Genomic DNA, 56,891 nt, shown 5'->3' on the forward strand with positions numbered 1-56,891 from the left:
GAGTTCCCGAACGACCGCAACCGAAAAGTTGCAAAAAAATGACTGACTGCTGCATTCCCCAGCAAAACCCCGCCTTATACCCTTTTATGCACAAAGTTATCCACAATCATGCACGGTTCCCGACGCGATCCCACGAATTGAGCGAGAAGATCAACTATACTAGCGGCAAATATTCTCCTCTGTTCAGGCCCACCCTCATGACCACACAACGCCTCACCCGCGACTGGCGTCTCCCTACAGCAGGGGTGATGCTGCTGGCACTTCTCTTTGCGGGTTTTACCCTGCATGCGCACTGGAACGCCTTTATCCAGTGGTGTCTCGCCACGCAAATTACGCTGCACCGCTATCTGGTGATGTATCTGCTGCAGCTTAATAACCACCAGTACAGCGGCGGATTATGGCTGTTAACGGGGGCTTTACTTTATGGTGTCCTTCACGCCATCGGACCCGGGCACGGAAAGTTCATCGTGACGACCTATCTGACCACCAATAAGGAAAGCGAGCTGGCCGCCCGGGTCGTCCCCTTCTTGGGTAGCCTGATGCAGGGCGTCAGCGCCATTCTGTTTGTCTTTATTCTGGCGGTAGGATTTAACCTCGCCTCAGGGGATATTAGTACCAGCCGCTGGTATGTGGAGAAGATCAGCGCAGTGCTTATTGGCGCATTCGGCGCATTTGTCATTTACCAGGCGCTGAAAAGTCTGCGTCCGCGCAGAATGTCTGTCTCTGCCATTAAGCCACTTCATCAGCACGACGAACACTGTGGCTGCGGCCATCACGGCGTAGGTACAGACCTGACGCAGGGCGACTGGAAAACCCGTCTGGGTGTGATTCTGGCGATTGGCGCACGCCCGTGCAGCGGGGCGATCATGATTCTGATGTTTTCGAACGCGCTGGGCATTGTCACCTGGGGGGTGGCCGCAGTCATGACCATGTCTCTGGGAACCGCCCTCTCTATTGTGGGGCTGTCCCTTGCTGTAAGGTACGCCCGCGAACGCACGGTGACCTGGTTCGGAGAAAGCGCCTCATTAAGATGGCTGGTACCGGCAGTCAAAATAGCCGGAGGGATAGTCCTGATCCTATTCGCGACAGTGCTGTTCCTGACGGTGATCCCCATCAGTGCCAATGGCGACTACATCGCTGCCGGATGCTAATAAAAGAAAACCCGCCGTTGGCGGGTTTATTTATTACTCGTTGATGCGTGGATGCTGATCCACCAGTCGGGAGCGTTTTTTCTGCAGCTCTTCAATCTCGGCGTCAATATCCTCAATCTTCTGCTCTACATTATCGTAGTGCTCACGCAGGATCTCTTTCGCTTCCTGGATATCCGATGCCGCAGGCGTTGCGCCTTTCAGAGGACGATTTGCCGTCTCCTTCATGGTAATACCGGTAATCAAACCAATCACCGCGATCACCATCAGGTAATAAGCAGGCATCATCAGGTTCTGTGTGCTCTCCACCAGCGAGGCGGCAAGCGTTGGGGTCAGACCGGCAATCAGCACCGAGATGTTAAAGGCTGCGGCCAGCGCGCTGTAGCGAATGTGGGTCGGGAACATTGCGGGCAGCGTTGAGGCCATCACCCCGATAAAGCAGTTAAGGATCACCGCCAGCATCAGCAGACCGGCAAAAATCAGCCCCAGCACATCACTGTTAATAAGAATAAATGCCGGGATTGCCAGAGCAAACAGCGCAACGCTTCCCAGAATAATGAACGGTCGACGACCAAAACGGTCACTCAACAGACCCATAATCGGCTGCACAAACAGCATACCCACCATGATGGCGATAATAATCAGCACACCGTGATCTTCCGAATAGTGCAGGTTATGCGACAGATAGCTCGGCATGTAGGTCAACAGCATGTAGTAGGTCACGTTGGTCGAAATCACCAGACCAATACAGGTCAGCAGGCTGCGCCAGTGCTTAGTGGCAATCTCTTTGAACGATACCTTAGGACCATCCTGCAGCCCTTCGCGGTCACCCTGCTCCAGTTTATCGACGTGCTGCTGGAAGGCAGGCGTCTCTTCCAGCGCATGACGCAGGTAGAGGCCAATAATCCCCAGCGGCAATGCCAGGAAGAACGGAATACGCCAGCCCCAGTCGAGGAAGTTATCTTCACCCACCACGGTTGAAATCAGCACCACGACGCCCGCCCCCAGGACAAACCCGGCAATCGAGCCGAAGTCCAGCCAGCTTCCCATAAAACCGCGCTTACGGTCCGGGGAATACTCGGCAACGAAGATCGAGGCACCGGTATATTCACCGCCTACGGAGAAGCCCTGGGCCATCTTACAAATCAGCAGGAGAATGGGTGCCCAAATGCCGATGGTGGCGTAAGAGGGTATAAGGCCGATACAGAATGTACTGATCGACATAATAACGATGGTGATAGCAAGGATCTTCTGGCGACCATATTTATCGCCGAGCATACCGAAGAACAGACCACCCAGCGGGCGAATCAGGAAGGGAACGGAGAACGTACCCAGTGCGGCAATCATCTGCAGGCTGGGATCGGCCCCGGGGAAAAACACTTTACCTAACGCATAGGCCACAAAACCGTAGACACCAAAATCGAACCATTCCATCGCATTACCGAGCGAGGCTGCGGTAATCGCTTTACGCAGCTTTGCGTCATCAATAATGGTGACGTCGCGAAGCGTGATGGGTTTAATCTTTTTCCTTCTCAGCATAGCTATCCTCGTTGACTCGGCCCTGTCTGTTTCACAGTCCAGTATGCGTTCTGTGAACCATGGGATCCGCTCCATGCGAATCGCCTTATTCAAGCGTAGCAGGTTTACTTACATTGACGTTTTACATCGATACAACCGAACCTGTTGACGCCTGCCTGGGCAGTTAATGACCTTTTTACCCTACCAGCGTTTATATTTGCGATCAACTTCACATATATTTTGCGTCTGGTCAACTCAGTCCAATTTTTGTCAAGGAGTGCCAATAAGCAATTCCTTACCTTCCCTAAAGAACATCCTCACGCGCGTTTTTATTTCTTTCGTAACAGAAAAACAAACCACGTTAATTCACATCAACTTTACATAAATTTTCATCAACAGGATCCGGCTTAAAGATTTACATTAAATATGTGACAAAGATAACTAAAACGATGTTTTATTTTCATTGAATCAATATTCCAATGATCGCATGATAAATCCGAATACAACGTTTTATGTGTTTTCAAAAGAGGCTAATCGCGAGCACACATTTAATTATGTTGCAGGGCCATCGAAAAAAGACCGCAAGCAACAATAGCAATCAATTGAATTTATTGACTAATTTTTAACACCTATCCCCCGTACTGCGGGATCCGATGTGAGGTTTGTCTATGAAGATTAAAGCCACGATAGAACGCATTCCTGGCGGTATGATGCTGGTTCCGCTGGTGCTGGGCGCGATCCTGAATACCCTTGCTCCCAATACCGGAGCTTATTTTGGCGGTTTCACTAAAGGCATGATAACGGGCACGGTTCCGATTCTTGCCGTCTGGTTTTTTTGTATCGGCGCGTCCATTAATTTGCGGGCAACGGGTACCGTATTACGGAAATCCGGAACGCTGGTGATAACCAAAATAGCGGTAGCCTGGGCGGCGGCAATGATATGCGCAATGTTCATTCCAGAGAATGGAATTCAGACCGGGTTCTTCGCGGGATTATCGGTCCTGGCAATTGTCTCGGCGATGGACATGACCAACGGCGGATTATACGCCAGCCTGATGAACCAGTACGGAACGAAAGAAGAGTCCGGCGCATTTGTGTTGATGTCTCTGGAATCTGGCCCGCTGATGACGATGCTGATCCTGGGGTCTGCTGGCCTAGCCTCGTTTGAACCCCACCACTTTGTCGGCGCGATCCTGCCCTTCCTGGTCGGTTTCGCCCTTGGCAATCTCGATCGCGATCTGCGTGATTTCTTCAGCAAAGCCACGCCGGTGCTGATCCCTTTCTTCGGTTTCGCACTGGGGAACACCATCAACCTGAAGGTCATTCTCGATACCGGCCTGCTGGGCATTGTGCTGGGTGTCGCCGTGATCGTCATCACCGGCATTCCGCTGATTATTGCTGACCGCGTAATCGGAGGAGGAAACGGCACGGCGGGCGTCGCCGCCTCTTCAGCCGCAGGTGCTGCTGTCGCAAACCCGGTGATTATTGCTCAGATTAACCCGGCCTTCGAACCGGTCGCTGCTTCAGCGACTGCACTGGTTGCCGCGAGCGTGATTGTCACCGCGATTCTGGTGCCCATCATCACGGCGCTATATGCGAAGCGCTACGGGAATATGCATGAGACCCAGCCTGAACCGAAACCAATAGAAGCGAATCATTAACACACCGCATCAGAACATCCCCTCTCCCCTCGGGGAGAGGATCGGGGTGATAAGGGATTCATCCAAAAATTTCTTCCACCATCCCGTCCACCAGCCGTTTTGCCGAACAGAGCCGCGGCATGCCCAGCGCGACGGTCTGCCAGTTTTGCGTCACTGACCAGCTCACCGGATGTTGATCCGCCTGACACCAGTCCCCCAGCCAGCCCAGCATATCTTTATGATCGATTAAGCCCGGAGAGGCCGGCGTTGTAAGCCACTGGTGATAGAAATGGCGGGTCGTGGGTGACGCATTGATACCCTGCGCCAGATAGTTAGCCGCCATGCTGCGCAGGTTATCCTTAAGCATTGCCGCCACATCTTCATTCGCGAGGCGGCATGCGTCACCAAATGCCCCCCAGCGCAGCTCTTCCAGGACGATAAAACAGCGCCCGGCCAGCGACCAGCCATCATAATGTCCGGCCCGCCAGCGGGTAAAAATCTGCTCGCTGTGCTCGCCCGCCTGCACCGTCAGCCCGCGCTGGGTTAGCGCCTTCTCTTTCCAGGCGGCGCGTTGGGTAAAATGAGAAGAGAGTTCAGCGTACTGCTGCATCAATCCGGGGGACTGCTGGGCGCGCGGGTGCGTCTGCTGGCGCAAAGCAATCAGTTTCTCTGCCATTAGCGTCAGCGCGAGATGACCCGGGTCAAGCATGCCGGCCAGTTTTTCCGCCAGCCCCAGGCGCAGCGCCGCATTTTCATTGAGCATACCCGCCATCGCCCAGGGGCGTAGCCGGGTATGCGTCATGATTTCCTGAGTCAAACGCTCACGAAACTGAAGCTGTTGAGGTCCCAGGTGAGGATGACGCGCCGCGTCCACTCCCTGAACCAGATCGACCATAAATTTTGGATTAATACACTCCAGCGTTCGCCCGGGGCCATCCAGTAGTGGTGTTGTCATGGTTGCTCTGCCGCGAATAGAGTTTGAATATCATCGCGTAACAGTCGGGTATCTTCCTGTATCCACGTCGCAGTAGTAATACTTTGCTTCAACAACTGGCAGAGCGCTCGGGTTGAATGCTCATTCTGTTGACGCACTGCGAGGCTATCACGCAAGCTTTCCTGTAACCCGGTCAGGCACAACGAAAATTCTGCAAAGAACGTTGCCATTCCTGCCGTAACAGAGACATCGACCTGCGCGGACAAAGCTTTACGTATTTGTTCACAAAACTGATCAATATGTTGCTTAAATTTGTCATGTAGCTGCGCAATGTCGATAACATAGCGCGTGCGCGTTTCCACATACTCATCCCAGCCCCAGCCCGGATTATTGAGCCAACGAGAGACCGTTTCACGCATGCTGCTCCCGCCGGAGGGAGGGGCGGCCTGGCTGTCGTCCTGTGCAATCGCATCGTTGAACAGCGCTCGCGTATTGAAGTTAAGCTGGCTTGCCTGAAACGCGGGGAAACTGATCCGCGCCCGAAACCCCGCATGGCTCAGATGCTCTTTAATACGCGTTTCGATGGGGCGCATGGCTTCGTTCAGGGAACGCGCCAGCGTAGATTCAAGCTGGTCGAAGCGTAACGCCAGCTCCCGGCAAATCTTCGTCTGTGCATCGAGCATCACCAGCTCGCAGGAGGAGCGGATTTTACTCAGCGCGATCTGCGCCTGCCCTTCATCTTCCAGAACCAGCTGTTTCAGCTCGTGCGCCTCGTCACCGCGAAGGTTCTGCCGATCGATACCTGCCAAATCAAGAATATGCTGAGCGCTGAACACCTCACCAATCGCCTGGTGAAGCGCAGTTTTTTGGGCTCCCATAAAGTCCGTAGTGGCGTTCAGAGCCTCTTCAACCTCATGTTTCACCTCATCGCTCACCACGCTCTGACGCGTCTGCAGAAGCGCCATGTCCTCTTCCAGACGTGCGATGTTCAGTTCCAGCGCCTCAAAGGCAACCGTCAGCCCCTGATAGCGGAAGTCGAGGTACTCCCGGGCATTTTGTGCATAGTTGAGCAGTTTATGCGAAGCAGAACGCAGCGCGTAAAGTGAAGCATTGGCATAGGCGGCGTAAATCAGTTTGCGTATCGGTTGTTCGAATAGCGAATCTTCCCAGAGCAAATCGGCAGAATGACGAATATGGTCGATATCGTCCAGGTCCGCCGTACGCCAGCGACGTCCAAGCGCAGCTTCAGCAAAATCCTGCACCCAGGGTTGCTCCTGATGATCCGGCAGTTGTCCGTGGGTACTCATCTCGTAGCGAGCGCGGTTCGCCAGATAGGCCCACATGGACGAAACGGGGTAGATCTGGCCAGGCGAAATATTGCCTTTCATTAAGGTGCCGGAGATCATCGCCCGGATCTGCTCTTCATCGTCGCTATTGCGATCTTTCTGATCGAATTTATTGACCAGCGCATACAGCGGCACGGATTTTCCCGCTGCGGAAATGGCCTGGCGGACTTCTTCATCAGAAATGGATTTAAGCTGGGTATAATCCATCACGGCCAGCACCGCCGACGCGCGGGACAATTGCTCGCTGAGCATTTTTTGCAGGTGCGGCTGTCCGGCCTCATTCGGCCCGGGCGTATCGAGCAGCGTCAGCTGTCCGAGGTGAGCATCCAGACCCGCAAGATGCACGAACTCCACTTCAATTACCGGGATATGTTCGATAGCCGCATACTCAGAGAACGGAAACTCTACACCTAATGCCTGGGAAAGCCTCACCAGGTCGTTGAGACTTTTCAGACAGTGAAATATCGGCTGCGCGCCCAGGTGATGCTTCTCAAACGCTTCCCCTTTTTCAATGCGCTCCAGTAGCGTATTCATGTCTTTATCAATTTCCAGACGCTGAGCCAGCTTCCCGCGGTCGTAATCGCATAGCTTTTTCTGGAGCAGTTGGATCAATTCATCAATGGGCGAGGCATGCGAGAAATGCAGCACCGGCTCCTTCTGACCCGGCGTGTGGCGAATCAGGGTAGGAAGTGCCGTCATCGGACGATTGCGATTCGGCAACACTTCGGTCCCCACAATCGCATTAATGGTGGTTGATTTCCCCGCCTTCATGGTGCCCACAATAGCCAGGACCATTTCCAGCCGGGTTATTTTTCGTAATTCATTATTCAGCATCGCCTGCTGCGCTTCGACACCGCGCGCGCTAAAATGCAAAGGTAAAACGTTGTTCTTTTCACCCGTAATAGCAGCCGCAGTGCTCTCCAGCATCGCAGTCGGCATTGATTTCAACGTATCAAGGTTTTGCAGGGCGAGCTGTAGCAAACGCTCAGCTTCCTGGCTTAATTCAAAAATGGTCTGTGTGTGCATGATAAAAGCCTTTCCTTAACGCAAATTTATTACTTTTATTAAGCCACTGGTATTAATTATGTTGTTCAGGCTTATATGATTACGTGTGGAAAACATGTTCGCCGAAATATAACTGATTGATGATAATCAGAAATAATTCACTATCCTTGCATGGCGTGTATAGCTTCCCTCCTGGCCTGACAGCCAAAAGAAAAAAAGCGTAGCCCATTTTTAAGAAACTTCAGGATATATCATCATTATTTCCCCCCTAAAAAGAGAGGTAATACCCCACTGCCATAAGATATGTAGAGCAGCGAAGTCCAGAGATAAATAACAATGTGTCGCTTCACCTTATCCGAAATGAAGGAACGTAGCAATTTGCCGCAATAAAATATTCGATATATTTAGCGTCATTTCTTCCCACCGTGTTAATGAGGTAAGCATCGCTTAACTGACTGACAGGAAGTGTCACTCCCGATACGTTTTTTGCATTTTTTTAATTCACAATGTCACCGACAAACGTGTGGATTTGCGCTATACTTGCCGCCTTTTTCGGCACGCTGCCGTCATTTAGCTGGCACTTTCCAGCGCGTTTACACTTTTTGAGGATACCGATATGTCACTCCCGCACTGCCCAAAATGCAATTCTGAATACACCTATGAAGATAATGGCATGTTCATCTGCCCGGAATGCGCTCATGAATGGAATGATGCCGAACCATCAAACGATGCTGATGCACTTGTCGTCAAAGATGCGAACGGCAATCTGCTGGCGGACGGCGACAGCGTAACCGTGATTAAAGATCTGAAAGTGAAAGGCAGCTCTTCCATGCTGAAGATCGGCACCAAAGTGAAGAATATCCGTCTGGTTGAAGGCGATCATAATATCGACTGCAAAATTGACGGCTTCGGTCCGATGAAGCTGAAATCAGAGTTTGTGAAAAAGAACTGATTTACCCGCCCGGTGGCGCTTCGCTTACCGGGCTTTCGGGCACTACACTTAACGGGCTTATCTTACGTGAGGTAAAGATTATGCCGTTAAGTCCCTACATCTCTTTTGCCGGCAACTGCGCTGAGGCCACCGCCTTTTACCAGCAAGCCGTCGGCGCAGAACTTCTCTATAAAATCACCTTCGGTGAAATGCCAAAAAGCGATAACAGCGAAGAAGGCTGTCCGTCCGGTATGCAATTTCCGGATTCGGCTATCGCCCACTCCAACGTCCGCATTGCGGGCAGCGATATCATGATGAGCGACGGGATGCCGCCCGGCAGCAACGCGCAGTACGCGGGTTTTACGCTGGTGCTTGACACCCAGAACGTCCATGAAGGCAAACGCTGGTTCGACAACCTCGCCGCGGGCGGGAACATCGACATGGCCTGGCAGGAAACCTTCTGGGCTCACGGTTTTGGTAGAGTCACCGATAAGTACGGCGTGCCGTGGATGATTAACGTCGTTAAGCAACAAACGTCGTAGGCAGGACACGCGCAGCGCAGCCAGCAAAAGCGCCCGGTGGCGCTGCGCTTACCGGGCCTACAGTAACTGTCATCGCTTTCACTTCAACTCTTCAAACTCCCGCAACCTGCACTTAACCCAAATGTCACATTGATGCGCCAGCATGAGGCCACATTTATCGTGAGGCCCAGCACATGCAAACCGTCATCCGCGTCGAGAAACTGAGCAAGACCTTTAATCACAACAAGGCTCTGCATGCCGTTGATCTGACCGTCCGGCAGGGCAACATGGTGGCGCTTCTCGGGCCTTCTGGCTCGGGTAAATCTACCCTTCTGCGCCATTTGAGCGGGCTTATCACCGGCGATAAAACGCCGGAAAGCCACGTCGAGCTGCTGGGTAATACCGTCCAGCGCGCCGGGCGTCTGGCGAGCGATATCCGCAAGAGCCGCGCCCAGACGGGCTACATCTTCCAGCAGTTCAACCTGGTAAACCGCCTGACTGTACTGGAGAACGTGCTGATTGGCGCGCTCGGCAGCACCCCGTTCTGGCGCACCTGTCTGCGCTGGTTCTCCCCTTCCCAGAAGCAGGAAGCCTTGCAGGCGCTGACCCGAGTCGGCATGGCGCACTTCGCCCACCAGCGCGTCTCTACCCTGTCCGGCGGGCAACAGCAGCGCGTGGCGATTGCGCGCGCGCTGATGCAGAAAGCGCAAATCATTCTTGCTGACGAACCCATCGCCTCGCTGGACCCGGAGTCCGCCCGCATCGTGATGGAGACCCTGCGCGACATTAACCAGAACGACGGCATCACCGTAGTGGTCACGCTGCATCAGGTTGATTACGCCCTGCGCTACTGCGAGCGCATCGTCGCCCTGCGTCAGGGGCACGTGTTCTTTGATGGCGCGAGCCATCAGTTCGATAACGAACGTTTTGACCATCTCTACCGCAGCATTAACCGCGTCGAAGAGAACGCGCAGGCTGCTTAATTAAACCCGATCCGAGGAAAGTACATGAGCTACAAAGCCGTTGCCGCGCTGGCCTTTACCAGCATGTTCAGCATCAGCACCCTGTTAAGCCCAGCGTATGCGGAAGAGCAGGAAAAATCGCTGAACTTCGGCATTATTTCGACGGAATCACAGCAGAACCTGAAGCCTCAGTGGGAACCGTTCCTGAAAGATATGGAAACCAAGCTGGGGATCAAAGTGAACGCCTTCTTCGCCCCGGACTATGCGGGCATCATCCAGGGAATGCGCTTTAATAAAGTAGACATCGCCTGGTACGGCAACCTCTCCGCCATGGAAGCGGTGGACCGCGCGAACGGCCAGGTCTTTGCCCAGACCGTCGCGGCAGATGGCTCCCCTGGCTACTGGAGCGTGCTGATCGTCAACAAAGACAGCCCGATCAACAACCTCAATGACATGCTCGCCAAACGCAAAGAGCTGACCTTCGGCAACGGCGATCCGAACTCTACCTCCGGCTACCTTGTCCCTGGCTACTACGTCTTCGCCAAAAACAACGCCTCCGCCAGCGACTTCAAGCGCACCGTAAACGCCAGCCACGAAACCAACGCGCTGGCCGTGGCCAACAAGCAGGTGGACGTTGCCACCAACAACACCGAGAACCTCGACAAGCTGAAAAGCTCAGCGCCGGACAAGCTTAAAGAGATCAAGGTTATCTGGAAATCGCCGCTGATCCCGGGCGACCCGATCGTGTGGCGTAAAAACCTGTCCGAAAGCACCAAGGACAAGGTGTACGACTTCTTTATGACCTATGGCAAAACGCCGGAAGAGAAAGCGGTTCTCAAACGTCTGGGCTGGGCACCGTTCCGCCCGTCAAGCGACCTGCAGCTGGTTCCGATTCGCCAGCTGGCGCTGTTTAAAGAGATGCAGGGCGTCAAGGACAACAAGGGACTGAAGGACGAGGAAAAGACCAGCAAAGTGGCCGCGATTCAGGCCCAGCTTGAAGACCTCGACCGCCTGACCGCCGCGCTCGGCGCGATGACCAGCGTGAATAAAGCGGTGCAGTAACTTTGTCCCCTCTCCCTTGAGGGAGAGGGAGAACAGTTTAAGGAGCCAACATGCAAACCATCACCCTCCCGCCGCCAAAGCGCAGCTGGTTCTCGCTCATAAGCTGGGCCATCCTGCTGGCGGTGCTGGTTATCTCCTGGAAGGGCGCGGAAATGGATCCGCTGCTGCTCTTCAAAGACGCGGGCAACATGGCGACCTTCGCCGCCGACTTCTTCCCGCCGGACTTCAGCCAGTGGCAGGACTACCTCAGCGAAATGGCGGTCACCCTGCAAATCGCCGTCTGGGGCACCGCGCTTGCCGTCATTCTCTCCGTTCCGTTTGGCCTGATGAGCGCCGAAAACATCGTGCCGTGGTGGGTATACCAGCCCATGCGCCGCCTGATGGACGCCTGTCGTGCGATCAACGAAATGGTCTTTGCGATGCTGTTCGTAGTCGCCGTCGGTCTGGGTCCGTTCGCAGGCGTTATGGCGCTTTTCATTCACACTACCGGCGTGCTCTCCAAGCTGCTCTCCGAGGCGGTCGAAGCCATTGAACCCGGTCCGGTGGAAGGCATCCGCGCCACGGGTGCCAATAAAATCGAAGAGATCCTCTACGGCGTTCTGCCTCAGGTGATGCCGCTGCTGATCTCCTACTCCCTGTACCGCTTTGAGTCCAACGTCCGCTCCGCCACCGTGGTCGGCATGGTGGGCGCAGGCGGGATTGGCGTCACCCTGTGGGAAGCGATTCGCGGTTTCCAGTTCCAGCAAACCTGCGCCCTGATGGTGCTCATCATCGTCACCGTCAGCCTGCTGGATTTCCTCTCTCAACGTTTGCGCAAGCACTTCATCTGAGAAGCGAGGCTTTGTTTTCTATGCACTTATCCAGACATCCGACCAGTTACCCCACCCGATGGCAAGAGATCGCGGCAAAGCTCGAAGTAGAGCTGCGCACGCACTACCGCTGCGGGGACTACCTCCCTGCCGAGCAGCAGCTTGCTGACCGCTATGAAGTGAACCGCCACACCCTGCGTCGCGCCATTGACCAGCTGGTCGAGCGCGGCTGGGTGCAGCGCCGTCAGGGCGTCGGCGTGCTGGTGCTGATGCGCCCGTTCGACTACCCGCTGAACGCCCAGGCGCGCTTTAGCCAGAACCTGCTGGATCAGGGCAGCCATCCGACCAGCGAAAAGCTGCTCTCGGTATTAAGACCGGCCTCCAGCCACGTGGCGGACGCGCTGGGCATTCAGGAGGGCGACAACGTCATCCACCTGCGCACGCTGCGCCGCGTCAACGGCGTGGCGGTGTGCCAGATCGATCACTACTTCGCGGACCTCGCCCTCTGGCCGGTGCTGCAGAATTTCTCCAGCGGATCGCTGCATGATTTTCTCCAGAATGCGACAGGCATTGCGCTGAAACGCACCCAGACGCGCATCAGCGCCCGCCGCGCGCAGGCGAAAGAGAGCAAAGTACTCGAAATCCCCAATATGGCCCCGCTGCTCTGCGTGCGCACCCTCAACCACCGTGACGGCGAGATCGACGCGACGGAATACTCCGTCAGCCTGACCCGCGCCGACATGATCGAATTCACCATGGAGCACTGAATGCACTTCGACACCGCCACCCGACAGCGCTGGATGCGCGTGCTGGCCCACAGCCAGCCTGCTGCGCTCTCTGCCCGCATGAACGCCCTTAGCTTGGCCCCCGGGTACGACATCCTCCGCGCGCCGGAGATCGGCCTTGTGCAGATCCAGGCGCGCATGGGCGGCACCGGCGAGCGCTTTTTCGCCGGGGATGCCACCCTCACCCGCGCAGCGATCCGCCTGCACAGCGGCACGCTGGGCTACGGCTACGTGCTGGGGCGTGATAAAGCGCACGCCGAGCGCTGCGCGGTCATCGACGCGCTTTTACAGGAACAACCGCATTTCCAGACGCTGATGGAAACCCTTATTTCCCCGCTGGAGGCCGACCGCGCCGCACGTATTGCCGCGCGTCAGGCCGAAGTGAATACCAGCCGGGTCGACTTCTTTACGCTCGTTCGCGGAGACAACGCATGACGCTTCAACCCGCTTTTACCCTGGCCGTCCAGGATGCCCAACACAGTTTTCGTCGCCTGCTGAAAGCCATGAGCGAGCCGGGCGTGATTGTCTCGCTGCACCAGCTCTCTCAGGGCTGGCTGCCGCTGAACCTGGCGACCACCAGCGTGCTGCTGACCCTGGCCGACAACGATACCCCGGTATGGCTTTCGGGCGCCCTGTCTAACGATATCGCCAGCCAGAACCTGCGTTTTCACACCGGCGCCCCGCTGGTTGAACAGCCGCAGCAGGCAATCTTTGCCGTGGCCGACGAACAAATCAGCCATGAACAGCTGAATGCCCTGAGCGAAGGCTCCGCCGTCGCCCCGGAAACCAGCGCCACGCTGATTTTGCAGGTCTCCAGCCTGAGCGGCGGCCGCATGCTGCGCCTGACCGGCGCAGGCATCGCCGATGAGCGCATGGTTGCGCCGCAGCTGCCGGAGTGCATCATTCACGAGCTGACCGAGCGCCCGCACCCGTTCCCGCTGGGCATTGACCTGATCCTGACCTGCGGCGAGCGCCTGCTGGCCATCCCGCGGACCACCCACGTGGAGGTGTGCTGATGTACGTTGCCGTCAAAGGGGGCGAGAAGGCTATCGCCGCCGCCCATGCGCTGCAGGCGCACAGACGACGGGGCGATGAACAGCTCCCTGAGCTGAGCGTGGCCCAAATCGAGCAGCAGCTAAACCTCGCCGTCGACCGGGTTATGACCGAAGGCGGCATCGCCGACCGCGAGCTGGCGGCGCTGGCCCTGAAGCAGGCCAGCGGCGATAACGTGGAAGCGATCTTCCTGCTGCGCGCTTACCGCACCACGCTTGCCAAACTGGCGGTGAGCGAGCCGGTCAATACCGCGGAGATGCGCCTGGAACGCCGCATTTCTGCCGTTTATAAAGACATCCCCGGCGGCCAGCTGCTTGGCCCCACGTACGACTACACCCACCGCCTGCTGGATTTTACCCTGCTGGCGAACGGCGAAGCGCCGACGCTCAGCACCTCCGATGCCGAACAGGAACCGTCTCCGCACGTCTTCAGCCTGCTGGCAAAACAGGGCCTGGCGAAGGCGGAAGAAGATTCTGTCGCGCAGCCGGATGACATTACCCGCACGCCGCCGGTTTACCCGTGCTCGCGCTCGTCTCGCCTGCAGCAGCTGATGCGCGGCGACGAGGGCTATCTGCTGGCGCTAGCCTACTCCACCCAGCGCGGCTACGGGCGCAACCACCCGTTTGCCGCCGAAATTCGCAGCGGCTACATCGACCTTGAAATCGTGCCGGAAGAGCTGGGTTTTGCGGTGAACGTCGGCGAACTGCTGATGACCGAATGCGAAATGGTCAACGGTTTTGTCGCGCCTGAAAATGAAGACCCGCACTTTACCCGCGGCTACGGGCTGGTGTTCGGCCTCGGCGAGCGCAAGGCCATGGCCATGGCACTGGTCGACCGCGCCCTGCAGGCACCCGACTACGGCGAGCACATTTCCGGCCCGGCGCAGGACGAAGAGTTTGTGCTGGCCCACGCGGATAACGTCGAAGCTGCGGGCTTCGTCTCGCACCTCAAGCTGCCGCACTACGTCGATTTCCAGGCCGAACTGGAACTGCTGAAACGCCTGCAACGGGAGCGCAAACATGGCTAACTTAAGCGGCTACAACTTTGCATATCTGGATGAGCAAACCAAACGCATGATCCGCCGAGCGATACTTAAAGCGGTGGCGATTCCGGGCTATCAGGTGCCCTTCGGCGGCCGCGAGATGCCGATGCCCTACGGCTGGGGCACGGGCGGTATTCAGATTACCGCCAGCGTGATCGGCGAGGCGGACGTGCTGAAGGTCATCGACCAGGGCGCCGACGACACCACCAACGCCGTGTCGATCCGCAGCTTCTTTCAGCGGGTAACGGGCGTCGCGACCACGGAAAAAACCGAAGACGCGACGCTGATCCAGACCCGCCACCGCATTCCCGAAACCCCGCTCGCTGAAGATCAGATTCTGATTTTCCAGGTGCCGATTCCGGAGCCGCTGCGCTTTATCGAGCCGCGCGAAACCGAAACCCGCACCATGCACGCCCTGGAAGAGTACGGCGTGATGCAGGTGAAGCTGTATGAGGATATCGCCCGCTTCGGCCATATCGCCACCACCTATGCGTACCCGGTGAAGGTCAACGGGCGCTACGTCATGGACCCGTCGCCGATCCCGAAGTTCGATAACCCGAAGATGGACATGATGCCCGCCCTGCAGCTGTTCGGCGCCGGGCGCGAAAAGCGCATCTACGCCGTCCCGCCGTACACGCGTGTCGAAAGCCTGGATTTCGACGATCACCCGTTTACGGTTCAGGAATGGGACGAGCCGTGCGCCATCTGCGGATCCAAACACAGCTATCTGGATGAAGTGGTGCTGGATGACACGGGCAAACGGATGTTTGTCTGCTCCGACACCGATTTTTGCCGCCAACAGAGCGAGGCGAACGGCCAATGAAACCGCTGCTTTCGGTTAATAACCTGACCCACCTGTATGCGCCGGGCAAAGGCTTTAGCGACGTGTCGTTCGAGCTGTGGCCGGGTGAGGTGCTGGGGATCGTCGGCGAGTCCGGCTCCGGCAAAACCACCCTGCTGAAGTCCATCTCCGCGCGCCTTACGCCGCAACACGGCGAGATACTCTATCAGGGACACTCCCTCTATGGCATGAGCGAGACCGAGCGCCGCCGCCTGCTGCGCACCGAGTGGGGCGTGGTGCATCAGCACCCGATGGACGGCCTGCGCCGTCAGGTCTCTGCGGGGGGCAATATTGGCGAACGCCTGATGGCCACCGGCGCGCGCCACTACGGCAATATCCGCGCCACCGCCCAGCACTGGCTTGAAGAGGTGGAAATCCCCGCCTCGCGCATCGACGACCTGCCGACGACCTTCTCCGGTGGGATGCAGCAGCGCCTGCAGATCGCCCGCAACCTGGTAACCCATCCGAAGCTGGTGTTTATGGATGAACCCACCGGCGGGCTGGACGTCTCGGTGCAGGCGCGCCTGCTCGACCTGCTGCGCGGCCTGGTGGTGGAACTGAACCTTGCGGTGGTGATTGTCACCCACGATTTAGGTGTTGCGCGCCTGCTGGCGGACCGTCTGCTGGTGATGAAGCAGGGTCAGGTGGTGGAAAGTGGGTTAACTGACCGCGTGCTCGACGATCCCCACCATCCCTATACCCAGCTGCTGGTGTCGTCCGTGTTGCAGAACTAAGAGGCCAACATGATCCACGTACAAAACGTAAGTAAGACCTTTGTGCTCCACCAGCAAAACGGCGTACGCCTGCCGGTGCTGCAAAATGCCTCACTGGAGGTGAATCGCGGCGAATGCGTGGTGCTGCACGGCCACTCCGGCAGTGGAAAATCCACCCTGCTGCGCTCCCTGTACGCCAACTATCTGCCCGACGAAGGCCATATTCATATTCGCCACGGCGATGAATGGGTCGACCTGGTACAGGCCCCCGCGCGTAAGGTGCTGGAGGTGCGCCGCTCAACGATCGGCTGGGTGAGCCAGTTTCTGCGGGTGATCCCGCGGATCTCCGCCCTGGACGTGGTCATGCAGCCGCTGCTGGATCTTGGCGTACCGCGTGAAACCTGTGCCGCCAAAGCCGCCAGCCTCCTGACGCGCCTCAACGTGCCCGAGCGCCTGTGGCACCTTGCCCCGTCGACCTTTTCCGGCGGCGAGCAGCAGCGCGTCAATATCGCCCGCGGCTTTATCGTCGACTACCCGATTTTACTTCTGGATGAACCCACCGCCTCGCTCGACGCTAAAAACAGCGCGGCCGTGGTGGCGCTGATCGAACAGGCCAAAGCGCGCGGGGCGGCGATCGTCGGGATCTTCCACGACGAGAGCGTTCGCACCCGCGTCGCGGACAGGCTGCACCCGATGGGGACAAACGCATGATTATCAATAACGTCAAGCTGGTGCTGGATAATGAGGTGGTTGACGGCTCGATTGAGATCCAGGACGGAACAATCCGCGCGTTTGCTGAAACCCAGAGCCGCTCGCCCGAGGCGATGGACGGTGAAGGCGGCTGGCTGCTGCCGGGGCTGATTGAACTGCATACCGATAATCTGGATAAATTCTTCACCCCGCGCCCGAAGGTCGACTGGCCCGCGCATTCTGCGATGAGCAGCCACGACGCGCTGATGGTCGCCAGCGGCATCACCACCGTACTGGACGCGGTGGCGATTGGCGACGTGCGCGACGGCGGGGACCGTCTGGAGAACCTGGAGAAGATGATCAACGCCGTGGAAGAGACGCAAAAGCGGGGCCTCAACCGCGCCGAGCACCGCCTGCACCTGCGCTGCGAGCTGCCGCACCACACCACCCTGCCGCTGTTTGAAAAGCTGGTCGGCCGCGAGCCGGTGTCGCTGGTCTCCCTGATGGACCACTCGCCGGGACAGCGCCAGTTCGCCAACATTGAAAAGTATCGCGAATACTATCAGGGCAAATATTCTCTCAGCGATGCGGAAATGGCGCGTTACGAAGAAGAGCAGCTGGCGCTTGCGGCACGGTGGTCGCAGCCTAACCGTCTCAGGATTGCGGCGATGTGCCGGGACCGTAATATCGCGCTGGCCAGCCATGACGATGCCACACACGATCATGTCCTTGAATCCCACCAGCTTGGCAGCGTGATCGCCGAATTTCCCACCACGTTCGAGGCGGCTGAAGCCTCCCGCAGGCACGGCATGAACGTCCTGATGGGCGCACCGAATATCGTGCGCGGCGGCTCGCACTCCGGCAACGTCGCGGCAAGCAGGCTCGCGTCCCTCGGCCTGCTGGATATCCTCTCGTCCGACTACTACCCCGCCAGCCTGCTCGACGCGGCGTTCCGGGTGGCCGACGACGAGGGCAACCGCTTTACGCTGCCGCAGGCGATTCGCCTGGTGACGAAAAACCCGGCCTCGGCGCTTAATCTGCAGGATCGCGGCGAGATAGCCGAAGGCAAGCGGGCGGATCTGGTCCTGGCCCACCGCAAGGGCGAACACATCCATATCGACCACGTCTGGCGTCAGGGAAAGAGGGTGTTCTGATGGGAAGACTTATCTGGCTAATGGGGCCGTCCGGCTCCGGTAAGGACAGCCTGCTGTCCGCCTTACGGCAGCAGGAGCATCCGCAGCTGCTGGTGGCGCACCGGTACATTACCCGCGCGGCCAATGCGGGGAGTGAAAACCATATCGCCCTGAGCGAGCAGGAGTTTTTCACCCGCGCCGGGCAAAATCTGCTGGCGCTGAGCTGGCACGCCAATGGCTATTACTACGGAATCGGCATCGAGACCGATCTGTGGCTGCATGCGGGGTTCGACGTGCTGGTCAACGGCTCGCGGGCGCATCTTTCGCAGGCGCGCGCCCGCTATGGGGCAGCCCTGCTGCCGGTCTGCCTGCAGGTTTCACCGGAGGTTCTGCGCAGCCGGTTGCAGAGACGGGGTCGTGAATCCGCCCGCGAGATCGACCAGCGGCTGGAACGTGCGGCGCGCTACACCCCGTCCGACTGCCATATCCTTAATAACGACGGAAGTTTGCTACAGTCAGTCGATACCTTTTTATCGCTTATCCGTCAGAAGGAGAAACAGCATGCCTGACTGCAGGCTTCGTCCCGCCACCGCCGACGATACGCAAATCGTCTATGCGTTAATCTGCGAATTGAAACAGGCGGAATTCGATCGCCAGGCGTTTCACGCGGGCTATCTTGCCAATCTGCAGGATCACAATATGCGCTACCAGCTTGCCGAGCTGGACGGGCAGGTCATCGGCATGATCGGCCTGCACCTGCAGTTTCACCTCCATCACGCGCGCTGGATCGGCGAGATCCAGGAGCTGGTGGTGATGCCGCAGGCGCGCGGGCTAAAAGTGGGCAGCCATCTGCTCGCCTGGGCAGAGGACGTCGCGAGACAGGCCGGCGCTGAGCTGACCGAGCTCTCCACCAGCGTGAAGCGCACCGATGCCCATCGTTTTTACGTCCGTGAAGGATATACGCAGAGCCATTTTCGATTCACTAAACCGCTGTAGAGGTGCGTTATGAGTCTGACGATCGCGTTAACAGGAACCGGAAGCGCCCAGCTCGTGCCGGTCTTTGGCTGCGACTGCGCGGCGTGTCGCCGGGCGCGTCTGCAGGAGACCTATCGCCGTCGCCCCTGTAGCGCGGTGGTCAAATTCAACGATGCGGTGACCCTGCTGGACGCGGGTATTCCGCACCTGATGGACGACTGGCCCGCAGGCAGCTTTCAGCAGTTTTTGCTGACCCATTATCATATGGATCACGTTCAGGGGCTGTTCCCCCTGCGCTGGGGCGTGGGCGCGACGATCCCCGTTTACGGTCCGCCGGATGAAGCGGGCTGTGACGACCTGTTTAAACATCCGGGGATTCTGGATTTCAGCCATACGGTCGAACCGTTTGTGATGTTTGAACTTCAGGGAATGCGGGTTACGCCGCTGCCGCTCAACCATTCGAAACTGACCTTCGGGTATTTGCTGGAGTCGGCCCACAGCCGCGTAGCCTGGCTTTCCGATACCGCCGGGCTGCCGGAAAAAACGGTGAAGTTCCTGCTCAACAATCAGCCGCAGGCGATGATTATCGACTGCAGCCATGCACCGCGCGACGAAACGCCGCGAAACCATTGCGATTTAAATACCGTGATGGCGCTAAACGAGGTGATTGGCTGTCCGCAGGTGATCCTGACCCACATCAGCCATCAGTTTGACGTGTGGATGATGGATAACCCGCTGCCCGACGGCATTGAAGCAGGGTATGACGGGATGGTGCTGGTCCTGGATTAGTTTTCTCCCTCTCCCGTGGGAGAGGGTTGGGGTGAGGGCAAGAGGCCGCACTTAGCCTCGATCGTAATCGTCTTCCAACCTGCGCTCGTCCTCTTCCAGACGACGTCTGTCGTCATCCAGCTGGCGCTGGCGCTCGTCTAAACGGCGGCGCCTGTCTTCGAGCTGCCGACGACGATCGTCGTACTGTCGACTGTCGATTTGACGGCTGCGGTCATAACGATCGTCGTCGTCATTGCTGCGGCTGCTGCTGGGGTTGTAGGCATCGTTGATCGCCTGCTGAATGTTGCCAATAGCATCATCAACAATGTCGGCATGAGCCAGTTGGCTGGTGAGAGACAGCAGACCAAATAACAGAGCAGTTGAGTAACGTTTCATAAGGCCAGACTCGCAGGTGAACTGGCTTTACGATAATCAACGGCAGGAAACGGGGGTAGCGGAGGAATCTCAAATTCAGTTGTGTCCTGGGACTTCCATCAGTTGATTCGCACGCTGTTTATTTTCTGCAACCAGGACGATGCCATAGCATTTTTGATCCGGCGAATGGCTCCAGATACGATCTTCGGGGATACACCCTCCGTCATAGATAACCTTGCTACCATCATACGGCCAAAATGCGCCCTGCTCGGTATCGAGAACAAATACAGCGATTTGGTCAGACTCGCGGGCAATTTTTTGCCAGAGCATCTTCCCACCCTCATATTGTTCAAAGTCGCTGACAAGCGTCACGCCACACTGTAATACCAGGGCTTCATACAGGCGAGTTGCCAGTCCCTTGTCACGCTCGGCGGGATCAACGCAGATACCTTCTACCTGAATAACACTGGCATCTTCCCAACAGCGCTCGACGGCAATAATATCTTCACCCAAATGCGTTTTACGTTGTAAATCCAGGGCAGCAACAACCCGATGCCGGGGCACTCCATCGAAGGTTTCGATATCCGCTTCAATAATCGCAGCTCTTGGCGTCTGGCTATCAAAAATAACATGTAGCACTCGCCCGGAAAGCTCAAACTCATCAACGAGTTTAAACGACCTGGCAATTGTGCTCGGGCTGTATGTTGTAGGCATCACGATCATTTGTGAGTCCCCCTTTGTGAGTACCGGCATAATTCCTTTTATATCCCAATCTGCTAAATTTTGCGCAGATTAACATCACCGGCGTTAACGATGCTCTTGATGAAATCCTAAACAGGGGCATTTAAAAACATATTTTCCGCAGAGCCTGCGCCAGCTGCGCCCGCGTAAACGGCTTACGCAGTAACGGAACGTCCGGCAGCTGAGGATTATGCGCGGGCCGTAAATCCTGGCCGCTGATCAGCAGCACCGGAAGCTGCGGATAATGATTACGCACATGGCTAATCACCTCGGCTCCGCTCAGGCTTCCCGGCAACATCAGGTCGCTGATAAACATGCCAATATCCGGCGACGCCGCCAGCATGTTCAGCGCCTGCTCGCCGTTTTCCGCTTCGAGCGTCAGATAGCCAAGCTGGTGCAGCTGCTCGCACAGGGTCTGACGGACATCCGCCTCATCTTCCAGCACCAGCACCAGCCGCTCGCTATCGACGGAGGCGGTGGCAGATAATGCTTCATCAACTGCAGCAGCGGGCAGCGTCGAGCGCGGGAGGTGTAGCCGGACGGTTGTCCCCTGCCCCGGCGCGCTCTCGATCTCCACACGACCGCCGGACTGGCGGACAAAGCCGTAGACCATCGACAGGCCTAACCCGCTCCCGCTCCCGGTCTGCTTGGTGGTGAAGAACGGTTCAAAGACCCGGGATTTCACCTCCTGCGACATGCCGCTGCCGCGGTCAATGACCTCCAGCGCCACCATATCCTGCCTGCGCCCGTCGCTGCGGGTGACGCGCTGATTCCAGGTGCGAATTTTAATCACCCCGCTTTGCCCTTCCATCGCATCGCGCGCGTTCATCACCAGGTTGATGATGGCATTTTCCAGCTGGCTGACGTCTATCCAGGCGGGCCATGCAGGGGATTGCGCTTCAATCTCCAGGGTCAGGGTAGCAGGCAGGGAGTGGCGCAGCAGTTCCCGGAGGTTCTCCAGCAGCGGCAGCATCTCTACAGCATGCGGGGTCAGGGATTGCTTGCGGGAAAACGCCAGCAGTCGCTGTGTCAGTAAGGCGCCACGCTCGGCCGCCTTTAGCGCCCGGGTAATGCGCGGCGCGTCTTTTGATTCAGGGTCGGTGAGCTCAAGACTGCCGATGATCACCGCCAGCAGGTTGTTAAAATCATGCGCCAGCCCGCCCGTCAGCTGTCCGACGGCCTTCATCTTCTGGCTGTGCAGGAGCGCCTCTTCCAGCCCCTGACGCTCAATGCGGTCGATCTCCATCTGCGTTGTTTTTTCTTTCAGCAGACGCGTGGTGTGTTCAAGCGAGGCGGTGTTGCGGGCAAAAACGTTGAACGCGCGCGCCAGCTCACCCAGCTCATCGCGCCGCTGCAGGGCGGGAACGGAGACATCCTGTTCGCCGTGAGCAAGACGCGACATCGCCCGGGAAATGGCCGTCAGGTTGGAGGCCAGATGGCGGTAGATATACCAGCAGGCACACCCGGTGATGATCAGCGCCAGCACGGCGAAGATGCTGATAAACACGCTGATGGATTGCAGTTCGTGATGGCTCTGGGCGGTGCGAAGCCGGGAGGCCTGCGCCACCTGCTCCACGTACTGATTGATGTCGCTGTTGAGGATCGCCACCAGCGCCTTGATGTGGAACATGTACCAGCTTATCGCCAGATCGCTCTCCTCCAGCTGCTTCGACAGCGGGGCGAGCTGACCTAGCTCGGCATTAAAATCAGGCAGAACTTCCTTCACAACCGGCTGTACGGCACTCCGGGGCAGCGTTGCGGCCACCGCGTCCAGCTGCTGAACGGTCGCGCGCGGCGAAGGGGTGTCAATGGCGGCGGCGATCAGCCGGTCCATCTCCATCAGCTGCTGCGCATTCGGTACGTTGCTGTCATAACGGCGGTTGATGTCCTGCAGATGGCGCAGGTAGCTCTGGCTTTGATACAGCGAGCTCAGCAGCGCGTTACGCTCCAGATGGCGTCGCTGTCCTCGCTCCAGCATCTCCGTCACGCTCTGCTGTAACTCATTGCTTCGTTGAATAATACGCGCCACCAGGGCCGGCTCCTGCTGCGCCAGCGGCGCCTCCGCAAGCTGCTCCAGCGAATGGCGCAGGGCCATTTGCGTCTGCTTCAGGCGCTCGGCTTCCCCTTTGTACTCGAGCGCCCCCACCACCTGCGAGAGCCGCACCGCCGCCGTCGCTACGTTGGCGGTATCGCGGGCCAGGTTCATGCTGCCGGTCATATCGTCCAGCGTTTGCTGCTGCACCTGCTCCTGGATTTGGCTGGCGTGGCGGAAGCCGAGCACCGCCACGCCGCTCACCATCAGCGTCACGGCGACCACCAGCAGATTGAAAATCAGCAGGCGGCCTCGGGCGCTGGCGAAGAACGGGGGGCGTGATGGCATGGGGTTGGGCTCCTTTGCGGTTTGCTGCCCTCACCCTGCCCCTCTCCCACAGGGAGAGTGAAAAGGAAAATGTGATGGCGATTAGCTATTCATAACTATGACAAATATGAACAGCTTCTGACATTTTGCATTTACGCACCTGTGATGAAGTGCAGAAATCGGCATTCACAGGAGATCCGCCATGAGCAGAACCCCGGTATTAGAGATGCGCAGCATTGCCAAAACGTTTGGCAGTTTCCACGCGCTCAAGGGTGTGGATTTGACGGTTTTTCCCGGTGAGATTCATGCGCTGATGGGCGAAAACGGCGCGGGAAAAAGCACGCTGATGAAAATCCTCGCAGGGGCCTATACCGCCACCAGCGGCGAGATCCTGATCGACGGCAAGCCGTTTCACATTAAAGGGCCGAAGGATGCGCTGGCCGCAGGCATCACGCTGATTTATCAGGAGATGCAGCTCGCGCCCAATCTCACCGTAGCCGAAAATATCTTCCTCGGCAGCGAACTGTCGCGCGGCGGGCTGGTCCAGCGCAAGGAGATGGCAGCCCAGGCGCAGGCGGTGATTGACCGCCTCGGCGCGCAGTTCAGCGCCACCGATCTGGTGATGAAGCTGACCATCGCCGAACAGCAGCAGGTGGAAATTGCCCGCGCGCTGCACCGCAACAGCCGTATTCTGGTGATGGATGAACCCACCGCCGCCCTCTCCTCACGGGAAACGCATCGCCTGTTTGAACTGATTTTGCGCCTGCGCGATGAAGGGATGGCGATCATCTATATCAGCCACCGCATGGCGGAGGTCTATGAACTCTCTGACCGCGTCAGCGTTCTGCGCGACGGGCAGTACGTCGGGAGCCTGACGCGCGACAAGCTGAACGCGTCGGAACTGGTGAAGATGATGGTGGGCCGCCCGCTAAGCGACCTGTTCAACAAGGAGCGTGATATTCCCCTCGGCAGCCCGCGTCTCAACGTCCACCACCTCACCGACGGTAAAAAAGTACAGCCGTGCAGCCTGCAGGTGCGTTCCGGCGAAATCGTCGGGCTGGCGGGACTGGTCGGGGCCGGACGTTCCGAGCTGGCGCAGCTTATCTTCGGCGTGCGTAAAGCCACGGGCGGCATGATTGAGGTCGACGGCGAGCCGGTGGTGATCCATTCGCCGCGCGCGGCCATCGAAAACGGCATCGGTTTTCTCACCGAAAACCGCAAGGAGCAGGGGCTGTTTCTGGAGCTGGCGGCGCAGGAGAACATCACCATGGCGACGCTGGAGCGCGACGCGACCTTCGGTATGTTAAACCGCAAAAAAGCCCAGTCGATTTCCGATGACGCCATCGCCCTGCTCAACATCCGCGTGCCCCATTCGCAGGTGCGCGCGGGCGGGCTGTCCGGCGGAAATCAGCAGAAGCTGCTCATCTCCCGCTGGGTCGCCATCGGCCCACGCATTCTGATTCTGGACGAACCCACGCGCGGCGTGGACGTCGGCGCGAAAAGCGAGATCTACCGCATCATGAACCAGATGGCCCGCAAAGGGGTGGCAATTTTAATGATCTCCAGCGAGCTGCCGGAAGTGGTGGGGATGAGCGACCGGGTGTACGTGATGAGGGAAGGCAGCATTGCGGGTGAACTTCACGGGCGCGACATCTCTCAGGAAAACATCATGACGCTGGCAACCGGCGTAAACGACACTCATCATCAGGCGGTGTAACCATGACACATTCAACCAGTCCGCAGCAGGTGGCGAAATCCGCCTCCGCAAAAAAAATGCTGATGAGCGATCTGATGCAAACGGTCGGTATCCTGCCGATTCTTATCCTGATTGTGGCGGTATTTGGCTTTATCGCCCCCAACTTCTTTACCGAGAGCAACCTGCTCAACATCACCCGTCAGGCGTCGATCAATATCGTGCTGGCGGCGGGAATGACCTTTATTATCCTGACCGGCGGGATTGACCTCTCCGTGGGTTCGATTCTCGGCACCACGGCGGTGGCGGCGATGGTGGTGTCGCTCATTCCCGAATTCGCCGGTCTGTCCATTCCGGCCGCGCTAATGCTCGGCATGGTGCTGGGCCTGTTCAACGGCGCGCTGGTGGCCTTTGCCGGGCTGCCGCCCTTTATCGTCACGCTCGGCACCTATACGGCGCTGCGCGGCGCGGCCTATCTGCTGGCCGACGGCACGACGGTCATTAACTCCAACATCAACTTCGAGTGGATCGGCAATAACTATCTCGGCCCGATCCCCTGGCTGGTTGTCATTGCCCTTGCGGTCATTGCGGTGTGCTGGTTCATCCTGCGCCGCACCACGCTCGGCGTTCACATCTACGCCGTGGGCGGCAACATGCAGGCGGCGCGCTTAACGGGCATCAAGGTCTGGCTGGTGCTGCTGTTTGTCTACGGCATGAGCGGCCTGCTCTCCGGCCTCGGCGGCGTCATGAGCGCCTCACGCCTGTACAGCGCTAACGGCAACCTCGGCACGGGTTACGAGCTGGATGCAATTGCGGCGGTGATCCTCGGCGGCACCAGCTTTGTCGGCGGGATCGGCACGATCACCGGCACGCTGGTCGGCGCATTGATCATCGCTACCCTCAACAACGGCATGACGCTGATGGGCGTCTCCTACTTCTGGCAGCTGGTGATCAAAGGGGCGGTGATCATCATTGCGGTGCTGATCGACAAATACCGTACCCGACACCATCAAAGTGCATAACAACAATACCCTACGAGTGAGGAAGACAAGATGCGTTTGAAACCCTTAGTAACCGCGCTCTGTGCTGGCGCGCTGCTTGCCGCAACGCCGTTTGCGCAGGCAAAAGATCTGAAGTCCATTGGCGTGACGGTGGGTGACCTGGCCAACCCGTTCTTCGTGCAGATCACCAAAGGTGCCGAGCTGGAAGCGCGCAAGCTGGCGGGGGATAACGTCAAGGTGACGCTGGTCTCCAGCGGTTACGATCTGGGCCAGCAGGTGGCGCAGATCGACAACTTCATCGCCGCGAAGGTGGACATGATCATCCTCAACGCCGCGGACTCCAAAGGGATCGGCCCGGCGGTGAAGCGCGCGAAGGACGCCGGGATCGTGGTCGTGGCGGTTGACGTAGCGGCTGAAGGGGCGGATGCCACCATCACCTCCGATAACACCCAGGCGGGTGAGATGGCCTGTAAGTACATTACCGACCGTCTGAAAGGGAAAGGCAACGTGGTGATCATCAACGGGCCGCCGGTCTCTGCGGTGCAAAACCGCGTGGAAGGGTGCCAGACGGAGTTCAAAAAACATCCGGATATCAAGGTGCTCTCGGATAACCAGAACGCCAAGGGCAGTCGTGAAGGCGGTCTGGAAGTCATGACCTCCCTGCTGGCGGCCAATCCGAAGATCGACGGCGTGTTTGCGATTAACGATCCGACCGCGATCGGCGCCGATCTGGCCGCGAAGCAGGCGCAGCGCAATGAGTTCTTTATTGTCGGCGTGGATGGCAGCCCGGACGGTGAGGAAGCGCTGAAGCGCGAAAACTCCCTGTTTGTCGCGACCCCGGCGCAAGATCCGCAGGTTATGGCGGCAAAAGCGGTGGAGATCGGCTATGACATTCTTCAGGGCAAACCTGCGCCGAAAGAGCCTGTGCTGATCCCGGTGACGATGATCGATAAAAAGAACGTCGGCACGTATAAGGGGTGGACGGTTAAATGATCCTTTTCCCTCTCCCGCAGGGAGAGGGAACTGTTTTCAAGGAGTCCCCATGAAACGCTCCGACATCAATGAAATTCTCGGCCACACGCGACAGTTCTTTTCCATGCACGACGTGCATCTCCCGCCTTTTGCCAGCTTTCCGCCAACAAAATGGCAGCAGCTTGACCAGGCCGCGTGGCAGGAAGTGTTCGATCTCAAGCTCGGCTGGGACGTGACGGCGTTCGGCGGCAACAGCTTTGCCGCAGAGGGCCTGACGCTGTTTACCCTGCGCAACGGCTCGCCCAACGGCGTACCTTATGAAAAATGCTATGCCGAAAAAATCATGCACGTTCGAGACGGCCAGGTCACGCCGATGCATTTTCACTGGCGCAAGCGCGAAGACATCATCAACCGGGGCGGCGGTAATCTGATTATTGAGTTATGGAATGCCGGGGCGCATGAAGAGACGGAAAACACCGACGTGACGGTCACCGTCGACGGCTGCCGTCAGACCCACGCTCCCGGCAGCCAGCTGCGCCTGCTGCCCGGGGAAAGCATCTGCCTGACGCCCGGTCTTTACCACAGTTTCTGGGGCGAACGCGGCTTCGGTGACGTGCTGGTCGGGGAAGTGTCCTCGGTCAATGACGATGAACACGACAACCACTTTTTGCAGCCCGTTGCCCGCTATAACAACATAGAAGAAGACGAACCGGCGCTGCTGGTGCTGTGCAACGAGTACAACCTGTTTCGGATATAAGGGGTAAATAATGCCATTAATTTCTCTTGCCGACGGTCTTGCGCACGCCAGACAGCACCGCTACGCGCTGGGCGCGTTTAACGTGCTCGACTCCCACTTCCTGCGCGCGCTGTTCGCCGCCGCAAAGCAGGAACGCTCGCCGTTTATCATCAACATCGCCGAAGTGCATTTTAAGTACGTGTCGCTGGATTCTCTTGTCGAAGCGGTTAAGTTCGAAGCCGCCCGTCACGATATTCCCGTGGTGCTCAACCTCGACCACGGCCTGCATTTTGACGCCGTCGTGCACGCCCTGCGCTTAGGGTTCAGCTCGGTGATGTTCGACGGCTCTACGCTGAGCTACGAGGAAAACATCCGCCAGACGCGGGAAGTGGTGAAAATGTGCCACGCGGTCGGCGTGTCGGTGGAGGCGGAGCTGGGCGCGGTCGGTGGCGATGAAGGCGGCGCGCTTTACGGACATGCGGATGAAGCCTTCTTCACCGATCCGCAACTGGCGCGCGAATTTGTTGATTCAACCGGCATCGACGCGCTGGCCGTCGCCATCGGCAACGCGCACGGCAAGTATAAAGGCGAGCCGAAGCTCGATTTCCCGCGCCTGGACGCCATTCGCCAGCAGACGGGGCTGCCGCTGGTTTTACACGGCGGCTCCGGGATTAGCGATGCTGACTTCCGCCGCGCCATTGAGCTGGGCATTCATAAAATCAATTTCTATACCGGGATGTCGCAGGCCGCGCTCGCCGCCGTGGAGCAGCGCATGGCTAACCGCCAGCCGCTGTACGACGAGTTTGCCGAGCTGCTGCTGGGGATAGAAGAGGCGATTACGGATACGGTCGCCGAACAGATGCGCATCTTCGGCAGCGCGGGGCAGGCATAATGGAACGTAAAGGCATCATCGCCGCAGGCAATATGCTGGTGGACCACGTCCACCAGATCGTGCAGTGGCCGGAGCGCGGCTGGCTGGCGGAAATCACCCACAGCGAACGCTCAACCGGCGGCGCGCCGCTCAACGTCCTGCTGACGCTGGCGAAAATGCACGTTGGCCTGCCGCTGCAGGCGGTGGGGCTGATTGGCGAAGATGGCGACGGGGACTACATTCTGGCAATGCTCGACCAGTACCACGTCAACCGCCAGCGCGTTCAGCGCACCACATTTGCGCCAACCTCCATGTCGCAGGTGATGACCGATCCCAGCGGACAGCGCACCTTTTTCCACTCGCCGGGGGCCAACCGCCTGCTGGATCTACCCGCCTTCGATCGCTTAGACGGATCGATGAAGATCTTCCATCTCGGCTATCTCCTGCTGCTCGACAGCCTGGATATGCCCGATGACGAATTTGGCACCCGCAGCGCGCGGCTGCTGGCGCAGATGCGTGACCAGGGGTATGAAACGTCGCTCGATCTGGTTTCCCGCAAGGGCGACCCGCGCTATCAGCCGCTGGTGCTCCCTGCCCTGCGACATCTCGACTATCTGGTAATTAACGAGCTGGAGGCCGGTGAGTTTAGCGGCCTGACAATGCGTGACGAAAACGACGCCCCGCACGTTGCCCATATCGCCGACGCCGCGGCGCAGCTGCTGGCGGCCGGGGTACGCCAGCGGGTGGTGATCCACTGTCCGGAAGGAGCATGGGGAGAAGCACATGGTGAAGAGGGTCGCTGGATCCCGTCATGGATGCTGGAGCAGGAAGAGATTATCGGCAGCGTCGGCGCGGGCGATGCCTTTTGCGCAGGCTTTTTATACGGCTGCCATGAATCGCTGCCGCTAACAGAGAGTATTTATCTGGCACACGCCTGCGCGCGAGCAAGCCTGCTGGCCGCCAATGCGATTGATGGCGCAAAAACGCTGGCCGAGCTGCAGGCGTTTATTCGCGAGAGTGTTTAATTTAACAATAATTGCGATTTTTCATTACAGATCTATGAATTTTACATCTCCGAACTACACTCTCTCCATCTGGCATATTCGGCGTGGGCAGCACTCTGTCCGCACGCTTTTCCGAAATGAGATAGAAAGAGGACAAGGGAAAAATGTTCGCAGCCATCATCATCGGTATTTTCATTATCAGCGTTATTTATGCGCATTCACGCGGCAAAGAAAAACAGACGCTTTCTCGTCAGCTCTTCGACCATTCGACGTTCATGGCGCCCATCAATATGTTTATGACGGCTTTTTCTTCCCTGCCCGCCAGGCAGCCTTTCTTTGAAACAGAACGTTTTCCTGAATTAAATAAGCTGACGGAAAACTGGCTGATTATTCGCGAAGAGGCGCTGCGTTTGCAGCACCATATTAAGGCGGCGGAAAATAATAACGACGCCGGCTTTAACACCTTTTTTAAACGCGGCTGGAAACGGTTTTACCTGAAATGGTATGCCGATGCCCATCCCTCCGCGCAGTCTTTATGCCCGGTGACGACCCGGCTGGTGAGTGAAATCCCCTCGGTGAAGGCGGCCATGTTTGCCGAGCTTCCGGCGGGTGCAAAGCTTGGCAAGCACCGGGACCCGTACGCGGGCTCGGTTCGTTACCATCTGGGCTTATTCACACCGAATGACGACCGCTGCTTTATTGAAGTCGACGGGCAGCGCCATAGCTGGCGGGATGGTGAAGCCGTTATTTTTGATGAGACCTACGTCCACTGGGCAGAGAATAAATCGGATCAAACGCGCATTATTCTCTTCTGCGATATTGAGCGTCCGATGAAATGGCGCTGGGCGCAGGCGGTTAACCATTGGGTGGGGACCACGCTGATGTCTGCAGCCAGCTCACCGAATGACGAGAATGACAGCACCGGCGGCATAAACCGCATTTTTAAATACGTTCATGCGGGCCGCGAGCGGGGGCAGCGTCTGAAAAAAAGAAACCGTAAGGCCTATTACGCCCTCAAGTATCTGTGCATCATCGCAATTTTTGCCGCCATCATTGTTCCGGCAATAACGTAAGCCTTATGCCGCCTGCTCGGGCCGGCTCACGTCGGTGGCAAACACGTAACCCAGCCCGCGAATGGTTTTGATGAGCGCGGGCTGATGCGGATTAGCCTCTATTTTCCGGCGCAGGCGCATGATCAGCACGTCAATCGTGCGGTCGAACACGTCGGCGCTTTCGCTGTGGGTCAGCTCGAGCAGCCTGTCACGGCTCAGCACACGACGGGCATTTTGCGTGAGCGCCAGCAGCAGGCCGTACTCGCCCTGGGTTAAGGGCACGGGATTACGCTGCGGATCGCTCAGCTCGCAGCGGGTGGTATCTAGCGTCCATCCGTTAAACGCAATGCCCGCGACGGGTGCTGCGGGAGCTTCCGCCGCCAGCACACCCGTACGGCGCAGCACCGCTTTCACGCGGGCAACCACCACGCGCGGGTTGAACGGTTTGGCAATATAATCGTCGGCCCCCATCTCCAGCCCCACCACCACGTCTGACTCACTCCCCAGCCCGGTTAGCATCACAACCGGTAGCGCCGGGCGCTGCTTTTGCAGCTGCAGCAGAACCTGCAGGCCGTTGATATCCGGCAGCATCATATCCAGCAGCACAAGCGCGATATTCGGCTCCTGCTGCACCTGGCGCAGCGCATCCTGGCCGTTATGGCAGACAAGCACGCTAAAGACGTGCTCGCTCAGCACGTCCTGAAGCAGTTCGCAGACTGCCGTATCGTCATCAACCACCAGAATCGCCGGTTTCATCGTATGCTTCCGTCAGGGGATTATGTTAAGTCTGAACTATTCTGCCGTCGGCTCCAGTCAAAAGGTTTTTTCAGTGACGGAAATTCAACCCATGTCACATCCGCCGCCCTGTCGACACGTCAATTTTGACGATTGGCTGCTTTTTGTCAGGGTTTTCACCCCGGATGGGCCGTAAAGTCAGGGGATACCCATACAAAAAACATGGCATAGAAGCTGCATAGTGGGTGCGAACGATTCGATTAACTGGAGCAGACTGATGAAAAAAGTCGTCACGGTTTGCCCTTATTGTGCCTCAGGTTGCAAGATCCACCTGGTGGTCGATAACGGCAAAATCGTCCGGGCGGAGGCCGCACAGGGGAAAACCAACCAGGGCACGCTGTGCCTGAAAGGTTACTACGGCTGGGATTTTATTAACGATACCCAAATCCTCACCCCGCGCCTGAAAACCCCTATGATCCGCCGCGAGCGCGGCGGCAAGCTGGAAGCCGTCTCCTGGAACGAGGCGCTGGATTACGTCGCCACGCGCCTGAGCGCCATCAAGGCCAAGTATGGCCCGGATGCCATCCAGACTACCGGCTCTTCCCGCGGGACGGGAAATGAAACCAACTATGTGATGCAAAAATTCGCGCGCGCCGTTATTGGTACCAATAACGTCGACTGCTGCGCTCGCGTCTGACACGGCCCATCGGTTGCAGGTCTGCACCAGTCGGTCGGTAACGGCGCAATGAGTAATGCCATCAACGAGATAGATAATACCGATCTCGTCTTCATCTTTGGTTATAACCCGGCGGATTCTCACCCTATCGTCGCGAACCACGTTATTCGCGCTAAACAGAATGGGGCGAAAATCATCGTCTGCGATCCGCGCAAAATTGAAACCGCGCGCATTGCGGATATGCACATTGCATTGAAAAACGGCTCGAACATCGCGCTGTTGAATGCAATGGGACACGTCATCATTGAGGAGAGCCTGTACGACCAGGCGTTTGTCGCGGCCCGTACAGAAGGCTTTGAAGAGTATAAGAAAATAGTCGAGGGCTATACGCCTGAATCCGTCGAAGCGATAACCGGCGTCAGCGCGCAGGAGATTCGTCAGGCGGCCAGAATGTATGCCGGGGCAAAAACCGCCGCCATTCTCTGGGGTATGGGCGTAACCCAGTTCTACCAGGGCGTGGAAACCGTGCGCTCGCTCACCAGCCTCGCGATGCTGACCGGTAATCTGGGTAAAGCCCACGTTGGCGTGAACCCGGTGCGTGGTCAGAATAACGTGCAGGGCGCCTGCGATATGGGCGCGCTGCCGGATACTTATCCGGGCTACCAGTACGTGAAGTTTCCGGAAAACCGCGCCAAATTCGCGAAGGCCTGGGGCGTGGAAAGCCTGCCGGAACACACCGGGTATCGCATCAGCGAGCTGCCGCACCGCGCGGCGCATGGCGAAGTGCGTGCGGCCTACATCATGGGTGAAGATCCGCTTCAGACCGACGCCGAGCTTTCTGCAGTGCGTAAAGGGTTTGAGGATCTGGAGCTGGTGATTGTCCAGGATATCTTCATGACCAAAACTGCGGCGGCGGCGGATGTGATTTTACCGTCGACCTCCTGGGGCGAGCATGAAGGCGTCTATACGGCGGCGGACCGCGGCTTCCAGCGCTTCTTTAAGGCGGTCGAGCCGAAGTGGGATCTGAAAACGGACTGGCAGATCATCAGCGAAATCGCCACCCGCATGGGCTACCCGATGCACTACAACAACACCCAGGAGATCTGGGACGAGTTGCGCAGCCTGTGTCCGGACTTCTACGGCGCCACCTATGAAAAAATGGGTGAGCTGGGGTACATCCAGTGGCCGTGCAGGGATGAGTCAGAGGCCGATCAAGGCACGTCCTATCTCTTTAAGGAGAAATTCGACACCCCGAACGGGCTGGCGCAGTTCTTCACCTGCGACTGGGTCGCGCCGATCGATAAACTCACCGACGAGTATCCGATGGTGCTCTCCACCGTACGTGAAGTGGGCCATTACTCCTGCCGCTCGATGACCGGAAACTGCGCCGCGCTGGCGGCGCTGGCGGATGAACCGGGCTACGCGCAGATCAACACCGCCGATGCGGAACGGCTCGGTATTGAGGATGAAGCGCTGGTGTGGGTGAACTCGCGCAAAGGGCGGATCATCACCCGTGCGCAGGTCAGCGATCGTCCAAACAAAGGGGCGGTCTATATGACCTACCAGTGGTGGATTGGTGCCTGCAACGAGCTGGTAACAGAGAACTTAAGCCCGATAACCAAAACGCCGGAGTATAAATACTGCGCCGTTAACGTTGAGCCGATTGCGGATCAGCACGCGGCGGAACAGTACGTGATCGATGAATATAACAAGCTGAAAGCCCGACTGCGCGAAAGCGCAATGGGTTGAAGCCGTTAATTCATCGCTGAATAAAGGGAGTGATATATTCACTCCTTTTTTATTTTCGATTAATTCATAAGAAATATAAATTATTATTCTGGAAAGCGGCTCGCAGAAATAATGTAATTTACGCAGAATAGAATTACATCTTTGCATTTTAATTCAGAGGGATAAGATGTTCGGCGGGTGCTTAAGACTTTCTGTCTTGAGCATTGTTGAGGGACAGAAAGTGGAAAGCCCCGGGAAATTTTCATTCACCCGAGGCTACCCCTCAACAACCAACAGGTTGAGAGTAGCCTCTTATTCTTTTTTTGACAAGGAGTAAAAGGCATGACGCCATTAAAAACTGCGTTAGGCATCGTCTTTATTGTTTGCCTGACGATAGTGATTTTTACCTTTATTACTCGCGGTAAGCTCTGCGAGTTCTCAATAAAGAGTAAGCATCAGGAGGTGGCGGCAAAATTAGCCTGCAACGCAGGCTAATCTCTACGGGCGGAACAACGGTTCCGCCCGGCTTGTAGGATGCTGAGGTCTTAATGCACCCATTTTTTTCTTTTGCGCCCGCGATTATACTGCGCGGCGTGTACCCAGATGATAAGAATCCATGAAAGCCATTTTTCTGTTGTTATTGTTTTTTACGTCCTTCGCCCGCGCGGATGAGATAGGCAGCCAGTATCGACAACAGGCCGAAGCCGGTGATGCGCGTGCCCAGTATTATCTTGCCGATACGTACTTCAGCTCCGGCGACAGCAAGCAGGCCGCGCAGTGGGCCGAGAAAGCCGCGAAAGGCGGCGATGTCGACGCCATGGGGTTGCTCTCGCAAATCCTCTTTACGCAAGGTGATTACGCACAGGCCAAAGCCCTGGCCCAACAGGCAAACATTGCTGGCAGCAAACGCGGTGCGATCATGCTGGCGCGCATTCTGGTGAATACTCAGGCGGGGAAAACTGACTATCCCCAGGCCATCAGACTGCTGCAAACGGCGACCGAAGATATCGACAGCGACTCTGCGGTCGATGCCCAACTGCTCCTGGGGCTGATTTATGCCAACGGCGTCGAGGTAGCGCAGGATGACGTGCAGGCTGCCTCGTGGTTCAAGCGGAGTTCAGCCCTTTCGCGTACCGGCTATGCCGAGTATTGGGCTGGGATGCTGTTCAGGCAGGGTGAGAAAGGCTTTATCACGCCCAATAAACAGAAAGCACTGTACTGGTTGAACCTGAGCTGTACGGAAGGGTTTGATACGGGGTGCGAAGAGTTTGATGCGTTGAGCGGGGAATAAAATCCCCTCACCCTAACCCTCTCCCCAAAGGGGAGAGGGAGACAACGTTACATTACTGGTCAGCAGTCTTATCAAAACGACCCAGCACCTCGCGTTCATACGCCAGCGCCTTTTTACGATCGAATTTGTGTTCCCACTTGGCGATAACCAGCACCGCCAGCGCATTACCCACCACGTTCAGCGCCGTACGCGCCATGTCGAGGATACGGTCCACACCGGCGATAAAGGCCAGACCTTCCAGCGGAATGCCTACGCTGCCCAGCGTCGCCAGCAGCACCACGAACGAAACGCCCGGTACGCCTGCGATACCTTTAGACGTCACCATCAGCGTCAGTACCAGGACGATCTCCTGCCACAGCGACAGGTCAATGCCGTACAGCTGAGCAATAAAGATAGCGGCGATACTCTGGTACAGCGTCGAACCATCCAGGTTAAAGGAGTAACCGGTCGGCACCACGAAGCTGGTAATAGAGGCAGGCGCGCCGTAGGCTTCCATCTTCTCAATAATACGCGGCAGCACGCTCTCAGAGCTTGCCGTAGAGTAGGCCAGAATCAGCTCATCTTTCAGGATACGAATCAGGATCCAGATGCTCAGCCCGCACAGACGCGCCACGATGCCCAGCACCACCAGTGCGAAGAACAGGATGGCGAAGTGCACCAGGATCACCAGCTTCGCCAGCGGCCACAGGGAGGCAAAACCGAAGTTCGCCACGGTGACGGCGATAAGCGCAAACACCCCTACCGGCGCGTAACGCATCACCATGTGGGTCACTTTAAACATGGTCTCGGAGATAGAGCGGAACACGGTCACCAGCGGTTCACGGTGCGTCGCGGGCAGAGAAGAGAGCCCCAGACCAAACAGTACCGAGAAGAAGATGATCGGCAGCATTTCGCCCTTCGCCATCGACGCCACGATGTTGGTCGGCACCAGCGACAGGATTGTGCCCATCAGGCCATGCGCATGGCTCTGCACGTCAGCGGTCGTACTTTGGTATTTCGAAATATCCACCGTTGCCAGCTGCGACATATCGATCCCGGAACCCGGCTGGAACACGTTCGCCAAAGTGATACCAAGAATGATCGCAACCGTAGTGATCACTTCGAAATAGATAATGGTTTTTGCACCAATACGACCTAACTGCTTCGCATCGCCGACGCCCGCAATACCGACCACCAGCGTCGAGATCACAATCGGAACCACAATCATCTTGATCAGATGAATGAAGATATCCCCTGCCGGTGAGAGCAGGTTCGCAATCAGCCATTCGCGGCTGTCGCTGTGATAGTGAAGGTAACTGCCCAGCAAGATGCCCAGCACAAGGGCGATTAAGATCTGCCAGGCAAGGCTGACTTTAACGTTTTTCATAGAAACTGACTTCCTCAATGAAGCGCCTTATTCACTCAAACTGCATGAATATGGAGACATACTGAAAGGGTATGAATTGTGTTGCGTTGGTTTATGGGATTTTTTAACGCGGCGTATGAGTATCATTTGCGCGACCTGTTGCGCAAGCCTTAAAGAACGACGCGTTTCACTCACAAAAGCGACGATGACGGCAGTTTGTTCTAATTCTGATAAATAACCTTTTGTTATAAAAACGCTTTTTTAAACATAAATGTGAATAATCGTCAGCATAAATTATTTTCCTTCAAAGATTCATTCGCTCAATTTTCATACTCTTCAAACAATGCGTGATCTGCAGCCCAAATAATAAACAAAGCTTGTAAAGCCCCTACAATTAACGTTTTTGCGACATATTATTAACATCTTACAAGGAGAAAAAAAGCCATGAGCCAAATACACAAACATGACATTCCCGCAAATATTGCGGACCGTTGCCTGATCACCCCGGAGCAGTACCACGAGAAATATCAGCAATCTATCACCGCCCCGGACACCTTCTGGGGTGAGCAGGGTCATATCCTTGACTGGATCAAACCTTACCAGAAGGTGAAGAATACATCCTTTGCGCCCGGCAATGTCTCCATTAAATGGTATGAAGATGGCACCCTGAACCTGGCGGCGAACTGCCTTGATCGTCACCTTGCCGAGCGCGGAAACGAGACGGCGATTATCTGGGAAGGCGATGATGCCTCCCAGAGCAAACACATTACCTATAAAGAGCTGCACCGCGACGTGTGCCGCTTCGCCAACGTCCTGCTGGAAAAAGGCATTAAAAAAGGCGATGTGGTCGCTATCTATATGCCGATGGTGCCGGAAGCGGCTGTAGCTATGCTGGCCTGCGCGCGTATTGGTGCGATCCACTCCGTTATCTTTGGCGGTTTCTCACCAGAAGCGGTTGCGGGCCGTATTGTCGATTCCAGTTCAAAACTGGTGATCACCGCCGATGAAGGCGTGCGCGCCGGACGCGGAATCCCCCTGAAGAAAAACGTCGACGAAGCGCTGAAAAACCCGAACGTCAAAACGGTCAGCAACGTCATCGTCCTTAAGCGTACCGGCGGCAAAATCGACTGGAACGAGGGGCGTGACCTGTGGTGGAGCGACCTGATTGAAAAAGCGAGCGACCAGCATCAGCCTGAAGAGATGAACGCAGAAGATCCGCTCTTCATTCTTTACACCTCCGGCTCGACCGGTAAGCCGAAAGGCGTGCTGCACACCACCGGCGGCTATCTGGTCTACGCGGCCACCACCTTCAAATACGTCTTTGATTACCATCCGGGCGACATCTACTGGTGTACCGCCGACGTGGGCTGGGTTACCGGACACAGCTACCTGCTGTACGGCCCGCTGGCCTGTGGCGCAACGACGCTGATGTTTGAGGGCGTACCGAACTGGCCGACTCCGGCGCGGATGTGTCAGGTGGTCGACAAGCATCAGGTCAATATTCTCTACACCGCGCCAACGGCGATCCGCGCATTAATGGCAGAAGGCGATAAAGCCATCGAAGGCACTGACCGCTCTTCATTGCGCATCCTCGGTTCCGTGGGTGAGCCCATCAACCCGGAAGCCTGGGAGTGGTACTGGAAGAAAATCGGCAACGAGAAATGCCCGGTCATGGACACCTGGTGGCAGACCGAAACCGGCGGCTTTATGATCACCCCGATGCCGGGCGCCACTCAGCTGAAAGCGGGCTCGGCAACGCGTCCGTTCTTCGGCGTACAGCCTGCGCTGGTGGATAACGAAGGCAACCCGCTGGAAGGGGCCACCGAAGGCAACCTGGTGATCACGGACTCGTGGCCGGGTCAGGCGCGTACCCTGTTCGGCGATCACGATCGCTTCGAGCAGACCTACTTCTCGACCTTTAAAAACATGTACTTCAGCGGCGACGGCGCGCGTCGTGATGAAGATGGCTATTACTGGATCACCGGACGCGTGGACGACGTGCTGAACGTCTCCGGCCACCGTCTGGGCACCGCTGAGATTGAATCGGCGCTGGTGTCGCATCCGAAGATTGCCGAAGCCGCCGTTGTCGGCATTCCGCACAACATCAAGGGCCAGGCAATTTACGCTTACGTCACCCTGAACCACGGGGAAGAGCCGTCGCCAGAACTCTATGCTGAGGTGCGCAACTGGGTGCGTAAAGAGATTGGCCCGCTGGCGACGCCGGACGTGCTGCACTGGACCGACTCGCTGCCGAAAACCCGCTCCGGCAAAATCATGCGCCGTATCTTGCGCAAAATCGCGGCAGGGGACACCAGCAACCTCGGTGATACCTCAACGCTCGCGGATCCTGGCGTGGTGGAAAAACTGCTCGAAGAGAAGCAGGCCATCGCAATGCCTTCCTAGTGTTTTCTCCCTCTCCCCTCACCCTCTCCCCATAGGGGAGAGGGGATAAAAACAAACCAACCTTACCTTTGGAGACTCTGTGATGAATGACCATATTTGTCAGCAGATAGAGAATAGTGCGCACTACAGGGAGCTCGTCGATAAGCGGCAACGGTTTGCCTTCACCCTTTCCATCATCATGCTGATTATCTATGTCGGCTTTATTCTGCTGATCGCCTTTGCGCCGCACTGGCTGGGCACCCCGCTGCACGAGGGCACCAGCGTGACGCGCGGTATTCCGATTGGCATTGGCGTAATCGTGATTTCATTTGTGCTGACCGGCGTTTACGTCTGGCGCGCGAACGGTGAATTCGATCGCCTTAATAAAGCGGTACTGCAAGAGGTAAAAGCATCATGAAGAGAATTCTGACGGCGCTCGCCGCCACGCTTCCCTTTGCCGCCCACGCGGCAGATGCGATTACCGGCGAGGTACAGCGCCAGCCAACCAACTGGCAGGCGATTGTGATGTTCCTGATTTTCGTGGTGCTGACGCTGTATATCACTTACTGGGCGTCGAAACGCGTGCGCTCCCGTAACGATTACTACACCGCAGGCGGCAATATTACCGGCTTCCAGAACGGGCTGGCGATTGCGGGTGACTTTATGTCCGCCGCCTCGTTCCTCGGGATCTCCGCGCTGGTGTACACCTCCGGCTATGATGGCCTGATCTACTCTCTCGGCTTCCTCGTCGGCTGGCCGATCATTCTGTTCCTGATTGCCGAGCGCCTGCGCAATCTGGGCCGCTATACCTTCGCCGACGTGGCCTCGTATCGCCTGAAGCAGGGGCCGATTCGCACCCTCTCCGCCTGCGGCTCGCTGGTGGTGGTGGCGCTGTACCTGATTGCGCAGATGGTCGGCGCGGGTAAATTGATCGAACTGCTGTTCGGCCTGAACTACCACATCGCGGTAGTGCTGGTGGGCGTGCTGATGGTGATGTACGTGCTGTTCGGCGGCATGCTCGCCACCACCTGGGTGCAGATCATCAAAGCCGTTCTGCTGCTGTTCGGCGCCAGCTTTATGGCCTTTATGGTGATGAAGCACGTCGGGTTCAGCTTCAATAACCTGTTCACCGAAGCGATGGCGGTCCACCCGAAAGGGGAAGCCATTATGAGCCCGGGCGGGCTGGTGAAAGACCCGATATCGGCCCTGTCGCTCGGTCTGGGCCTGATGTTTGGCACGGCGGGTCTGCCGCATATCCTTATGCGCTTCTTCACCGTGAGCGATGCGCGTGAAGCGCGCAAGAGCGTCTTCTACGCTACCGGCTTCATGGGCTACTTCTATATCCTGACCTTTATCATCGGCTTTGGCGCGATCATGCTGGTGGGGGCGAACCCGGCGTTTAAAGACGCGGCGGGCGCGCTGATTGGCGGTAACAACATGGCGGCGGTGCATCTGGCGGACGCCGTGGGCGGTAACCTGTTCCTCGGCTTTATCTCTGCCGTAGCCTTCGCCACCATTCTTGCGGTGGTTGCGGGTTTAACGCTGGCCGGGGCGTCTGCGGTGTCGCACGACCTCTACGCCAACGTCTTCCGCAAAGGCGCGAGCGAGCGCGATGAGCTGAAGGTCTCGAAAATCACCGTGCTGGTGCTGGGCGTCGTGGCGATTCTGTTGGGCATTCTGTTCGAGAAGCAAAACATCGCCTTTATGGTGGGGCTGGCCTTCTCGATTGCGGCAAGCTGTAACTTCCCAATCATTCTGCTTTCCATGTACTGGTCGAAACTGACCACCCGTGGGGCGATGATTGGCGGCTGGCTGGGGCTGCTGACGGCGGTGATCCTGATGATTCTGGGACCAACCATTTGGGTGCAGATCCTCGGTCACGCCAGCGCCATCTTCCCGTATGAATACCCGGCGCTGTTCTCTATTGCCGTGGCGTTTATCGGTATCTGGGTCTTCTCGGCAACCGACAATTCGCCGGAGGGTAACCTGGAGCGTGAGAAATTCCGCGCCCAGTTTATCCGTTCACAAACCGGTCTCGGCGTTGAGCAGGGCCGCGCGCACTAAGCCTTTCTCCCCGGTCATTCTGGCCGGGGAGCTTAAAACATCACCCACGCCACCAGCGGCGCAACCAGCACCATCACCACGCCCGACAGCATCATGACCAGGCTCGCGACAACGCCCTCCTGCTGGCCCAGCTCATAGGAACGTGCCGTGCCCGCGCCGTGCGACGCCGCGCCAAATCCCGCGCCTTTGGCCATTCCTTCCCGAATAGAAAGCCGCAGAAAGAGCATATCGCCCACCGCCATCCCAAAGACGCCCGTCACCACCACAAACAGCGCCACCAGGTCCGGCTGTCCGCCGAGGGGTTTAGCCGCCGCCAGGGCGAACGGCGTGGTCACGGAGCGTACGGCCAGGCTGCGCTGAATTTCGTCGGGCAGCGTAAACAGCCGCGCCAGCCAGACGGAGCTACAGACCGCGACCACCGTGGCGGTAATCACGCCTGCGCTGAGCGACATCCAGTGGCGTTTGATAATCGCCAGGTTGTCGTAAACGGGCACGGCAAAGGCGATGGTCGCCGGGCCGAGCAGCCACAGCAGCCAGTGGGATTCACCAATATAGTTTTGCCAGGAGATATGACCGAAGACCAGCATCAGCACCAGCAGGATCGGCGTAAAGACCAGCGGCATCAGCGGCAGGGCATGAAAACGGCGATACAGCCGCTTGTTGGCAAAGTAGATCCCGAGCGTCGCAATCAGGCACAGGACGCTGATCTGAAAGTTAGTCATGTTTGTGCCTGCTGATTTCAAACCGGTACACTTTATCCACGACCCAGGCGGTCGCTCCCAGCACCATCAGCGTACTCAGCGCGATCACCGCGAAGATGCGCCAGCCGTCCACCATCAGCAGCTGCGCATAGTTCACCACCGCCACCACGGCAGGGACAAAGAACAGCAGCATCTCCGCCAGCAGCCAGCGCGCCCCGGCGCGCACCCAGTTGAGGGGGATTACGCGACAGAGGATGAGCGTCAGCATCAGCAGCATCCCCACCAGGTTGGCAGGCAGCGGCAGGTGGAGCCAGCCGACAAGATATTCGGCGAAAACAAACAGTCCCGCGTAGAGCAGTACCTGAACCGGGACCTGGAGTCGTTGTACAACGGCAGGCGTAACACGGCTTAACGCCAAGGCCATGGGGGTTTTCCTCAAAAATGAGACGAGGCGCCAGTATAGTGAGCGCACGGTGTGGACTGAAATGAATTAAAATCATCAAAGGTATAGTTTCGAGGAATAATCATGGACATAAGAACGCTGCGCTATTTTGTCGAAGTGGTTCGTCAGCAAAGTTTTACCCGCGCAGCGGAGAAGTTGTTTGTTACCCAGCCCACCATCAGCAAGATGCTGAAAAACCTCGAAGATGAACTGAACTGTACCCTGCTGATCCGCGACGGGCGCAAGCTGCTGCTGACCGACACCGGACGCGTGGTGTTCGAGCGTGGGCTGGCGATTCTGGCGGAGTTCCGCCAGCTGAAAGCAGAGCTGGACGATATTAATCATCTGACCAAAGGAGTGCTTCGCCTCGGCATTCCACCGATGGTGGGGATGATGATGGCCGGGCCGATTAGCCTGTTTCGCCAGCGCTATCCCGGCGTAGAGCTGAAGATTTCGGAGTTCGGCGGGTTAACCGTCCAGCAGGCCGTCACTAACGGCGAGCTCGACGTGGCCATGACTGCCCTCCCCGTTGAGGAAGAGAGCGGCCTGGCGACGCTTCCGCTCTTTAGCCACCCGCTGTGCGTGCTGGTTCCCCGCTCCGGCGACTGGCTGAAGTTAGACTCGGTGAAGCCTGAACTGCTCGGCGAGCATCCTCTGCTGATCTACAACGAAGACTTCGCTCTCAGCCGCCAGCTGATGACGCTGTTTAACCAGCATAACGTCAAGCCACGCATTGCGGTACGCAGCGGACAGTGGGATTTCCTGGCGGCGATGGTGCAGGCCGGCGTGGGGATTGCCATTCTGCCGCAGCCGATTTGCGAGCGTCTGGATAAAAACACGCTGCGCTGGATCCCACTGGAGAGCGATCTGCACTGGCAGTTAGGGATGATCTGGCGTGAAGGGGTCTATTTGTCGCAGAGCGCGCAGGCGTGGCTGCAGTGTTGTGAGGGGTTTTGGGTGCGGTCTGAATAGTGCCCGGTGGCGCTTACCGGCCTACGTTCGAACCGTAGGCCGGGTAAGGCGAAGCCGCCACCCGGCAAAACAGCGCTACTGATTCTCTATCAACAGCGCTTCCAGCAGGTCCAGATCGTGCAGCAGCTTTTGCAGCGTCTCGTTGCTGATCTGGCGCGTGGCGCGCAGGTGATACAGTTCGGCACGCTCTGAGCGCAGCGCCGCCAGGCGGAACCGGCGTTCCAGGTTCTCCTCCTGCAGCGAGCTTTCCACATCGTTACGCCCGTCCGCGCGGCGACGAAGGTTACCAATCACCCGGGAACTCACTTCCGTCAGCAGCTGATTGTCGATGTTCTCTTCCGCATCTGCGGCCAGACGCTCTTCCATTTTCTGAATGGCGACAATGGCCACTTCGGCGGTGGCTGCGCGCGCAATGCGCTCTTCCTTGTGCTGCTGGGTCGAATCGCCGACATCAATATGCTGCAGCAGGATCGGCAGCATAATCACGCCGACAAACAGTGAGAAGAGAATCACGCCCGCCGCCAGGAAGACCAGTTCGTAGCGTGCCGGGAAGACATCGCCTGTCGGCAGCAGCAGCGGAATGGAGAGCACACCGGCAAGGGTGATCGCCCCGCGTACGCCCGCAAAAGAGGCAATCAGCAGTTCACGCGTTGTCCACGAGCCGAACTCCATCGGTTTTTTCTTCAGGAAGCGGACGCTGAAGTTTTTCATCGTCCACAGCCAGCCGAAGCGCACCAGCATCAGCGCCATGTAAATCAGCACGATGTCGGTAAACAGCATCCAGACCTCAACGTTCGGGTCGGCCTCCGCCGCCACCAGCGAGGACTCCATAATGCCAGGCAGCTGCAGGCCCAGGAGCAGGAACACCATGCCGTTAAAGACAAACTCCAGCATGGCCCAGGTGCTGTTTGCACGCAGGCGCATGGCCAGCGGCGCGCGGCGCATTACGCCGGAACGGGTAATGGTCATCCCTGCCGCAACCGCTGCCAGAATGCCCGACACGCCGATATGTTCGGCAATCAGATAAGAGGCAAACGGCAGCAGGAACAGCAGTACGATCTGCGTAGCGGGTTCATCGCCGCCCCAGCGGCTGAGGAAGCGCAGCGAGCGGCCGTACAGCCAGCTCACCACGAAGCCTGCGAGAATACCGCCAATCGCCACCTTGAAGAATTCCAGCGTTGCGCCGCCGACGGTAAAGACCATCGTACCCATCGCTACGGCCACGGCAAACTTCAGGGCGACCAGGCCGGAGGCGTCGTTCATCAGCGCCTCACCCTGTAAAATCCCCATGATTTTCTTCGGAATACGGCCTTCACCCACAATGCCGGACAGCGCCACGGCATCGGTTGGCGACAGCACGGCGGCCAGCGCAAAAGCCGGTATTAACGGAATGCCCGGTACCGTCCAGTAGATCAGAAAACCAATCCCGACGACGGTGACCACCACCAGCGCCAGCGCCAGGCCGAAGATCTCTCGCCCGTGCTCAAGGAATTCGCGCGTGGGCGTTTTCCAGCCATCGGCAAAAAGCAGTGGCGGAATAAACAGCACGAGGAACAGTTCGGGGTCAAATTCCACGTGCAGGCCAAACGTCGGCCACGCCAGCAGCGCGCCGATGGCAATTTGCATTAATGGCAGGGGGACCTGAAAGGGCAGTACGCGTGTAACCACCCCGGATAGCGAGACCACAAGGGTCATAATGAGTATTGTGAAGAAGATTTCCATGCGTTCCCTGTTTGCTGTGTTGCTTATGTACTCCGGAAGGCGTCGTGCCTTTTATTCTATCTTCCCCAGAGTAACGCAAAAGGCAACAGGATGAGTCCTGAAAATAAAAACGGGCGGCCTGAGCCACCCGTTTTCGCATCAAAGGACAACTTAGATTGCCCAGCCGCCTGCGTAGAACGCCACCAGCGCAACGGCGATAACAACGGTGCCAACGTTCAGCTTGCGCCATTCACCGGAAACCAGACGACCGATCACCAGCGACGCGAAGCCGATCATAATGCCGGTCACGATGTTACAGGTCAGTACGATGAAGACCGCGGTAATCAGGCCAGACATCGCGTCCACAAAATCCGCAAAGTCGATTTTCGCCACGTTGCTCAGCATCAGCAGGCCAACGTACATCAGCGCTGGCGCGGTCGCGTACGCCGGAACCAGGTACGAGAGCGGAGAGAGGAACAGGATCAGCATGAACAGCACGCCGACGGTGATCGCCGTCAGGCCGGTTTTGCCGCCTGCCGCCGTACCCGCCGCGGACTCGATGTACACCGCCGCAGGCGCCGCACCCACCAGACCAGAGAAGACGCTGCTCAGGGAGTCAGTGGTCAGCGCTTTGCCGCCGTCAATAATCTGACCGTCTTTATCCAGCAGGTTCGCCTGACCGGCCACCGCACGAATAGTACCGGTCGCGTCAAACACGGCGGTCATCACCAGCGCCAGCACGCTTGGGAGGATCACCGGGTTCAGCGCGCCAACGATATCCAGGCTGCCAATCAGGGAGTTGCCTTTGTCATCGCTCAGCGACGGCATGGCGAAAATGCCGGAGAAGTGGACGTTCGGATCGAAAATCAGGCCCACAATCGACACGCCGATAATGGTCAGCAGAATGCCGCCCGGGACTTTTAGTTTTTCCAGACCGATAATCACCGCCAGTCCGATCAGCGACATGATCACCGGGAAGCTGGCGAAATGGCCGAGCGCCACCGGCAGGCCGTCCAGCGGGTTCTTGATGACCAGGCCGACGCCGTTGGCGGCGATCAGCAGCAGGAACAGGCCGATGCCGATGCCGGTACCGTGCGCCACGCCCTGCGGCAGGTTGCGCAAGATCCAGCTACGGATGCCGGTCGCTGAAATAATGGTAAACAGCACACCCATCAGGAACACGGCGCCCAGCGCAACCGGTACGCTGATGTGCTGACCCAGCACCAGGCTGAACGCGGTAAACGCGGTCAGGGAGATGGCGCAACCAATCGCCAGCGGCAGGTTCGCCCACAGGCCCATCACGATAGAGCCCACGCCGGCCACAAGGCAGGTCGCTACAAAGACAGCCGCTGGCGGGAAGCCCGCTTTGCCCAGCATGCCCGGCACAACGATGACGGAATAAACCATCGCCAGAAACGTTGTCAAACCGGCAACGATTTCCTGACGCACGGTGCTGCCGCGGGCCGAAATTTTAAACATGGCGTCAAGTGAACCGCCAGTACGCGCAGATGGCGTAGACATAGAAAACATCCCCTGAGAGTTTTTTAGGAAGTCCGTAAGCGAGGTGGAGACGCCACTGCCAGCTAAACGTCAAATCCTTGTGTTGCGTTTGCGACGAAAGGGCGTCACAAAAAAAGCAAACGTTTAGCTCCGCGCTTACAAACGGGTGGTCAAATTAAGGCAAACGATTATCTAGCCTAATCCCCGCCCTTTTCAACTGAACTTTATCGTTTTTCGCTAAAATTCACTTATGACGCTGAAGAAATAAACAGAGGATGCGCAAACGTTATCGTCAATGCGCAATTTGTTTACATTTAATCCTCACCCGGGATGGATAACGGCCCCCCTTGCTCCAGAGTTCTTTGCCAGCCAGGGCTGTTCTCAACCTTACTTTTCCATGCCTGAATATGCGGCAGGTTGTTAATACCGCCGCGCGCCAGCAGGGCAAAAATCGGAAAGCTCATCTGGATGTCGGCCATGCTGAGCGTATCCCCGGCAAACCAGCTGTTTTTAGCCAGATGTGATTCAATAAAGCGCGCATGGGTTTCCAGCTGGCGGTTGAGGTACGCTTTCTGCACCCCCTGCCCCAGCGCTTTCCCCAGGGTTCTGATACCAAACGGCACCGGCGGTTTGCCGAGGCTGCTGAAGACCAGCTTCATTAGCAACAGCGGCATCAGCGATCCTTCCGCGTAGTGCAGCCAGAAGCGGTACTGCACCTTATGCGCCGGATCTAAAGGCTTAAGCCGCGACTCGGGATCGTAAGTTTCCTGCAGGTACTCCAGAATGGCGCCAGACTCCGCAAGGATCAGCCCGTTATCTTCGATAACCGGTGATTTACCCAACGGATGCACCTTTTTGAGAGCCTCCGGTGCCAGCATGTTTTTTTGGCGCTGATAGTGAACGATCTCATAAGGCAGGCCGAGTTCTTCCAGCGCCCAGATGGCGCGGTGTGAGCGCGACTGGTTAAGGTGGTGTACCGTGAGCATGGCTTTCTCCTGTTATTCATACTTTTTAACTATAGAAAATTGAACAACACCGCGAAAAAAATTCGGCTAAAAACCGGCCAGCGACGCTGGCGAAAAAACGGGGCTTGCATAAAATTAAAGTGTCAGCACAATCCGGAACCTCCCCAACCAGCTCGACACTGAGGGGTGCTGACGTCGGGGGAAACCCTCCCGTGAACCAGCGGGATAGAGTGAAAGACAAAGACCGGGAAAAACTAAAGCGCCCTTATGTGGCGCTTTAGTTCTTTATGTGCTTTTTGCCGCGCAATCTCAATCCTCTTCCAGCAGCCGTGCCCCCGTCCCCTGCTCGCCCAGTTTGTCCCCGGGGTTACGCAGCGGGCAGTCACTGCGCGACAGGCAGCCGCAGCCGATGCAGCCATCCAGCTCGTCACGCAGAGCGACCAGCGTGTGAATACGCCTGTCCAGCTCTTCACGCCACTGGGACGACAGCTCTTTCCACTCTTTCGGACTCAGCGTGTGCCCTTCCGGCAGTACCCCAAAGGCCTCACCGATCGTGGCCAGGGGAATTCCGATTCGTTGCGCAATTTTGATTATCGCCACGTAGCGGAGCACGTCGCGAGTATAGCGACGCTGGTTACCCCCGTTACGGATGCTCTTGATTAACCCTTTGCTTTCATAGAAGTGGAGCGCCGATACCGCAACGCCGCTTCGCTTCGCCACTTCACCGGGAGTTAAAAGCGCTTTAATTCGCGGCAATCTCTTTTCCATAAAACCTCTTTACCTCAAGTTAACTTGAGGAATTATACTCACCCGCAGAGAAAACGACGAATTAACCGAGATAGTTGTATCTACAGAGGGGCAACCTTATGTCGCATCAGCAGATTATTCAGACGCTTATTGAATGGATTGATGACCATATCGACCAACCGTTGAACATTGATGTGGTCGCGAAAAAGTCGGGCTATTCGAAATGGTATTTACAGAGAATGTTCCGCACGGTCATGCATCAGACGCTGGGTGAGTACATTCGCCAGCGCAGACTTCTGCTGGCAGCGCAGGCGCTACGCTCAACGCAGCGGCCCATTTTTGATATCGCGATGGATCTTGGCTATGTGTCGCAACAAACCTTTTCCCGCGTGTTTCGCCGCGAGTTTGACCGTACGCCGAGCGACTATCGCCACCAGTTGAATTAATCACTCTCAGTGCAAAGGCTGCTGCTGCCAGGTCATAAATTCCTGGGGCGGCATCGCTTTCGCGAAGTGCCATCCCTGACAAAACTGGACGCCGCGCTTCAACAGCCAGCTCACCTGCTCTGCCGTCTCTACCCCTTCCGCAATGGTTTTCAGGCGCAGGCTCTGCGCCATCTCGATAATATGCTCGGCGATCAGGTGGCTGGTACTGTTGGTCGTTAAGGTATCAATAAACGATTTATCAATCTTCAGGATATCCACGTTCAGCGAGTAGAGGTTGTGCAGGTTCGAGTAGCCGGTACCGAAGTCATCGATCGCGACTTCATAACCCGCCTGACGGAAAGCCTGAATCACCGGCGTGGTTTTTGGCACATCAATAAAACCACGTTCCGTCACTTCAATTTTGATTTGCTGCGCGCGGACGGCGTAGTGGCGAGCCTTGTCGGAAATCATAGCGATCAGCCGCGAGGAGTGAAAATCCGTGGCCGACAGGTTAATCGAAATATAGAGATGCGGATGCTCGGCCAGGAAATGGCCCAGATCGTTGAACACCTCCTCAACGACATAGTCCGTAATCCGCTCGCTCATTCCCTCATTTTCCGCCAGCGGAATAAACTCAGCCGGGCTCATCACCTGCCCGTTAAAACCCGGCCAGCGTAACAACGCTTCCGCACCCACACACTGGTTGTTCTTGATATCAATAATCGGCTGATAGTGGACGCAAAGCTGTCGCTTGTTCAGCGCCCGGTGCAGTAAGCGCCCCGGTGAATTAAGCTCACGATGGGTACGGGACCATACCAGCAAAATAATAATGCTGCAGATCATGCCCAGCGGTAGCGTCAACGTCGCCTGGTGATAAAGCGTTTCATAAAAGCGTTTATTCGATGTCGACACAATGGCCGCAATAGGTCTTTTGGGAGACGTTACTATCGTATAAAAGCGGTTATCTTTTTGAAATACCGATTCCTTATCTCGAATCATCGAATTTAATAAAGAAACATTGGCTTTCTGGCTAACCGAAAAGAAAGCATTGGTTACCGTGTCGTACACCCCCCACGAGAGAGAATGATCCGCGGACATGACTTCGCTGTATGAAAGCGGATTGACGACCACCACATAATTTCCGCGCTGCATATATGTCATTTTATAGCCATTATAAAATGGGGTATCGCGATAATAATAGATAGCGACGTCAGGTTTACGCGTGTAATTAGCGACAGGAATAGCGTAGGGATGATCCGGTGTAAAAACGGTCGAACAAAGAAAATTCTGACCTTCAGCGTAAATTAAATCGGCGACAAACAGGCGGCCACGAACAACGTTCAGCATATATTGACGGTGTCCCGGCGTGCAAAGCTCACCCTGATATTTTTCAGCCTCGTCCCGGGCCAGCTCAACTTGTTGAATAACCAGCTCTGTTTTGTCCAAAGCCAGTTCAGCAAATGTGCGTAGCTGTGCGCTTGTTTCAGACACGGCGCGTAGCTGGGCAAACCATAGCGCAAGCATCACCGGCAGCATAACTACCATGATGATCCCTACCACCCTGAGCATTTTGCGCTGCGCGCTACGATTCATTTCCCGCCCTATATCCCTGCATGTTGTACGCCTGTAGTAATGAAGGCCGGATGCTTTGTTAAACAGGTGATTACGTTGCATGAATCATGCAAAGTTAGCAACTGACTTTTAGTATTAAAAATCTTAAATTTCGTTATGACGATAATATTTTCCCGTAAGTTAAACTGTAAGTATTCGTTCCGTTTCAATTAAGGGAAATAATTATCCAGCCCGCCGGGGCCGACGGAAAGATAACACAACAGGCGATCGTTGATTAAGCCAAACGTCTGACAGCATGAAAAAAGTACAACATCGTCATGACGTTTTATGCTATTTGCGCCGGGTACTGTGTTTGTTGATTTATAAATAATCAGTCTTGACCACAGTATTTTCAGTAATGGCGGAGAATAACGCCCCTGTTATAAAAACCGAATTTGCGGTATCCCCACTTACCCGACGGTCGTTTCCGGCACGTTGTGGGTTCACTTCCTCATGCGCCGAGGCTGGTCCTGCCTACAGAATCGCTTTTCCTGAGGAATAAAATCCTCTTTTTTGATCGCACTGGCACTGGCGAATAAATCATCAATTGTGATATAGTTCACACATATTTTGTAACGAGAAACACTGTTTCATTCAGTTCGTCTGTTTTGTAGAGGATGGGTTTTATGGCAACCATTACTACCAGCATGGTTCTTCTGCGCTGGCCTTTGTTGAGTGCGGTACTGATGTTTTTAGCCAGCACGCTGAACATTCAGTTTCGTAAATCTGACTATGCGGGTCTTGCTGTCATCAGCACCCTGCTGGGGCTGGGCGCTGCCTGCTGGTTTGCAACGGGTCTGCTTGGTATCACCCTGTTGGATATCGCTGCCGTCTGGGAAAATATTAAAGTGGTGATGGTTGAGGCGATGAGCCACACGCCGCCAGACTGGCCGATGGTGATTACCTGATCCCTTACGGAATAAAAAAACCCAGACGATGGTCTGGGTTTTTTGTTTAGCACGCGGAAATCAGAACGGAATGTCGTCGTCGAAATCCATTGGCGGTTCGTTAGACGGCGCCGGAGCAGACTGCTGCTGCGGACGAGACTGTGCTCCGCCGCTGAACTGGTTGCCACCCTGCGGCTGCTGAGGCTGACCCCAACCGCCCTGCTGCTGGCTCTGACCGCCACCTGCAGGTGCGCCGCCGCCCTGACGGCCACCCAGCATCTGCATGGTGCCGCCCACGTTGACCACTACTTCAGTCGTATACTTCTCAGCTCCGGACTGATCGGTCCATTTGCGGGTACGCAGCTGGCCTTCGATATAGACCTGAGAACCTTTGCGCAGATATTCTCCGGCCACTTCGGCCAGTTTGCCAAACAGCACAACGCGGTGCCATTCGGTCTGCTCTTTCATCTCACCGGTCGCTTTATCACGCCAGGATTCGGAAGTAGCCAGCGTAATGTTGGCAACTGCGCCACCACTCGGCATGTAGCGTACTTCCGGGTCCTGGCCCAGATTACCGACGAGAATCACCTTGTTTACGCCTCTGCTGGCCATGTTCGTGTCTCCTGAATACGTTTCTTAATAGTGTAAACGCGCGAGTGTACCATTTCCATGCTGCACTTTGATAGTTGCGTAGCACGTTCCAGAGTTCTCCCGCAACTCAACATTGTTACACAGCGAATCAGAAAATGCATTCCAATACTGTATATTCAAACAGGTCAAATTGTGTCATAATTAGCCGTTTCTGACAGCCGTTTGTCCTTCAAACAAACCAGGCAATCCGTGTTCCAACCGGGAAAGGTGAATGGATAAGATCGAAGTTCGGGGCGCCCGCACCCACAATCTCAAGAATATCAACCTCATAATCCCTCGCGACAAACTCATTGTCGTGACCGGGCTTTCGGGGTCTGGCAAATCCTCACTGGCTTTCGACACTCTGTATGCCGAAGGACAGCGTCGTTACGTTGAATCGCTCTCGGCGTACGCTCGTCAGTTCCTGTCACTGATGGAAAAACCGGATGTCGACCATATTGAAGGGTTGTCACCTGCTATCTCTATTGAGCAGAAGTCCACGTCGCATAACCCGCGCTCAACGGTCGGTACCATTACCGAAATTCATGACTACCTGCGTCTGCTGTATGCCCGCGTGGGCGAGCCGCGCTGCCCGGACCACGACGTCCCGCTGGCGGCGCAAACCGTGAGCCAGATGGTCGATAACGTGCTGTCGCAGCCGGAAGGCAAGCGCCTGATGCTCCTTGCGCCAATCATCAAAGAGCGTAAGGGCGAACACACCAAAACGCTGGAAAACCTGGCAAGCCAGGGCTATATCCGCGCCCGTATCGACGGCGAAGTGTGTGACCTGTCCGATCCACCAAAGCTGGAGCTGCAGAAGAAGCACACCATCGAAGTGGTGATTGACCGCTTTAAGGTGCGCGACGATCTCGCCACGCGACTGGCGGAATCCTTTGAAACGGCGCTGGAACTCTCTGGCGGCACGGCCGTGGTCTCCGACATGGACGATCCAAAAGCGGAAGAGCTGCTCTTCTCCGCCAACTTTGCCTGCCCGATTTGCGGCTACAGCATGCGCGAGCTGGAACCGCGCCTGTTCTCCTTTAACAACCCGGCGGGCGCGTGCCCGACGTGTGACGGCCTGGGCGTGCAGCAGTATTTCGATCCGGATCGCGTGATCCAGAACCCGGAGCTGTCGCTGGCGGGCGGGGCCATTCGCGGCTGGGACAAGCGTAACTTCTACTACTTCCAGATGCTGAAATCGCTGGCAGAACACTACAAGTTCGACGTTGAAGCGCCGTGGGCCAGCCTGAGCCCGAACGTGCACAAAGTGATCCTGTTCGGTTCCGGTAAAGAGAACATCGAGTTCAAATACATGAACGATCGCGGCGATACCTCCGTGCGTCGCCACCCGTTCGAAGGGGTGCTGCACAACATGGAGCGCCGCTACAAAGAGACTGAATCCAGCGCGGTGCGCGAGGAGCTGGCGAAGTTCATCAGCAACCGCTCCTGTGCCACCTGTGAAGGAACGCGCCTGCGCCGCGAAGCGCGCCACGTGTTTGTGGAAAACACGGCGCTGCCGACCATCTCAGACATGAGCATCGGCCACGCGATGGACTTCTTCAATAACCTGAAGCTCTCCGGCCAGCGCGCGAAAATAGCCGAAAAAGTGCTGAAAGAGATTGGCGATCGCCTGAAATTCCTGGTGAACGTCGGCCTGAACTACCTGACGTTATCCCGCTCGGCAGAAACGCTCTCCGGCGGTGAAGCGCAGCGTATACGTCTGGCGAGCCAGATTGGCGCGGGTCTGGTAGGCGTGATGTACGTACTGGATGAGCCGTCCATCGGCTTGCACCAGCGCGACAACGAGCGTCTGCTCGGCACGCTGGTCCACCTGCGCAACCTCGGCAACACGGTAATCGTGGTCGAGCACGATGAAGATGCGATCCGCGCGGCTGATCACGTGATCGATATTGGTCCGGGCGCAGGCGTACACGGCGGGCAGGTGGTTGCAGAAGGGACGCTGAAGGACATCATGGCGGTGCCCGAATCGCTGACCGGTCAGTACATGAGCGGCAAGCGTAAGATTGAGGTGCCAAAACAGCGCGTAGCGGCAGATCCAGAAAAAGTGCTGAAGCTGACCGGCGCGCGCGGCAACAATCTCAAAGACGTCACCCTGACGCTGCCTGTTGGCCTGTTTACCTGTATCACCGGCGTATCCGGTTCCGGTAAATCGACGCTGATCAACGATACGCTGTTCCCGATTGCGCAGACGGCGCTGAACGGCGCGACGCTGGCCGAGCCGGCGCCGTACCGTGACATCCAGGGGCTGGAGCATTTCGACAAAGTTATCGATATTGACCAGAGCCCGATTGGCCGTACCCCGCGCTCTAACCCGGCAACCTATACCGGCGTCTTCACGCCCGTACGTGAACTGTTTGCCGGTGTGCCGGAAGCACGCTCCCGCGGCTATACGCCAGGACGTTTCAGCTTTAACGTACGCGGTGGCCGCTGCGAAGCGTGCCAGGGCGATGGCGTGATCAAGGTTGAGATGCACTTCCTGCCGGATATCTACGTGCCGTGCGACCAGTGCAAAGGCAAGCGCTATAACCGAGAAACGCTGGAGATTAAGTACAAAGGCAAGACCATCCACGAAGTGCTGGACATGACCATCGAAGAGGCGCGCGAATTCTTTGATGCCGTTCCTGCGCTGGCGCGTAAGCTGCAGACGCTGATGGACGTGGGCCTGACCTACATTCGTCTGGGGCAGTCGGCAACCACGCTGTCCGGCGGCGAAGCGCAGCGCGTGAAGCTGGCGCGCGAGCTGTCAAAACGCGGCACCGGTCAGACGCTCTACATTCTGGACGAGCCGACCACCGGCCTGCACTTTGCCGATATCCAGCAGCTGCTCGACGTGCTGCATCAGTTGCGCGATCAGGGCAACACTATCGTGGTCATCGAACATAACCTGGACGTGATTAAAACCGCGGACTGGATTGTCGATCTCGGCCCGGAAGGCGGCAGCGGCGGCGGTGAAATTCTCGTCTCCGGTACGCCAGAGACGGTTGCAGAGTGCGAAGCCTCGCACACTGCGCGCTTCCTTAAACCGTTGCTGTAATTGTCACACGGAGAGCTGCTGTCGGGTCGTTTCCGGCAGCAGCTCAACCGCCTGCTGATAGGACGCGTCCACCAGGTAGTAAATTTGCGAGCCTGGAATCGATCCATCCAGATAGACGGTGCTCCAGTGCGCCTTATTCAGGTGCTTGCTCGGCCTCACGTCATCATGCTGTTGACGTAGCAAATCAGCCAGTTCAGGGCTGGTTTTCAGCGACGCCGCAGGACGGCCTTCCACCTCTTTCACCATCGCAAACAGCACATCCCCCACCTTAACCTGCGTGGCTTTCCAGTCGCTATGGACGCTCTGCTCCGCGCCGGGCTTGCTCATGCAGTACTGAAGTATCTCCGAAATTGTCATCCTTATTCCCCTTGTAGCGTGGCGATAATTTTACGCGAACCACCGTGAATGCGATGCTCTCCCAGCCAGATCCCCTGCCACGTTCCCAACAGCAGTCGCCCGTTGTGAACCGGCAGCATAAGCGATACGCCCAACAGGGAGGATTTAATATGCGAAGGCATATCGTCTGCCCCCTCATAGTCATGCTCATAAGGGGCGTTGTCCGGGACGCTCTTCAGAAAATGATGCTCCATGTCGGACCGGACGGTGGGATCGCAATTTTCATTAAGCGTGAGAGAGGCAGACGTGTGCTGAAGGAGCAGATGCAGCAAACCCGTCTTGACCCGCGGCAGGTCGCGGATTTGCCCGATGACTTCGTCCGTCACCAGATGAAATCCGCGTGGTTTAGCGCTTAAGGTCAGGGTCTGTTGATACCACATGTGCTGCTCCGTAATGAAAGATGAATCTTTCTAAGTGTGCAGCAAGAAGGCGAAAGGTAAAACCCGCAGCAACGAGATTTGCTTAAAAAAGAGTCAAAATCGTCGCCTGCGGTTTAATACTCAGAGTTCACAATGACCTCTTCGCCAAACTTTCCGGCCATCGGCAGCGGTCGATAGGTGGAGTTAGAGGCACGCAATACCCTGATTCCTCTGGCACCCACGTCATGCGCGGCGGTGATGTCGTTATCCGAATCGCCGTAGAATACTTTGATATTTTTCTTTTCCAGCCACTGGGTTTTGGTGTTTTGCCCTTCTTTGTCACCAGCAAAAATCACCGGATTCATGCTGGTCGCCGGGATCTGGAAATCATCCTGCAGCGTTTTCGAGACGGTTTCCGTTTTGGTCTGACTGCGGCCGGTCACAAAATAAATGCTGTCACCGCGCTTCACGTGCATGGCAATAAGTGCACGGGCAACCTCTTTCGGGATGCTGAATTCGTCCCAGCCGTTATTCATTTTTTCCCAGAATTCCGGGTTCTTCAGATACGCTTCGCTGTCGGGTGAATACGTTTTCTTCCCGCGCCAGAAGCCAGGGCTTGAGAACAGCACGGTATCGTCAATGTCAAAGCCCACGGCCATTGGCGCGCGGCCCATCAGGCTGTTTTCGATTTGGGCCACGGAAACCCAGTGAATAGGTGCCTGCTCGGCAAGAATGGCGGCGGTGGTGCCGGTGTAAAGCGGCGTCGGGGCAGAAGCTCGCGCGACGACGGCGCTATTAAGCGAGAACAATAAGCAGGCGGCGCTGAGCGCCAGTGTGATCTTGCGCATATTTTCCCCTGAAAATTCAGTTTGTTATCGTTTTAATTTGAGCGAACGGTCAAAAAACTATCCGACCATAACCCCAGCGGGAGGTGAAGGGAAGGAGTTTTTACTTATGAAGATGAATAAAAAGAAGATGATCACAAAGCGCAGATGTGACGTGTAGGCCCGGTAACCGGGCAAGATTCTTGTGCGGCCTGATGCCCTCACCCCAACCCTCTCCCACAGGGAGAGGGGGAAAAGAGTAGTGAGTACTTACATTACAGCAGCAAACGCCTGCGCCACGCGATGAACGTTGCTGGAATTCAGACCCGCCACGCACATACGGCCGCTGGCGATGAGATAAATGCCGAACTCTTCGCGAAGGCGATCGACCTGCGCCGCACTCAGTCCGGTATAGCTGAACATCCCGCGCTGCTTGAGCAGATAGTCGAAGTTATGTCCCGGCACCGCCTCTTTCAGGACGTTAACCAGTTCCTGACGCATCGAAAGAATGCGCTTACGCATCGCTTCCACTTCGCCAAGCCAGGACGCTTTCAGCTGCTCGTCACCGAGAACCGTCGCCACCACCTGCGCACCAAAGTTTGGCGGGCTGGAGTAGATACGGCGTACCGTCGCTTTCAGCTGGCCGAGCACGCGGCTGGCTGCTTCGGCATCCTCACACACTACGGACAGACCGCCAACGCGTTCACCGTACAGGGAGAAGATTTTAGAGAAGGAGTTACTAACCAGAGCAGGCAGCCCGGCGCTGGCTACGGCG

At 56.9% G+C, this 56,891-nt stretch carries 55 protein-coding genes (1 of these 55 running past the window's edge); 35 read left to right on the forward strand and 20 right to left on the reverse strand.

Translation table 11 applies throughout. The features are described from left to right. Positions 1-197: 197 nt before the first annotated feature. Positions 198-1,151 carry a nickel/cobalt transporter gene (locus tag ACWYRJ_RS07515; protein WP_455507666.1) on the forward strand — a complete coding sequence of 318 codons (954 nt, stop codon included), beginning with the start codon at positions 198-200 and terminating at the stop codon, positions 1,149-1,151. 33 nt (positions 1,152-1,184) lie between these two features. Here the strand turns inward: ACWYRJ_RS07515 and proP are convergent, their stop codons facing one another. Then, complete coding sequence (gene proP, locus ACWYRJ_RS07520; RefSeq protein ID WP_023334221.1) at positions 1,185-2,687, reverse strand: glycine betaine/L-proline transporter ProP; 1,503 nt, start codon at positions 2,685-2,687, stop codon at positions 1,185-1,187. 647 nt (positions 2,688-3,334) lie between these two features. Here proP and kdgT point away from each other — a divergent pair. Next, the gene (kdgT, locus tag ACWYRJ_RS07525) at positions 3,335-4,327 is read left to right on the forward strand and encodes a 2-keto-3-deoxygluconate transporter (RefSeq protein ID WP_149367239.1); all 993 of its coding nucleotides are present in this window, start codon (positions 3,335-3,337) and stop codon (positions 4,325-4,327) included. 58 nt (positions 4,328-4,385) lie between these two features. Here the strand turns inward: kdgT and ACWYRJ_RS07530 are convergent, their stop codons facing one another. Together ACWYRJ_RS07530 and crfC are read right to left on the reverse strand one after the other, a co-directional pair. Next, a complete protein-coding gene (locus ACWYRJ_RS07530) occupies positions 4,386-5,261 on the reverse strand; it encodes a diguanylate cyclase regulator RdcB family protein (protein ID WP_111964169.1) in 876 nt (291 codons plus the stop codon). Beyond that, the gene (gene crfC / locus ACWYRJ_RS07535; protein ID WP_133293612.1) at positions 5,258-7,612 is read right to left on the reverse strand and encodes a clamp-binding protein CrfC; all 2,355 of its coding nucleotides are present in this window, start codon (positions 7,610-7,612) and stop codon (positions 5,258-5,260) included. The genes ACWYRJ_RS07530 and crfC overlap by 4 nt, the downstream gene beginning before the upstream one ends. A gap of 595 nt (positions 7,613-8,207) precedes the next feature. Between crfC and ACWYRJ_RS07540 the strand changes: the two genes are divergently transcribed. The 16 genes from ACWYRJ_RS07540 (at position 8,208) to phnP (ending at position 19,897) form a co-directional block, all read left to right on the forward strand. After that, on the forward strand, positions 8,208-8,543 hold the full coding sequence (locus ACWYRJ_RS07540) for a zinc ribbon domain-containing protein YjdM (RefSeq protein ID WP_111964171.1): 336 nt from the start codon (positions 8,208-8,210) through the stop codon (positions 8,541-8,543). An 80-nt stretch (positions 8,544-8,623) separates the two neighbouring features. Then, positions 8,624-9,064 carry a VOC family metalloprotein YjdN gene (gene yjdN / locus ACWYRJ_RS07545; RefSeq protein WP_455507667.1) on the forward strand — a complete coding sequence of 147 codons (441 nt, stop codon included), beginning with the start codon at positions 8,624-8,626 and terminating at the stop codon, positions 9,062-9,064. Positions 9,065-9,237: 173 nt separating this feature from the next. After that, complete coding sequence (phnC, locus tag ACWYRJ_RS07550) at positions 9,238-10,026, forward strand: phosphonate ABC transporter ATP-binding protein (RefSeq protein ID WP_111964173.1); 789 nt, start codon at positions 9,238-9,240, stop codon at positions 10,024-10,026. A 24-nt stretch (positions 10,027-10,050) separates the two neighbouring features. Further along, positions 10,051-11,067, forward strand: coding sequence for a phosphonate ABC transporter substrate-binding protein (gene phnD, locus ACWYRJ_RS07555; protein ID WP_455507668.1), 1,017 nt, complete (start codon positions 10,051-10,053; stop codon positions 11,065-11,067). Between the two features lie 50 nt (positions 11,068-11,117). Further along, a complete protein-coding gene (gene phnE, locus ACWYRJ_RS07560; protein WP_048226491.1) occupies positions 11,118-11,897 on the forward strand; it encodes a phosphonate ABC transporter, permease protein PhnE in 780 nt (259 codons plus the stop codon). Between the two features lie 20 nt (positions 11,898-11,917). After that, positions 11,918-12,643, forward strand: coding sequence for a phosphonate metabolism transcriptional regulator PhnF (gene phnF / locus ACWYRJ_RS07565; protein WP_149367237.1), 726 nt, complete (start codon positions 11,918-11,920; stop codon positions 12,641-12,643). Further along, positions 12,644-13,096: a phosphonate C-P lyase system protein PhnG gene (gene phnG, locus ACWYRJ_RS07570; protein WP_149367236.1), complete on the forward strand. Its 453-nt coding sequence runs from the start codon at positions 12,644-12,646 to the stop codon at positions 13,094-13,096. Continuing rightward, entirely contained in the window at positions 13,093-13,677 is a 585-nt protein-coding gene (gene phnH / locus ACWYRJ_RS07575; protein ID WP_111964176.1) for a phosphonate C-P lyase system protein PhnH, read from the forward strand. The genes phnG and phnH overlap by 4 nt, the downstream gene beginning before the upstream one ends. Next, positions 13,677-14,741 (forward strand): carbon-phosphorus lyase complex subunit PhnI, encoded by a 1,065-nt coding sequence (locus ACWYRJ_RS07580; RefSeq protein WP_455507669.1) that lies wholly within the window; start codon positions 13,677-13,679, stop codon positions 14,739-14,741. Before phnH ends, ACWYRJ_RS07580 begins: the two co-directional genes overlap by 1 nt. Further along, positions 14,734-15,579: an alpha-D-ribose 1-methylphosphonate 5-phosphate C-P-lyase PhnJ gene (locus ACWYRJ_RS07585; protein WP_048990321.1), complete on the forward strand. Its 846-nt coding sequence runs from the start codon at positions 14,734-14,736 to the stop codon at positions 15,577-15,579. The genes ACWYRJ_RS07580 and ACWYRJ_RS07585 overlap by 8 nt, the downstream gene beginning before the upstream one ends. After that, positions 15,576-16,331 carry a phosphonate C-P lyase system protein PhnK gene (gene phnK / locus ACWYRJ_RS07590; protein WP_111964178.1) on the forward strand — a complete coding sequence of 252 codons (756 nt, stop codon included), beginning with the start codon at positions 15,576-15,578 and terminating at the stop codon, positions 16,329-16,331. The genes ACWYRJ_RS07585 and phnK overlap by 4 nt, the downstream gene beginning before the upstream one ends. Positions 16,332-16,340: 9 nt before the next feature. After that, on the forward strand, positions 16,341-17,021 hold the full coding sequence (gene phnL / locus ACWYRJ_RS07595; protein WP_149367233.1) for a phosphonate C-P lyase system protein PhnL: 681 nt from the start codon (positions 16,341-16,343) through the stop codon (positions 17,019-17,021). Next, entirely contained in the window at positions 17,018-18,154 is a 1,137-nt protein-coding gene (phnM, locus tag ACWYRJ_RS07600) for an alpha-D-ribose 1-methylphosphonate 5-triphosphate diphosphatase (protein WP_249576522.1), read from the forward strand. The genes phnL and phnM overlap by 4 nt, the downstream gene beginning before the upstream one ends. After that, entirely contained in the window at positions 18,151-18,702 is a 552-nt protein-coding gene (phnN, locus tag ACWYRJ_RS07605) for a ribose 1,5-bisphosphokinase (RefSeq protein WP_149367231.1), read from the forward strand. Before phnM ends, phnN begins: the two co-directional genes overlap by 4 nt. After that, the gene (gene phnO / locus ACWYRJ_RS07610) at positions 18,695-19,129 is read left to right on the forward strand and encodes an aminoalkylphosphonate N-acetyltransferase (RefSeq protein WP_111964182.1); all 435 of its coding nucleotides are present in this window, start codon (positions 18,695-18,697) and stop codon (positions 19,127-19,129) included. The genes phnN and phnO overlap by 8 nt, the downstream gene beginning before the upstream one ends. 9 nt (positions 19,130-19,138) lie before the next feature. Next, positions 19,139-19,897, forward strand: coding sequence for a phosphonate metabolism protein PhnP (gene phnP, locus ACWYRJ_RS07615; RefSeq protein WP_149367230.1), 759 nt, complete (start codon positions 19,139-19,141; stop codon positions 19,895-19,897). A gap of 51 nt (positions 19,898-19,948) precedes the next feature. Here the strand turns inward: phnP and yjdP are convergent, their stop codons facing one another. From yjdP to ACWYRJ_RS07630, 3 genes are all read right to left on the reverse strand, one after another. Beyond that, the gene (gene yjdP / locus ACWYRJ_RS07620; RefSeq protein ID WP_033144428.1) at positions 19,949-20,272 is read right to left on the reverse strand and encodes a DDRRRQL repeat protein YjdP; all 324 of its coding nucleotides are present in this window, start codon (positions 20,270-20,272) and stop codon (positions 19,949-19,951) included. A gap of 75 nt (positions 20,273-20,347) precedes the next feature. Next, positions 20,348-20,974 (reverse strand): GNAT family N-acetyltransferase, encoded by a 627-nt coding sequence (locus ACWYRJ_RS07625; protein WP_149367229.1) that lies wholly within the window; start codon positions 20,972-20,974, stop codon positions 20,348-20,350. A 121-nt stretch (positions 20,975-21,095) separates the two neighbouring features. Continuing rightward, on the reverse strand, positions 21,096-23,372 hold the full coding sequence (locus tag ACWYRJ_RS07630) for an ATP-binding protein (protein WP_455507670.1): 2,277 nt from the start codon (positions 23,370-23,372) through the stop codon (positions 21,096-21,098). Between the two features lie 181 nt (positions 23,373-23,553). Between ACWYRJ_RS07630 and ACWYRJ_RS07635 the strand changes: the two genes are divergently transcribed. From ACWYRJ_RS07635 to lpxO, 7 genes are all read left to right on the forward strand, one after another. After that, the gene (locus ACWYRJ_RS07635) at positions 23,554-25,068 is read left to right on the forward strand and encodes a sugar ABC transporter ATP-binding protein (RefSeq protein ID WP_455507671.1); all 1,515 of its coding nucleotides are present in this window, start codon (positions 23,554-23,556) and stop codon (positions 25,066-25,068) included. A gap of 2 nt (positions 25,069-25,070) precedes the next feature. Beyond that, positions 25,071-26,066, forward strand: coding sequence for an ABC transporter permease subunit (locus ACWYRJ_RS07640; RefSeq protein ID WP_133293600.1), 996 nt, complete (start codon positions 25,071-25,073; stop codon positions 26,064-26,066). 30 nt (positions 26,067-26,096) lie between these two features. Then, on the forward strand, positions 26,097-27,038 hold the full coding sequence (locus ACWYRJ_RS07645) for an ABC transporter substrate-binding protein (protein WP_126817613.1): 942 nt from the start codon (positions 26,097-26,099) through the stop codon (positions 27,036-27,038). 49 nt (positions 27,039-27,087) lie between these two features. Next, positions 27,088-27,774: a D-lyxose/D-mannose isomerase gene (locus tag ACWYRJ_RS07650; protein WP_111964188.1), complete on the forward strand. Its 687-nt coding sequence runs from the start codon at positions 27,088-27,090 to the stop codon at positions 27,772-27,774. A 10-nt stretch (positions 27,775-27,784) separates the two neighbouring features. Further along, positions 27,785-28,645: a ketose 1,6-bisphosphate aldolase gene (locus ACWYRJ_RS07655; protein WP_455507672.1), complete on the forward strand. Its 861-nt coding sequence runs from the start codon at positions 27,785-27,787 to the stop codon at positions 28,643-28,645. Continuing rightward, on the forward strand, positions 28,645-29,649 hold the full coding sequence (locus ACWYRJ_RS07660; protein ID WP_111964190.1) for a carbohydrate kinase family protein: 1,005 nt from the start codon (positions 28,645-28,647) through the stop codon (positions 29,647-29,649). The genes ACWYRJ_RS07655 and ACWYRJ_RS07660 overlap by 1 nt, the downstream gene beginning before the upstream one ends. A gap of 143 nt (positions 29,650-29,792) precedes the next feature. Then, positions 29,793-30,701, forward strand: a complete 909-nt coding sequence (lpxO, locus tag ACWYRJ_RS07665; RefSeq protein ID WP_115876902.1) for a lipid A hydroxylase LpxO — start codon at positions 29,793-29,795, stop codon at positions 30,699-30,701. Between the two features lie 3 nt (positions 30,702-30,704). Here the strand turns inward: lpxO and ACWYRJ_RS07670 are convergent, their stop codons facing one another. Then, positions 30,705-31,436, reverse strand: a complete 732-nt coding sequence (locus ACWYRJ_RS07670; RefSeq protein ID WP_455507673.1) for a response regulator — start codon at positions 31,434-31,436, stop codon at positions 30,705-30,707. Between the two features lie 256 nt (positions 31,437-31,692). Here ACWYRJ_RS07670 and fdhF point away from each other — a divergent pair, with 256 nt between their 5' ends. From fdhF to ACWYRJ_RS07685, 3 genes are all read left to right on the forward strand, one after another. Beyond that, positions 31,693-33,840, forward strand: coding sequence for a formate dehydrogenase subunit alpha (fdhF, locus tag ACWYRJ_RS07675; protein ID WP_455507674.1), 2,148 nt, complete (start codon positions 31,693-31,695; stop codon positions 33,838-33,840). 321 nt (positions 33,841-34,161) lie between these two features. After that, positions 34,162-34,314, forward strand: coding sequence for a Hok/Gef family protein (locus tag ACWYRJ_RS07680; protein WP_111964193.1), 153 nt, complete (start codon positions 34,162-34,164; stop codon positions 34,312-34,314). A 121-nt stretch (positions 34,315-34,435) separates the two neighbouring features. Beyond that, positions 34,436-35,110: a tetratricopeptide repeat protein gene (locus ACWYRJ_RS07685; RefSeq protein ID WP_111964194.1), complete on the forward strand. Its 675-nt coding sequence runs from the start codon at positions 34,436-34,438 to the stop codon at positions 35,108-35,110. A gap of 52 nt (positions 35,111-35,162) precedes the next feature. On the opposite strand, the gene gltP is transcribed toward ACWYRJ_RS07685, so the two are convergent. Beyond that, the gene (gene gltP, locus ACWYRJ_RS07690; protein WP_024906735.1) at positions 35,163-36,476 is read right to left on the reverse strand and encodes a glutamate/aspartate:proton symporter GltP; all 1,314 of its coding nucleotides are present in this window, start codon (positions 36,474-36,476) and stop codon (positions 35,163-35,165) included. A 423-nt stretch (positions 36,477-36,899) separates the two neighbouring features. On the opposite strand from gltP, the gene acs reads away from it, so the two are divergent. From acs to actP, 3 genes are all read left to right on the forward strand, one after another. Beyond that, complete coding sequence (acs, locus tag ACWYRJ_RS07695; RefSeq protein ID WP_115876906.1) at positions 36,900-38,858, forward strand: acetate--CoA ligase; 1,959 nt, start codon at positions 36,900-36,902, stop codon at positions 38,856-38,858. An 82-nt stretch (positions 38,859-38,940) separates the two neighbouring features. Then, positions 38,941-39,255 carry a DUF485 domain-containing protein gene (locus tag ACWYRJ_RS07700; RefSeq protein ID WP_008503396.1) on the forward strand — a complete coding sequence of 105 codons (315 nt, stop codon included), beginning with the start codon at positions 38,941-38,943 and terminating at the stop codon, positions 39,253-39,255. After that, positions 39,252-40,901, forward strand: a complete 1,650-nt coding sequence (gene actP / locus ACWYRJ_RS07705; protein ID WP_021242771.1) for a cation/acetate symporter ActP — start codon at positions 39,252-39,254, stop codon at positions 40,899-40,901. The genes ACWYRJ_RS07700 and actP overlap by 4 nt, the downstream gene beginning before the upstream one ends. Before the next feature lie 32 nt (positions 40,902-40,933). On the opposite strand, the gene ACWYRJ_RS07710 is transcribed toward actP, so the two are convergent. Beyond that, positions 40,934-41,623: an LrgB family protein gene (locus ACWYRJ_RS07710; RefSeq protein ID WP_024906731.1), complete on the reverse strand. Its 690-nt coding sequence runs from the start codon at positions 41,621-41,623 to the stop codon at positions 40,934-40,936. Continuing rightward, a complete protein-coding gene (locus ACWYRJ_RS07715) occupies positions 41,616-42,026 on the reverse strand; it encodes a CidA/LrgA family protein (RefSeq protein WP_367071618.1) in 411 nt (136 codons plus the stop codon). Before ACWYRJ_RS07715 ends, ACWYRJ_RS07710 begins: the two co-directional genes overlap by 8 nt. Before the next feature lie 102 nt (positions 42,027-42,128). On the opposite strand from ACWYRJ_RS07715, the gene ACWYRJ_RS07720 reads away from it, so the two are divergent. Beyond that, positions 42,129-43,016, forward strand: a complete 888-nt coding sequence (locus ACWYRJ_RS07720) for a LysR family transcriptional regulator (RefSeq protein WP_111964196.1) — start codon at positions 42,129-42,131, stop codon at positions 43,014-43,016. A gap of 75 nt (positions 43,017-43,091) precedes the next feature. Here the strand turns inward: ACWYRJ_RS07720 and ACWYRJ_RS07725 are convergent, their stop codons facing one another. The 4 genes from ACWYRJ_RS07725 to soxR all read right to left on the reverse strand — a co-directional run bounded on the left by ACWYRJ_RS07725 (position 43,092) and on the right by soxR (position 47,950). Continuing rightward, a complete protein-coding gene (locus tag ACWYRJ_RS07725; protein ID WP_111964197.1) occupies positions 43,092-44,738 on the reverse strand; it encodes a Na+/H+ antiporter in 1,647 nt (548 codons plus the stop codon). A 150-nt stretch (positions 44,739-44,888) separates the two neighbouring features. Then, on the reverse strand, positions 44,889-46,238 hold the full coding sequence (gene ghxP, locus ACWYRJ_RS07730; RefSeq protein WP_115876909.1) for a guanine/hypoxanthine transporter GhxP: 1,350 nt from the start codon (positions 46,236-46,238) through the stop codon (positions 44,889-44,891). 293 nt (positions 46,239-46,531) lie between these two features. Continuing rightward, positions 46,532-47,203, reverse strand: coding sequence for a glutathione S-transferase family protein (locus ACWYRJ_RS07735; RefSeq protein ID WP_115876910.1), 672 nt, complete (start codon positions 47,201-47,203; stop codon positions 46,532-46,534). Between the two features lie 288 nt (positions 47,204-47,491). Beyond that, positions 47,492-47,950 (reverse strand): redox-sensitive transcriptional activator SoxR, encoded by a 459-nt coding sequence (gene soxR / locus ACWYRJ_RS07740; protein WP_008503388.1) that lies wholly within the window; start codon positions 47,948-47,950, stop codon positions 47,492-47,494. Positions 47,951-48,048: 98 nt separating this feature from the next. Between soxR and soxS the strand changes: the two genes are divergently transcribed. Further along, on the forward strand, positions 48,049-48,375 hold the full coding sequence (gene soxS / locus ACWYRJ_RS07745) for a superoxide response transcriptional regulator SoxS (protein WP_008503387.1): 327 nt from the start codon (positions 48,049-48,051) through the stop codon (positions 48,373-48,375). A gap of 6 nt (positions 48,376-48,381) precedes the next feature. Here the strand turns inward: soxS and ACWYRJ_RS07750 are convergent, their stop codons facing one another. Next, positions 48,382-49,947 (reverse strand): EAL domain-containing protein, encoded by a 1,566-nt coding sequence (locus ACWYRJ_RS07750; RefSeq protein WP_455507675.1) that lies wholly within the window; start codon positions 49,945-49,947, stop codon positions 48,382-48,384. Positions 49,948-50,591: 644 nt separating this feature from the next. Between ACWYRJ_RS07750 and ACWYRJ_RS07755 the strand changes: the two genes are divergently transcribed. Then, positions 50,592-50,873 carry a YjcB family protein gene (locus ACWYRJ_RS07755; RefSeq protein ID WP_008503385.1) on the forward strand — a complete coding sequence of 94 codons (282 nt, stop codon included), beginning with the start codon at positions 50,592-50,594 and terminating at the stop codon, positions 50,871-50,873. A gap of 60 nt (positions 50,874-50,933) precedes the next feature. Here ACWYRJ_RS07755 and ssb1 read toward each other — a convergent pair whose 3' ends face one another. Next, positions 50,934-51,464, reverse strand: a complete 531-nt coding sequence (gene ssb1, locus ACWYRJ_RS07760; protein WP_023310055.1) for a single-stranded DNA-binding protein SSB1 — start codon at positions 51,462-51,464, stop codon at positions 50,934-50,936. Positions 51,465-51,714: 250 nt separating this feature from the next. Here ssb1 and uvrA point away from each other — a divergent pair, with 250 nt between their 5' ends. Further along, positions 51,715-54,537, forward strand: a complete 2,823-nt coding sequence (uvrA, locus tag ACWYRJ_RS07765; RefSeq protein ID WP_045328845.1) for an excinuclease ABC subunit UvrA — start codon at positions 51,715-51,717, stop codon at positions 54,535-54,537. A 3-nt stretch (positions 54,538-54,540) separates the two neighbouring features. Here uvrA and ACWYRJ_RS07770 read toward each other — a convergent pair whose 3' ends face one another. The 4 genes from ACWYRJ_RS07770 to tyrB form a co-directional block, all read right to left on the reverse strand. After that, positions 54,541-54,894 (reverse strand): MmcQ/YjbR family DNA-binding protein, encoded by a 354-nt coding sequence (locus ACWYRJ_RS07770; RefSeq protein ID WP_111964201.1) that lies wholly within the window; start codon positions 54,892-54,894, stop codon positions 54,541-54,543. Positions 54,895-54,896: 2 nt separating this feature from the next. Next, the gene (locus ACWYRJ_RS07775) at positions 54,897-55,313 is read right to left on the reverse strand and encodes a secondary thiamine-phosphate synthase enzyme YjbQ (protein WP_111964202.1); all 417 of its coding nucleotides are present in this window, start codon (positions 55,311-55,313) and stop codon (positions 54,897-54,899) included. Positions 55,314-55,426: 113 nt separating this feature from the next. Beyond that, the gene (gene aphA, locus ACWYRJ_RS07780) at positions 55,427-56,140 is read right to left on the reverse strand and encodes an acid phosphatase AphA (protein ID WP_059347291.1); all 714 of its coding nucleotides are present in this window, start codon (positions 56,138-56,140) and stop codon (positions 55,427-55,429) included. Positions 56,141-56,386: 246 nt separating this feature from the next. Continuing rightward, positions 56,387-56,891, reverse strand: the final stretch of a protein-coding gene (tyrB, locus tag ACWYRJ_RS07785; protein WP_455507676.1) for an aromatic amino acid transaminase. 689 nt of this gene lie beyond the right edge of the window; only the last 505 of its 1,194 coding nucleotides appear in the window; its start codon lies off the right edge, out of view; its stop codon occupies positions 56,387-56,389.

Source organism: Enterobacter sp. (genome assembly GCF_977039595.1).

Bases quoted from the DNA above. Each gene is read 5' to 3' on its own strand.
- ACWYRJ_RS07775 (WP_111964202.1), bottom strand. From the start codon at position 55,313: ATGTGGTATCAACAGACCCTGACCTTAAGCGCTAAACCACGCGGATTT.
- actP (WP_021242771.1), top strand. From the start codon at position 39,252: ATGAAGAGAATTCTGACGGCGCTCGCCGCCACGCTTCCCTTTGCCGCC.
- phnE (WP_048226491.1), top strand. From the start codon at position 11,118: ATGCAAACCATCACCCTCCCGCCGCCAAAGCGCAGCTGGTTCTCGCTC.
- soxS (WP_008503387.1), top strand. From the start codon at position 48,049: ATGTCGCATCAGCAGATTATTCAGACGCTTATTGAATGGATTGATGAC.
- phnD (WP_455507668.1), top strand. From the start codon at position 10,051: ATGAGCTACAAAGCCGTTGCCGCGCTGGCCTTTACCAGCATGTTCAGC.
- yjdP (WP_033144428.1), bottom strand. From the start codon at position 20,272: ATGAAACGTTACTCAACTGCTCTGTTATTTGGTCTGCTGTCTCTCACC.
- ACWYRJ_RS07540 (WP_111964171.1), top strand. From the start codon at position 8,208: ATGTCACTCCCGCACTGCCCAAAATGCAATTCTGAATACACCTATGAA.
- ACWYRJ_RS07580 (WP_455507669.1), top strand. From the start codon at position 13,677: ATGTACGTTGCCGTCAAAGGGGGCGAGAAGGCTATCGCCGCCGCCCAT.
- phnP (WP_149367230.1), top strand. From the start codon at position 19,139: ATGAGTCTGACGATCGCGTTAACAGGAACCGGAAGCGCCCAGCTCGTG.
- ACWYRJ_RS07635 (WP_455507671.1), top strand. From the start codon at position 23,554: ATGAGCAGAACCCCGGTATTAGAGATGCGCAGCATTGCCAAAACGTTT.
- phnM (WP_249576522.1), top strand. From the start codon at position 17,018: ATGATTATCAATAACGTCAAGCTGGTGCTGGATAATGAGGTGGTTGAC.
- ACWYRJ_RS07645 (WP_126817613.1), top strand. From the start codon at position 26,097: ATGCGTTTGAAACCCTTAGTAACCGCGCTCTGTGCTGGCGCGCTGCTT.
- ssb1 (WP_023310055.1), bottom strand. From the start codon at position 51,464: ATGGCCAGCAGAGGCGTAAACAAGGTGATTCTCGTCGGTAATCTGGGC.
- ACWYRJ_RS07660 (WP_111964190.1), top strand. From the start codon at position 28,645: ATGGAACGTAAAGGCATCATCGCCGCAGGCAATATGCTGGTGGACCAC.
- ACWYRJ_RS07655 (WP_455507672.1), top strand. From the start codon at position 27,785: ATGCCATTAATTTCTCTTGCCGACGGTCTTGCGCACGCCAGACAGCAC.
- phnK (WP_111964178.1), top strand. From the start codon at position 15,576: ATGAAACCGCTGCTTTCGGTTAATAACCTGACCCACCTGTATGCGCCG.
- ACWYRJ_RS07515 (WP_455507666.1), top strand. From the start codon at position 198: ATGACCACACAACGCCTCACCCGCGACTGGCGTCTCCCTACAGCAGGG.
- lpxO (WP_115876902.1), top strand. From the start codon at position 29,793: ATGTTCGCAGCCATCATCATCGGTATTTTCATTATCAGCGTTATTTAT.
- ACWYRJ_RS07710 (WP_024906731.1), bottom strand. From the start codon at position 41,623: ATGACTAACTTTCAGATCAGCGTCCTGTGCCTGATTGCGACGCTCGGG.
- ACWYRJ_RS07715 (WP_367071618.1), bottom strand. From the start codon at position 42,026: ATGGCCTTGGCGTTAAGCCGTGTTACGCCTGCCGTTGTACAACGACTC.
- crfC (WP_133293612.1), bottom strand. From the start codon at position 7,612: ATGCACACACAGACCATTTTTGAATTAAGCCAGGAAGCTGAGCGTTTG.
- ACWYRJ_RS07630 (WP_455507670.1), bottom strand. From the start codon at position 23,372: ATGCCATCACGCCCCCCGTTCTTCGCCAGCGCCCGAGGCCGCCTGCTG.
- uvrA (WP_045328845.1), top strand. From the start codon at position 51,715: ATGGATAAGATCGAAGTTCGGGGCGCCCGCACCCACAATCTCAAGAAT.
- phnL (WP_149367233.1), top strand. From the start codon at position 16,341: ATGATCCACGTACAAAACGTAAGTAAGACCTTTGTGCTCCACCAGCAA.
- ACWYRJ_RS07650 (WP_111964188.1), top strand. From the start codon at position 27,088: ATGAAACGCTCCGACATCAATGAAATTCTCGGCCACACGCGACAGTTC.
- ACWYRJ_RS07770 (WP_111964201.1), bottom strand. From the start codon at position 54,894: ATGACAATTTCGGAGATACTTCAGTACTGCATGAGCAAGCCCGGCGCG.
- ACWYRJ_RS07735 (WP_115876910.1), bottom strand. From the start codon at position 47,203: ATGCTCACGGTACACCACCTTAACCAGTCGCGCTCACACCGCGCCATC.
- gltP (WP_024906735.1), bottom strand. From the start codon at position 36,476: ATGAAAAACGTTAAAGTCAGCCTTGCCTGGCAGATCTTAATCGCCCTT.
- ACWYRJ_RS07625 (WP_149367229.1), bottom strand. From the start codon at position 20,974: ATGATCGTGATGCCTACAACATACAGCCCGAGCACAATTGCCAGGTCG.
- ACWYRJ_RS07585 (WP_048990321.1), top strand. From the start codon at position 14,734: ATGGCTAACTTAAGCGGCTACAACTTTGCATATCTGGATGAGCAAACC.
- ACWYRJ_RS07670 (WP_455507673.1), bottom strand. From the start codon at position 31,436: ATGAAACCGGCGATTCTGGTGGTTGATGACGATACGGCAGTCTGCGAA.
- ACWYRJ_RS07720 (WP_111964196.1), top strand. From the start codon at position 42,129: ATGGACATAAGAACGCTGCGCTATTTTGTCGAAGTGGTTCGTCAGCAA.
- phnC (WP_111964173.1), top strand. From the start codon at position 9,238: ATGCAAACCGTCATCCGCGTCGAGAAACTGAGCAAGACCTTTAATCAC.
- ACWYRJ_RS07750 (WP_455507675.1), bottom strand. From the start codon at position 49,947: ATGAATCGTAGCGCGCAGCGCAAAATGCTCAGGGTGGTAGGGATCATC.
- ACWYRJ_RS07680 (WP_111964193.1), top strand. From the start codon at position 34,162: ATGACGCCATTAAAAACTGCGTTAGGCATCGTCTTTATTGTTTGCCTG.
- phnO (WP_111964182.1), top strand. From the start codon at position 18,695: ATGCCTGACTGCAGGCTTCGTCCCGCCACCGCCGACGATACGCAAATC.
- ACWYRJ_RS07700 (WP_008503396.1), top strand. From the start codon at position 38,941: ATGAATGACCATATTTGTCAGCAGATAGAGAATAGTGCGCACTACAGG.
- ACWYRJ_RS07685 (WP_111964194.1), top strand. From the start codon at position 34,436: ATGAAAGCCATTTTTCTGTTGTTATTGTTTTTTACGTCCTTCGCCCGC.
- yjdN (WP_455507667.1), top strand. From the start codon at position 8,624: ATGCCGTTAAGTCCCTACATCTCTTTTGCCGGCAACTGCGCTGAGGCC.
- phnF (WP_149367237.1), top strand. From the start codon at position 11,918: ATGCACTTATCCAGACATCCGACCAGTTACCCCACCCGATGGCAAGAG.
- ACWYRJ_RS07755 (WP_008503385.1), top strand. From the start codon at position 50,592: ATGGCAACCATTACTACCAGCATGGTTCTTCTGCGCTGGCCTTTGTTG.
- phnG (WP_149367236.1), top strand. From the start codon at position 12,644: ATGCACTTCGACACCGCCACCCGACAGCGCTGGATGCGCGTGCTGGCC.
- proP (WP_023334221.1), bottom strand. From the start codon at position 2,687: ATGCTGAGAAGGAAAAAGATTAAACCCATCACGCTTCGCGACGTCACC.
- ACWYRJ_RS07725 (WP_111964197.1), bottom strand. From the start codon at position 44,738: ATGGAAATCTTCTTCACAATACTCATTATGACCCTTGTGGTCTCGCTA.
- kdgT (WP_149367239.1), top strand. From the start codon at position 3,335: ATGAAGATTAAAGCCACGATAGAACGCATTCCTGGCGGTATGATGCTG.
- ACWYRJ_RS07640 (WP_133293600.1), top strand. From the start codon at position 25,071: ATGACACATTCAACCAGTCCGCAGCAGGTGGCGAAATCCGCCTCCGCA.
- acs (WP_115876906.1), top strand. From the start codon at position 36,900: ATGAGCCAAATACACAAACATGACATTCCCGCAAATATTGCGGACCGT.
- phnH (WP_111964176.1), top strand. From the start codon at position 13,093: ATGACGCTTCAACCCGCTTTTACCCTGGCCGTCCAGGATGCCCAACAC.
- ACWYRJ_RS07530 (WP_111964169.1), bottom strand. From the start codon at position 5,261: ATGACAACACCACTACTGGATGGCCCCGGGCGAACGCTGGAGTGTATT.
- soxR (WP_008503388.1), bottom strand. From the start codon at position 47,950: ATGGAAAAGAGATTGCCGCGAATTAAAGCGCTTTTAACTCCCGGTGAA.
- ghxP (WP_115876909.1), bottom strand. From the start codon at position 46,238: ATGTCTACGCCATCTGCGCGTACTGGCGGTTCACTTGACGCCATGTTT.
- aphA (WP_059347291.1), bottom strand. From the start codon at position 56,140: ATGCGCAAGATCACACTGGCGCTCAGCGCCGCCTGCTTATTGTTCTCG.